Origin of the sequence: Vampirovibrio sp. (assembly GCF_041737375.1) — a bacterium.
GTDB lineage: Bacteria > Cyanobacteriota > Vampirovibrionia > Vampirovibrionales > Vampirovibrionaceae > Vampirovibrio.
Map to the genome: position 1 here is coordinate 56,655 of NZ_JBGSRV010000008.1, position 55,582 is coordinate 112,236.

At 50.5% G+C, this 55,582-nt stretch carries 54 protein-coding genes, 1 tRNA gene, 1 pseudogene and 1 riboswitch (2 of these 57 only partly in view); of the genes and pseudogenes, 34 read left to right on the plus strand and 22 right to left on the minus strand.

Features of this window, described 5'->3' with window-relative positions; translation table 11 throughout:
• Together ilvD and ACEW81_RS03995 are read right to left on the minus strand one after the other, a co-directional pair.
• Nucleotides 1-27 carry the start of a dihydroxy-acid dehydratase gene (gene ilvD / locus ACEW81_RS03990; protein WP_373531679.1) on the minus strand. The gene continues 1,683 nt to the left of window position 1, outside the view, so only the first 27 of its 1,710 coding nucleotides appear in the window; its start codon is at nt 25-27; its stop codon lies beyond the left edge, outside the window.
• A gap of 174 nt (nt 28-201) precedes the next feature.
• The gene (locus tag ACEW81_RS03995) at nt 202-702 is read right to left on the minus strand and encodes a cupin domain-containing protein (protein ID WP_373531680.1); all 501 of its coding nucleotides are present in this window, start codon (nt 700-702) and stop codon (nt 202-204) included.
• Between the two features lie 223 nt (nt 703-925).
• Here ACEW81_RS03995 and ACEW81_RS04000 point away from each other — a divergent pair, with 223 nt between their 5' ends.
• Nucleotides 926-2,128: a hypothetical protein gene (locus ACEW81_RS04000; protein ID WP_373531681.1), complete on the plus strand. Its 1,203-nt coding sequence runs from the start codon at nt 926-928 to the stop codon at nt 2,126-2,128.
• A 13-nt stretch (nt 2,129-2,141) separates the two neighbouring features.
• Here the strand turns inward: ACEW81_RS04000 and ACEW81_RS04005 are convergent, their stop codons facing one another.
• A complete protein-coding gene (locus ACEW81_RS04005; protein ID WP_373531682.1) occupies nt 2,142-3,020 on the minus strand; it encodes a peptidoglycan-binding protein in 879 nt (292 codons plus the stop codon).
• 562 nt (nt 3,021-3,582) lie between these two features.
• Between ACEW81_RS04005 and ACEW81_RS04010 the strand changes: the two genes are divergently transcribed.
• The 5 genes from ACEW81_RS04010 (at nt 3,583) to ACEW81_RS04030 (ending at nt 8,205) form a co-directional block, all read left to right on the plus strand.
• Nucleotides 3,583-3,777, plus strand: a complete 195-nt coding sequence (locus tag ACEW81_RS04010) for a hypothetical protein (RefSeq protein WP_373531683.1) — start codon at nt 3,583-3,585, stop codon at nt 3,775-3,777.
• Nucleotides 3,764-5,509: a biosynthetic-type acetolactate synthase large subunit gene (ilvB, locus tag ACEW81_RS04015; protein ID WP_373531684.1), complete on the plus strand. Its 1,746-nt coding sequence runs from the start codon at nt 3,764-3,766 to the stop codon at nt 5,507-5,509. The genes ACEW81_RS04010 and ilvB overlap by 14 nt, the downstream gene beginning before the upstream one ends.
• A gap of 45 nt (nt 5,510-5,554) precedes the next feature.
• Nucleotides 5,555-5,962: a hypothetical protein gene (locus tag ACEW81_RS04020; protein ID WP_373531685.1), complete on the plus strand. Its 408-nt coding sequence runs from the start codon at nt 5,555-5,557 to the stop codon at nt 5,960-5,962.
• Nucleotides 5,963-5,975: 13 nt separating this feature from the next.
• The gene (gene ilvC / locus ACEW81_RS04025; RefSeq protein ID WP_373531796.1) at nt 5,976-6,992 is read left to right on the plus strand and encodes a ketol-acid reductoisomerase; all 1,017 of its coding nucleotides are present in this window, start codon (nt 5,976-5,978) and stop codon (nt 6,990-6,992) included.
• 70 nt (nt 6,993-7,062) lie between these two features.
• The gene (locus tag ACEW81_RS04030; RefSeq protein WP_373531686.1) at nt 7,063-8,205 is read left to right on the plus strand and encodes a pyridoxal-phosphate dependent enzyme; all 1,143 of its coding nucleotides are present in this window, start codon (nt 7,063-7,065) and stop codon (nt 8,203-8,205) included.
• A gap of 53 nt (nt 8,206-8,258) precedes the next feature.
• On the opposite strand, the gene ACEW81_RS04035 is transcribed toward ACEW81_RS04030, so the two are convergent.
• Nucleotides 8,259-9,947 (minus strand): cation:proton antiporter domain-containing protein, encoded by a 1,689-nt coding sequence (locus tag ACEW81_RS04035; protein WP_373531687.1) that lies wholly within the window; start codon nt 9,945-9,947, stop codon nt 8,259-8,261.
• A gap of 155 nt (nt 9,948-10,102) precedes the next feature.
• Nucleotides 10,103-10,768 (minus strand): trimeric intracellular cation channel family protein, encoded by a 666-nt coding sequence (locus ACEW81_RS04040; RefSeq protein WP_373531688.1) that lies wholly within the window; start codon nt 10,766-10,768, stop codon nt 10,103-10,105.
• A gap of 344 nt (nt 10,769-11,112) precedes the next feature.
• Between ACEW81_RS04040 and ACEW81_RS04045 the strand changes: the two genes are divergently transcribed.
• The 7 genes from ACEW81_RS04045 to ACEW81_RS04075 all read left to right on the plus strand — a co-directional run bounded on the left by ACEW81_RS04045 (nt 11,113) and on the right by ACEW81_RS04075 (nt 18,467).
• A complete protein-coding gene (locus ACEW81_RS04045; RefSeq protein ID WP_373531689.1) occupies nt 11,113-11,451 on the plus strand; it encodes a hypothetical protein in 339 nt (112 codons plus the stop codon).
• Nucleotides 11,452-11,510: 59 nt separating this feature from the next.
• The gene (locus ACEW81_RS04050; protein ID WP_373531690.1) at nt 11,511-11,774 is read left to right on the plus strand and encodes a hypothetical protein; all 264 of its coding nucleotides are present in this window, start codon (nt 11,511-11,513) and stop codon (nt 11,772-11,774) included.
• A gap of 183 nt (nt 11,775-11,957) precedes the next feature.
• Nucleotides 11,958-12,052: riboswitch (adenosylcobalamin-variant (AdoCbl-variant) riboswitch) on the plus strand.
• A 220-nt stretch (nt 12,053-12,272) separates the two neighbouring features.
• Nucleotides 12,273-14,378: a TonB-dependent receptor plug domain-containing protein gene (locus ACEW81_RS04055; protein WP_373531691.1), complete on the plus strand. Its 2,106-nt coding sequence runs from the start codon at nt 12,273-12,275 to the stop codon at nt 14,376-14,378.
• 18 nt (nt 14,379-14,396) lie between these two features.
• Nucleotides 14,397-15,413 (plus strand): ABC transporter substrate-binding protein, encoded by a 1,017-nt coding sequence (locus ACEW81_RS04060; protein WP_373531692.1) that lies wholly within the window; start codon nt 14,397-14,399, stop codon nt 15,411-15,413.
• Nucleotides 15,379-16,212 carry an ABC transporter ATP-binding protein gene (locus ACEW81_RS04065; RefSeq protein ID WP_373531693.1) on the plus strand — a complete coding sequence of 278 codons (834 nt, stop codon included), beginning with the start codon at nt 15,379-15,381 and terminating at the stop codon, nt 16,210-16,212. The genes ACEW81_RS04060 and ACEW81_RS04065 overlap by 35 nt, the downstream gene beginning before the upstream one ends.
• Nucleotides 16,209-17,186: a FecCD family ABC transporter permease gene (locus ACEW81_RS04070; protein ID WP_373531694.1), complete on the plus strand. Its 978-nt coding sequence runs from the start codon at nt 16,209-16,211 to the stop codon at nt 17,184-17,186. The genes ACEW81_RS04065 and ACEW81_RS04070 overlap by 4 nt, the downstream gene beginning before the upstream one ends.
• Nucleotides 17,187-17,456: 270 nt before the next feature.
• On the plus strand, nt 17,457-18,467 hold the full coding sequence (locus ACEW81_RS04075; protein ID WP_373531695.1) for a hypothetical protein: 1,011 nt from the start codon (nt 17,457-17,459) through the stop codon (nt 18,465-18,467).
• 145 nt (nt 18,468-18,612) lie between these two features.
• On the opposite strand, the gene ACEW81_RS04080 is transcribed toward ACEW81_RS04075, so the two are convergent.
• Nucleotides 18,613-18,689 (minus strand) — tRNA-Met (locus ACEW81_RS04080).
• 154 nt (nt 18,690-18,843) lie between these two features.
• On the opposite strand from ACEW81_RS04080, the gene ACEW81_RS04085 reads away from it, so the two are divergent.
• Nucleotides 18,844-20,244 carry a DNA recombination protein RmuC gene (locus ACEW81_RS04085; protein WP_373531696.1) on the plus strand — a complete coding sequence of 467 codons (1,401 nt, stop codon included), beginning with the start codon at nt 18,844-18,846 and terminating at the stop codon, nt 20,242-20,244.
• 239 nt (nt 20,245-20,483) lie between these two features.
• Complete coding sequence (locus ACEW81_RS04090; RefSeq protein WP_373531697.1) at nt 20,484-21,593, plus strand: GGDEF domain-containing protein; 1,110 nt, start codon at nt 20,484-20,486, stop codon at nt 21,591-21,593.
• A 44-nt stretch (nt 21,594-21,637) separates the two neighbouring features.
• Here the strand turns inward: ACEW81_RS04090 and ACEW81_RS04095 are convergent, their stop codons facing one another.
• Nucleotides 21,638-23,110: a S8 family peptidase gene (locus ACEW81_RS04095; RefSeq protein WP_373531698.1), complete on the minus strand. Its 1,473-nt coding sequence runs from the start codon at nt 23,108-23,110 to the stop codon at nt 21,638-21,640.
• A 213-nt stretch (nt 23,111-23,323) separates the two neighbouring features.
• On the opposite strand from ACEW81_RS04095, the gene ACEW81_RS04100 reads away from it, so the two are divergent.
• Together ACEW81_RS04100 and ACEW81_RS04105 are read left to right on the plus strand one after the other, a co-directional pair.
• Nucleotides 23,324-24,130 (plus strand): radical SAM protein, encoded by an 807-nt coding sequence (locus ACEW81_RS04100; RefSeq protein WP_373531699.1) that lies wholly within the window; start codon nt 23,324-23,326, stop codon nt 24,128-24,130.
• Nucleotides 24,131-24,318: 188 nt separating this feature from the next.
• On the plus strand, nt 24,319-24,585 hold the full coding sequence (locus ACEW81_RS04105; protein WP_373531700.1) for a hypothetical protein: 267 nt from the start codon (nt 24,319-24,321) through the stop codon (nt 24,583-24,585).
• Between the two features lie 10 nt (nt 24,586-24,595).
• Here ACEW81_RS04105 and tsaD read toward each other — a convergent pair whose 3' ends face one another.
• Complete coding sequence (gene tsaD, locus ACEW81_RS04110) at nt 24,596-25,630, minus strand: tRNA (adenosine(37)-N6)-threonylcarbamoyltransferase complex transferase subunit TsaD (protein ID WP_373531701.1); 1,035 nt, start codon at nt 25,628-25,630, stop codon at nt 24,596-24,598.
• A gap of 123 nt (nt 25,631-25,753) precedes the next feature.
• Between tsaD and ACEW81_RS04115 the strand changes: the two genes are divergently transcribed.
• Genes ACEW81_RS04115 through aroB form a run of 4 tightly spaced genes read left to right on the plus strand, consistent with a single transcriptional unit; the run spans nt 25,754 to nt 28,751 of the window.
• Nucleotides 25,754-26,797 carry a tetratricopeptide repeat protein gene (locus ACEW81_RS04115; RefSeq protein WP_373531702.1) on the plus strand — a complete coding sequence of 348 codons (1,044 nt, stop codon included), beginning with the start codon at nt 25,754-25,756 and terminating at the stop codon, nt 26,795-26,797.
• Nucleotides 26,758-27,084 carry a hypothetical protein gene (locus ACEW81_RS04120; protein WP_373531703.1) on the plus strand — a complete coding sequence of 109 codons (327 nt, stop codon included), beginning with the start codon at nt 26,758-26,760 and terminating at the stop codon, nt 27,082-27,084. Before ACEW81_RS04115 ends, ACEW81_RS04120 begins: the two co-directional genes overlap by 40 nt.
• A gap of 4 nt (nt 27,085-27,088) precedes the next feature.
• Nucleotides 27,089-27,619: a shikimate kinase gene (locus ACEW81_RS04125; protein ID WP_373531704.1), complete on the plus strand. Its 531-nt coding sequence runs from the start codon at nt 27,089-27,091 to the stop codon at nt 27,617-27,619.
• Nucleotides 27,612-28,751, plus strand: coding sequence for a 3-dehydroquinate synthase (aroB, locus tag ACEW81_RS04130; protein WP_373531705.1), 1,140 nt, complete (start codon nt 27,612-27,614; stop codon nt 28,749-28,751). Before ACEW81_RS04125 ends, aroB begins: the two co-directional genes overlap by 8 nt.
• Here the strand turns inward: aroB and ACEW81_RS04135 are convergent.
• The 3 genes from ACEW81_RS04135 to ACEW81_RS04145 form a co-directional block, all read right to left on the minus strand.
• Nucleotides 28,746-29,027, minus strand: a complete 282-nt coding sequence (locus ACEW81_RS04135; protein WP_373531706.1) for a hypothetical protein — start codon at nt 29,025-29,027, stop codon at nt 28,746-28,748. The two genes, aroB and ACEW81_RS04135, sit on opposite strands and share 6 nt — an antisense overlap.
• A 307-nt stretch (nt 29,028-29,334) precedes the next feature.
• The gene (gene recR / locus ACEW81_RS04140; RefSeq protein WP_373531707.1) at nt 29,335-29,931 is read right to left on the minus strand and encodes a recombination mediator RecR; all 597 of its coding nucleotides are present in this window, start codon (nt 29,929-29,931) and stop codon (nt 29,335-29,337) included.
• A 207-nt stretch (nt 29,932-30,138) separates the two neighbouring features.
• Nucleotides 30,139-30,456, minus strand: a complete 318-nt coding sequence (locus ACEW81_RS04145) for a YbaB/EbfC family nucleoid-associated protein (protein ID WP_373531708.1) — start codon at nt 30,454-30,456, stop codon at nt 30,139-30,141.
• A gap of 374 nt (nt 30,457-30,830) precedes the next feature.
• On the opposite strand from ACEW81_RS04145, the gene ACEW81_RS04150 reads away from it, so the two are divergent.
• Entirely contained in the window at nt 30,831-31,676 is an 846-nt protein-coding gene (locus ACEW81_RS04150) for a tetratricopeptide repeat protein (protein ID WP_373531709.1), read from the plus strand.
• A 177-nt stretch (nt 31,677-31,853) separates the two neighbouring features.
• Here the strand turns inward: ACEW81_RS04150 and ACEW81_RS04155 are convergent, their stop codons facing one another.
• Nucleotides 31,854-33,725 (minus strand): ABC transporter substrate-binding protein, encoded by a 1,872-nt coding sequence (locus ACEW81_RS04155; protein WP_373531710.1) that lies wholly within the window; start codon nt 33,723-33,725, stop codon nt 31,854-31,856.
• 210 nt (nt 33,726-33,935) lie between these two features.
• On the opposite strand from ACEW81_RS04155, the gene ACEW81_RS04160 reads away from it, so the two are divergent.
• Complete coding sequence (locus ACEW81_RS04160) at nt 33,936-34,112, plus strand: hypothetical protein (RefSeq protein ID WP_373531711.1); 177 nt, start codon at nt 33,936-33,938, stop codon at nt 34,110-34,112.
• 111 nt (nt 34,113-34,223) lie between these two features.
• Here ACEW81_RS04160 and ACEW81_RS04165 read toward each other — a convergent pair whose 3' ends face one another.
• Both ACEW81_RS04165 and ACEW81_RS04170 read right to left on the minus strand, forming a co-directional pair.
• Nucleotides 34,224-35,129, minus strand: a complete 906-nt coding sequence (locus ACEW81_RS04165) for a tetratricopeptide repeat protein (RefSeq protein ID WP_373531712.1) — start codon at nt 35,127-35,129, stop codon at nt 34,224-34,226.
• Nucleotides 35,126-35,668, minus strand: coding sequence for a DUF4149 domain-containing protein (locus tag ACEW81_RS04170; RefSeq protein WP_373531713.1), 543 nt, complete (start codon nt 35,666-35,668; stop codon nt 35,126-35,128). Before ACEW81_RS04170 ends, ACEW81_RS04165 begins: the two co-directional genes overlap by 4 nt.
• Nucleotides 35,669-36,252: 584 nt before the next feature.
• Between ACEW81_RS04170 and ACEW81_RS04175 the strand changes: the two genes are divergently transcribed.
• From ACEW81_RS04175 to ACEW81_RS04190, 4 genes are all read left to right on the plus strand, one after another.
• A complete protein-coding gene (locus tag ACEW81_RS04175) occupies nt 36,253-37,488 on the plus strand; it encodes a right-handed parallel beta-helix repeat-containing protein (protein ID WP_373531714.1) in 1,236 nt (411 codons plus the stop codon).
• A gap of 182 nt (nt 37,489-37,670) precedes the next feature.
• Entirely contained in the window at nt 37,671-38,519 is an 849-nt protein-coding gene (locus ACEW81_RS04180) for an MBL fold metallo-hydrolase (protein ID WP_373531715.1), read from the plus strand.
• 43 nt (nt 38,520-38,562) lie between these two features.
• On the plus strand, nt 38,563-39,537 hold the full coding sequence (locus ACEW81_RS04185) for an NAD(P)-dependent oxidoreductase (RefSeq protein ID WP_373531797.1): 975 nt from the start codon (nt 38,563-38,565) through the stop codon (nt 39,535-39,537).
• A gap of 157 nt (nt 39,538-39,694) precedes the next feature.
• Nucleotides 39,695-40,087 (plus strand): hypothetical protein, encoded by a 393-nt coding sequence (locus ACEW81_RS04190; protein WP_373531716.1) that lies wholly within the window; start codon nt 39,695-39,697, stop codon nt 40,085-40,087.
• 8 nt (nt 40,088-40,095) lie between these two features.
• On the opposite strand, the pseudogene ACEW81_RS04195 reads toward ACEW81_RS04190, so the two are convergent.
• Nucleotides 40,096-42,273 (minus strand): annotated as a pseudogene (locus ACEW81_RS04195) (Tex family protein); the annotation flags it as partial.
• A gap of 123 nt (nt 42,274-42,396) precedes the next feature.
• Between ACEW81_RS04195 and ACEW81_RS04200 the strand changes: the two are divergent.
• Entirely contained in the window at nt 42,397-43,278 is an 882-nt protein-coding gene (locus tag ACEW81_RS04200) for a DUF429 domain-containing protein (RefSeq protein ID WP_373531717.1), read from the plus strand.
• A gap of 183 nt (nt 43,279-43,461) precedes the next feature.
• Here the strand turns inward: ACEW81_RS04200 and ACEW81_RS04205 are convergent, their stop codons facing one another.
• Together ACEW81_RS04205 and ACEW81_RS04210 are read right to left on the minus strand one after the other, a co-directional pair.
• A complete protein-coding gene (locus ACEW81_RS04205) occupies nt 43,462-43,803 on the minus strand; it encodes a hypothetical protein (RefSeq protein WP_373531718.1) in 342 nt (113 codons plus the stop codon).
• 12 nt (nt 43,804-43,815) lie between these two features.
• Nucleotides 43,816-44,028, minus strand: a complete 213-nt coding sequence (locus tag ACEW81_RS04210) for a hypothetical protein (protein WP_373531719.1) — start codon at nt 44,026-44,028, stop codon at nt 43,816-43,818.
• Nucleotides 44,029-44,345: 317 nt separating this feature from the next.
• Between ACEW81_RS04210 and ACEW81_RS04215 the strand changes: the two genes are divergently transcribed.
• The gene (locus ACEW81_RS04215) at nt 44,346-44,792 is read left to right on the plus strand and encodes a hypothetical protein (protein ID WP_373531720.1); all 447 of its coding nucleotides are present in this window, start codon (nt 44,346-44,348) and stop codon (nt 44,790-44,792) included.
• Nucleotides 44,793-44,824: 32 nt separating this feature from the next.
• Here the strand turns inward: ACEW81_RS04215 and ACEW81_RS04220 are convergent, their stop codons facing one another.
• The 5 genes from ACEW81_RS04220 to ACEW81_RS04240 form a co-directional block, all read right to left on the minus strand.
• Complete coding sequence (locus tag ACEW81_RS04220) at nt 44,825-45,868, minus strand: NADP(H)-dependent aldo-keto reductase (RefSeq protein WP_373531721.1); 1,044 nt, start codon at nt 45,866-45,868, stop codon at nt 44,825-44,827.
• A gap of 231 nt (nt 45,869-46,099) precedes the next feature.
• Complete coding sequence (locus ACEW81_RS04225) at nt 46,100-46,663, minus strand: BPSL1445 family SYLF domain-containing lipoprotein (protein WP_373531722.1); 564 nt, start codon at nt 46,661-46,663, stop codon at nt 46,100-46,102.
• 136 nt (nt 46,664-46,799) lie between these two features.
• On the minus strand, nt 46,800-49,382 hold the full coding sequence (locus ACEW81_RS04230) for a hypothetical protein (RefSeq protein WP_373531723.1): 2,583 nt from the start codon (nt 49,380-49,382) through the stop codon (nt 46,800-46,802).
• Nucleotides 49,383-49,688: 306 nt separating this feature from the next.
• Nucleotides 49,689-50,603, minus strand: coding sequence for an alpha/beta hydrolase (locus ACEW81_RS04235; RefSeq protein ID WP_373531724.1), 915 nt, complete (start codon nt 50,601-50,603; stop codon nt 49,689-49,691).
• 320 nt (nt 50,604-50,923) lie between these two features.
• On the minus strand, nt 50,924-52,237 hold the full coding sequence (locus ACEW81_RS04240) for a TolC family protein (RefSeq protein WP_373531725.1): 1,314 nt from the start codon (nt 52,235-52,237) through the stop codon (nt 50,924-50,926).
• Nucleotides 52,238-52,481: 244 nt separating this feature from the next.
• On the opposite strand from ACEW81_RS04240, the gene ACEW81_RS04245 reads away from it, so the two are divergent.
• From ACEW81_RS04245 to ACEW81_RS04265, 5 genes are all read left to right on the plus strand, one after another.
• Nucleotides 52,482-53,570: a CHAP domain-containing protein gene (locus tag ACEW81_RS04245; protein ID WP_373531726.1), complete on the plus strand. Its 1,089-nt coding sequence runs from the start codon at nt 52,482-52,484 to the stop codon at nt 53,568-53,570.
• A 142-nt stretch (nt 53,571-53,712) separates the two neighbouring features.
• On the plus strand, nt 53,713-54,642 hold the full coding sequence (locus ACEW81_RS04250) for a phosphatidate cytidylyltransferase (RefSeq protein WP_373531727.1): 930 nt from the start codon (nt 53,713-53,715) through the stop codon (nt 54,640-54,642).
• Between the two features lies 1 nt (nt 54,643).
• Nucleotides 54,644-54,796, plus strand: coding sequence for a hypothetical protein (locus tag ACEW81_RS04255; protein ID WP_373531728.1), 153 nt, complete (start codon nt 54,644-54,646; stop codon nt 54,794-54,796).
• Nucleotides 54,793-55,461, plus strand: a complete 669-nt coding sequence (locus tag ACEW81_RS04260; protein ID WP_373531729.1) for a 1-acyl-sn-glycerol-3-phosphate acyltransferase — start codon at nt 54,793-54,795, stop codon at nt 55,459-55,461. The genes ACEW81_RS04255 and ACEW81_RS04260 overlap by 4 nt, the downstream gene beginning before the upstream one ends.
• Nucleotides 55,454-55,582: the 5' portion of a CDP-alcohol phosphatidyltransferase family protein gene (locus ACEW81_RS04265; RefSeq protein ID WP_373531730.1), read on the plus strand. Its footprint extends 513 nt past the window's final position; the window shows 129 of its 642 coding nt (coding positions 1-129); its start codon is at nt 55,454-55,456; the stop codon falls past the right edge of the window. Before ACEW81_RS04260 ends, ACEW81_RS04265 begins: the two co-directional genes overlap by 8 nt.

Sequence of the window (55,582 nt, forward strand, 5' to 3'; positions counted from 1 at the left end):
TTTGTGTCTCAGGTCATTGGGGGACATGGTGAATTTCCTTCCAGCGAAACAGTCAAATATCAATAAAGCGCTGTGAATTCGGCCAGTTTGGGTGGATGAGGCTCGAATTCAGGCGGGTGGGATCACAATGGGATCAACTGTGCGCTTAGTATAAACCAACCACCCCCGGATTGTTCAGAGGGCTCAGCGCATGGGGCTTTTTTAATGTGACAGGATGAGCGGTTTTAAGCGCTCAGATTGCGTTGGAAACAAGGCTTGGATTGCCTCCGGCGTGGCCAGCTCCCGGTCCCGGTAATCAAAGCCGGGAGCCACGGCTTCGCTAATCAATCCATAAGGCCCGCTCATTAAAGCCGAGGCTTTCCAGAACCCGCCGGGGACAGTCATTTGAAACACATGGCCTTCATCCGGGTTCGGGCCCAGAATGATCTCGCTCACCACCCCCGTTGGGCTAACAGTGAGGTAGCGAATGGGTCCCCCGGCGTGGAAAAAATGGGTGATGTCCGACTGATTTCGGTGCAGATGGCCCTGTGGGCTGTCGGCGGTGAGCAGGTAATAAATTGTATTGAGGCCATAGCGGCTGTTTCCTGCCCGCTTGGTTTCAATGGTCCAGTCCGATTGATGAATTTGCCGGAAATAACCGCCTTCATCATGGCCCTCCAAGCCTAAAGACTCAATTAAATCTTTTGTGGAAATCAGAGGCATGGTTTGGGCTCCTTTTTGATTGAAATATTATTTTATGACTGGCGGAAAAAACTGGAAGCGCTACAATGCTGGGGTGGTTTCAAGAAATAAATTTCCTTGATTGGTTTTTATTCAATTAGCGAACTTAGAAACGACGCTAAAAAACATACGTCGGAACATATCGGAACATAAATGTTTAGACGCGTCATATCACAACAAATCTTGTACACCAGAGGTTCAGTCCATGCCAATGTCACCCATTGATAGACCTGACAATTCCATTAACCCTTTTGAAAAATCCAGATTGTTCAAGGCCGCTGCCAGTGCCTTGGAAAAAAACACGGCCAAGCCGGAAGTGAATGCCAACCGGGTGAATAATGCTAACGAAAAGCCCACCACCGCACCCGTTGCTTCAGATGCCGGGCTGAACGGTATTGAAGGCCGCCTCAATATCAGCACACGGGCTATTCTGAACCTGATTCAGCGCTTTCGCTTAAGAAGCATGACTTTTGATCAATTGAAATCTCTGCCCCTGTCTCAACTGAGTCAGGAAGAAAAAACCTTTGTGCTGTTTATGCGCCGAAATCCCCAGGTGTTTGAGCGCATTTCCAGCGGAGACGGTGAACCGGCCTCTCTCAGCCAAAAAGATGTGAAACTGGCCGCTCAACTGGCTGGAGATTCTCTCCGGCTTTCCAATGAAGATTTACGCTACTTGCGGCAAACACCGCTGCCCGCTCCATCCGCCAGTAGTCCTTTTGCTTTAAGCGCTCCCACCCGGTTTGGCCAGTTGCAAACCCAGGACTTGTTGAATGCCCTGAAGCAACTGGTGGGTCCCGAAGGAAACGGTATTTCTTTTGAGGCGTTAATGCGCCTTTCTGCTGTCAATAGCGGGTTGCGTGGCCGGGAGCTGGAGGCTTTGCGCTTTTTGCAAACCAATACGGTTTCCAAGGTTTTACAAAAAATCGGGGCCTCTAACGAAGGCATTATCACCCCGGAAGCCCTGCGGGTTTTGACCAGCCTGCTGTGGAACCCCTCCATTTACGGCTCAGCACCCATTGTGTTTTTTAAATCCGGCCCTTCTCACCCGGATGGGGAGAGTATTCACGGCGTGGATACCGTGGACGAGGTGGATGACCATAAGAACGAGCAAATCCGGCCCACTCGGCGTAAGCCTTCCTTGCGGGTAGAGGCTCATCGTATGCTGGAAATTCTGTATAACATCAGTGACGCGGGCGAGGCTACCCTGGAGCAGTTGCGTCAATATGAGCCTCGTAATGCGGAAGAAGAGAAAACCTTGCACTTGTTGCGCCAGCACAATGTGTTTGAAGCCTTGGCCTGTCTGGATGACAACCCGGACTCCCTGAGCGATGAGGACATTAAAATCGCTTTGGCCGAGCATGCGCTGGTTTTATCGGATCCGTTTATGGTGCTGGTCATTCTGCCGTAGCGCCATCTATGCTCTAGGCAATTCCGGCCAACTGATTACCCTTTTGGAAGGTCAACTTGAAGGCGTCCAGTCCGTGGGTTCCCCCATTGACCGCTTTGCGGGCGGTAGCCAGGTCGCCAGCGTTCAGAGCTTTACGAATGGTGCTTTCCTTATCCTTTAAAAAAGCAGCCAGCACACGGGCGGCAATCACCGGATCGTTGGCCAAATCGGGTTGACGCAACAATAAATCGTTTAGCCCCAGTTTTTGAGAATATTGGGTGTAATTGTACTTGCCGGTCAGTTGAATAAACCCTCTGCCTTTAAAGCGGGCCCCATCTCCGGTTGCGTTGTTGCCCAAATCAGCCCGAAAATCGTACAGGGCATATGGACTTCCGCCCGGCGCGGTATTGTATCTGGACTGGAATTCATGAATGGGGGCAAAACTGGCCGTTTCCGCCCGAATGGTGGCCAGCGCCATCAGGATCATGGGCTTGTCGCCCAAGCCACGCTCCCCCAGCGCCCGAACCACCAGCGGTAAATAGCTGCGGATATTGTTGATGGGGGCGTCTGGAAACAGTTTGACCACCGCTTCAATTTGTACGGTATTGGCCAAAGGGCGATGGGCCGACTGGGCAGCGGTATCCACCTGATACCCCAAAGCGGTCAGGGTCGGATGATCAACCAGTCCGGTGCTATAAAGGCCATTGGCCCTTTGAAAAGCGGCCACCCCTCTTTGGGTGATGCTGCCATAGTGACCATCAATGGCCCCCTGATGGAAGCCCAGTTGCGCCAACCGGGTTTGGATCACCCGCACCGCATCGCCACTGTCGCCCGGATGCATGAGCACCAGATTCAATTCGTTCAATCCATTGGAATGCGCCCTGCCTGGCACAGGCGGTGAAAAATTCGGCATTGACCTCTCTATCCTCTATAAAATACTCTCAAAACCCGCTGGGATAGACTGTGAACAGGGTGTTTTAAGCCACCCCTCACACGAAAACGACCCGGTGTAGCCCCAACCGAAGCGCTCTCCCAAAACTCTGGTTTTATTGTACACACCTGTTTTTTATTCGCCAACCATTAAATTTAGGCCTGAATTCGAGTGTTTGGTTGGATGTGAATGCGGAAAAGATACGGCTGAGCCGCTTTTTTCATGCTGGGCGGCGGCATTCCAAATTTTTCGATTGTTTTTCCAGAGCTACGTGTTATCATTACACCTACTTGCGAATTTGCGAACTCAAGTTTCGTTTGGCAATCAGTATCAAGTACGGATTTTTTTAGAGTTCTTTATGAATAGTCTGAACAACTTAGTCATTATTCTCGTAGTCATTCTCAGCGGCTTTGCCGGTGGGACTTGAATCCTTGTTCAGATAAAGAACGTCAGATTCAAAAGACCGCCGGCCCTCAGGGACCGGCGGTTTTGCTTTTTAGGTCAATCCCATTTTGTTTAGTTACTTAAAAGAAGGAAATGCACCATGACCACCTTGCCAACCCTTTCATTCAGCGCCGATAACACCTTGGCCAAGCTGTTGAACCGGGTGGCGGTCTTGCTACTTGGAACGCCGCCAACTGTCGTGGATCTGGGCCTGGTGGTTGCGCTGGTGGAAACTCCCGCCACTGTGTTTTCTCTGCGAATTAGTATGCAAGGAGGGTGCCATGGCCACGCATAGTGAATGTCATCAGGCCAACCCTGAAATGAAACCAGCCGCCCCAACCTTAAGCGGGGCTCAAATTTTTCTGAGCTGTCTGGTGGCGGAAGGGGTAGATACCCTGTTTGGCATGCCCGGTGGGGTCATTCTTTCTATTTATGAGGCCTTGCCGGAATTTCCCCTGAACCATATTCTGGTACGCCATGAGCAAGGGGCCATTCATATGGCGGAAGGCTACGCCCGAGCCACGGGCAAGGCGGGGGTGGCCATCGCTACTTCTGGCCCCGGAGCCACCAATTTGGTAACCGGCTTGGCCGATGCCTATTATGACTCGGTGCCGGTGGTGGCCTTTACCGGAAATGTCCCCTCTGGCCTGTTGGGAAATGATGCCTTTCAGGAGGCGGATATCGTGGGCATTACTCGCCCGGTGACCAAGCACAATATTATTGTTCGGCGGGCCGAGGATTTGGCGCAGGCCATTAAAGAGGCCTTCCATGTGGCCACCAGCGGACGCCCCGGCCCGGTGCTGGTGGATATTCCCAAAGATGTACTGCTGGCCACCGCTGAATTTGATTACGAGGCTGCCCGCATAGATTTGCCCGGATACACGGTGGAACAATCGTTTACCGAGCAAGATCTGGATTCCATGCTGGCCTTGCTGAAAGAGGCTAAGCAACCTGTGTTGCTGGCGGGTGGTGGGGTCATCAGCGCTGGCGCGCATTTGGAAGTTCAGGCGTTCGCCGAGCGTTTTAATTTGCCAGTGGCCAATTCCTTAATGGGCTTGGGCGGTTTTCCAACCAGTCACCCCAATTTTTTGGGCTTTTGCGGCATGCACGGTCAGTATTGGGCCAACATTGCCATTGCCAACGCTGATTTGCTGTTGATTGTGGGAAATCGGTTGGGAGAGCGGCAAACGGGCAAAACCGACCGATTTGCCCGCAACGCCAAAATTGTACATATTGATTTGGACCCCACCACCTTGCAAAAAAACGTGGCTGCGCTTTTGCCGGTACAAGGGGATATTCAAGCCATTTTTCAGCAGTTGCTCTCTAAAACAGAGGACATGACTGATTTTGCGTCCTCTCTGGAAAGCCGGGTTCAGTGGTTTGACGCCATTCAGGGCTGGAAGGCCCGTCGCCCTGATCCTCAAGCGGTAGAGGGCCTTTTAACCCCGCAATATGTGCTGGATCGCATTTTTCATTACCTGCCCAAAGACGCCTTTGTGACCACCGAAGTGGGCCAGCACCAAATGTGGGCCGCCCAGCGCTTTAATCTGGATCGCCCCCGCAGTTTCATCAGTTCCGGTGGCTTGGGAACCATGGGCTTTGGCTTCCCGGCTGCCATCGGGGTGCAGGCCGCGTTTCCCGATAAAACGGTGATTGATATTGCCGGAGATGGCAGTTTCCAGATGACCCTGCAAGAGCTGGCCACGGCTCGGGATCACGGATTGGCGGTGAAAGTGGCTATTATCAATAATGGCTATTTGGGCATGGTGCGCCAGTGGCAGGATAAAACCTGGAATCGCCCTTCTCAATCCCGAATGACCTCCCCGGATTATGTGAAACTGGCTGAAGCTTACGGTTGCGTTGGCTTTGTGGTGGAACGCCCCGAAGAGGTGGACGCCGTGATTCAGCAAGCCTACGCCATTACGGATCGTCCGGTGTTGATTGATTTCCGGGTGCGGGAAAAAGCGGATGTCTATCCGTGGGTGCCTGCTGGCGGGGCCAATGAGGATATGTTGATTGAAGAGTAAGACTAAAGTAACCACTTATTTTCAAGACACGAGATTCAAAAAATCATGCAATTATTACCCACCCATAATTTAAGAGGCTTTGAAATGACTGACCCCAACCAGTCTTGTGACTCGCAACATGTATACTGCCTGACCCAAAACCGCTTGGGCGCAATGGATCGGGTTCTGGGGGCCTTGACGCACCGGGGCATTATTCCGCAACGCATGACCTCTGCCCTGTGCGAAAACAACCAACTTGAAATCATCCTGACTTTCCCAAAGCAGGATGAACCCATTGTTCAAAAACTGGTTAAATTTCTGCAAAAACAGGTTTATGTCATTCAGGCGCAAACGATAGAATCCTTTGCCCAGGCGAAGAACAGCGCTGAGGCATCCAATATCACCCCTCTGTTCGTATCCGATATTATTCATGATCAGCCCCAAAGGAGAATGGCTCATGCCCACAACGCTTAATGCCCCCCACACCCTGAATATTTTTTATGACAAAGACATTGATCGCAGTAAATTGCTATCCAAAAACGTGGCCGTGGTTGGCTTTGGCAGCCAAGGCTTCGGACAAAGTTTAAACCTGAAAGAATCCGGCGCCACTGTAAAAATCGCGTTGCGGGCTGGCAGCGCCACCGAGGCCAAGGTGAAAGAAGCCGGTCTGGAGGCCATTTCTCTGGAGCAAGCCGCCGAATGGGCCGATATTATTATGTTCCTGATTCCCGATGTGCAACACGGGCCGGTGTATCAACAGTATTTTGAAGGCAAGTTGAAGCCCGGTCAGGCACTGGTGTTCAGCCACGGATTCAGCATTCATTACAACGAAATTGTACCGCCCAAGGATGTGGATGTTTTCCTGATTGCCCCCAAAAGTCCCGGCCATCTGGTGCGTTCCGAATATCAGCGGGATCGGGGGGTGCCGTCTCTGTTTGCGGTGTATCAGGATGCCAGCGGTGAGGCCAGGGAATTGGCGCTGGGCTATGCCGCCTGTCTGGGTTCCGGTCGGGCCGGGGTGATTGAAACCAACTTTAAGGATGAAACCGAAACGGATTTGTTCGGCGAACAAGCCGTGTTGTGCGGTGGGGCTGCCGCCTTGGTAAAAGCCGGTTTTGAAACCCTGACCGAGGCCGGATACCCACCGGAGTTGGCTTACTTTGAATGTTTGCACGAACTGAAGCTGATTGTGGATTTGATGTACGAGGGCGGCTTAGAAGACATGCGCTACTCCATCAGCGATACGGCCCGCTACGGGGATGTGAGCCGGGGTCCTCGAGTGATTACCGCCGATACCAAAGCGGCCATGAAAGAAATTCTGAAAGAGATCCAGTCCGGCGAGTTTGCCCGTGAATGGATGGCAGAATATCGCAGTGGCATGCCCGAATTGAAAAAACGGGTAGAAGCCGATCGCCAGCATCCGCTGGAAGTGGCTGGCCGTAAGCTGCGTGGCATGATGAGCTGGTTGTCTGGCAATAAGCTGGTCAACCGAGATAAAAACTAGCGCGATAAAAACTAGGAAAAAAAGAAAACTAGCAAGCAAGAAAAACCAGCAAGAAAGCGAGATAAAACCCATGTTGGAAAGCCCGCAAGCCTATCTAAAATTTGACTTGAACCATCAACCGGCCAGCTCCATTCCGGCCATTGATGAGGACGGTCGAATTAGGCTGCCGGGCTTTCCGGCGGGTTTATCCATTCAATCCTATTTGCCGCTGGTGCATCAGTTTGCCAAAATTCTGGAAGCCAGTCGCATTCTGGATCGCTATCGGGATAGCCTGCGTTTAATGGCCCGCTTTAATCACGCTTTATCCAAAAACGGGGAGCCGCAAGCCCCTTTAACCGCCATCACCCCGTCCACCTTATTGCCCCATTTTCACTACAAACGAGAGGATCAAACCGCCACCCGTGCCTATAAATTACGGGGGGCCATGGTGGGTATGGCTAAGCTGATGGAAAGCAATCACGTTAAACGGTTTTTAACCGTATCTACCGGCAATCACGCCCTGGGTGTGCTTAAGGCGGCAGAGCTTCTTTTGCCGCAATCGGTGCGGCTGGTGGTGCCCGGTAATACCGCAAGCCTCAAGCTTGAAAAGCTGCGTAAAGCCATTGACGGTCTGAATGCCAACGGTGTTCAGGCCGATTTATTATTGAGAGGACAAACCTTTGATGAGGCCCGTGCCTGGGCCTTATCGAACCAGCAGGATCATGAGGCTTATCTGGATCCGTATTGCGATCCGTGGGTGGTGGCCGGTCAAGGCACTTTGGGACTGGAGCTGTTGCAACAAATTGGCGATCTGTTGCGAGCATCATCCGAGTATGAGGAAGTGGTGATTGTGTCGCCCATTGGGGGTGGTGGTTTGCTGACCGGAACGGCCACGGCCCTGAAGCTGGCCTGTGCCTGGGAACCGGCTTTTCGGAATGTGAGCGTTCGGTTTTTAGGGTTGCGTTTGGATGATTTAAAGGCTCCTTTGGGAGACGCTATTCGTGTGTCTGAAATTGCGCCGACCAATGAAGTGGCCTTGCAAGCCCTGAATGTGACCATCAAAACCATGACCCAAGCCCAGATGGAGCAAGGGGTTCAGTTTGTGCGCCATGATCTGGGGCATACGGTGGAAGGCGCTTCGGGCGGCACGTTGTATCCGGTTTTATCGGAGGCGGATTATCAGCCCAGTCCCCGCCGATTGGTGATTAGCCTGTTGAGTGGCGGGAACGCTTAAAACCGCCATTCCATATCTGGAAAGCCCTCACATCTGGAAAAACCGTCGCTTTCTTAGGAGGCGACGGTTTTTTGTTCGTAGTTTTGTAAAATGTGCCGGGTCATGGTGAGGCCCAGTTCCACATCTCCCACAATGGTAATTTTGCCTTCCAGCGATTCTAAAAACTGGCGTTCGGAATCGCTATGGGTGCGCACCATAATTTGGGCGGCGGGATTGATGGTGCGGGCGCTTTGAACCAGTTGCCGCACCTGAAAAGAGTCCAGCGGGGTGACTACAAAATAGCGGGCTTGGGGCAACCCCACCTGATGCAAAATTTCGGATGATTCGGCATCGCCGTAAATGGCCGGAATGCCTTTGGCCTGTAACTCTTCCACGGTGTTTCGATTTTGTTCAATCACCACAAAAGGAATTTTATTTTCGCCTAATAAACGCCCCATAACTCGACCCACCCGGCCAAATCCCACCAGAATGACATGCCCCGACAAGGTGGCCCCCGCAAGCCCAGCGCCACTGGTGGAATCTCGCAAATTTAATTTTGCCAGCAGTGGATTGTTTTTCAAACGGGCTTTCAAAAAATCCGTGAGATGGAAAATAAACGGGTTCAGGGTAATGGAAATTAAAGCGCCAGCCAAAATCAGGCTTTGTCCGCTGGGGGGCAAAAGCCCTAAACTGGCTCCCAGTCCGGCCAAAATAAAGGAAAATTCTCCAATTTGAGCCAAGCTGGCTGAGACTTTCAAAGCGGTATTCAAGGGGTAACGCAGGGCCAAAATAAGCCCAAAAGCGGCCAGTGATTTTCCGATAATGATAATGGAAACAACGGCCAGTACCTGAAAGGGGTGCGTCCACAGAATTTTGGGGTCAAACAACATGCCCACCGATACAAAGAAAAGCACGGCAAAAGCGTCTTGCAGGGGCAAAGCGTTGGCCGCCGCCCGGTGGCTGAGGTGCGATTCGTGAATGACCACGCCCGCAAAAAAAGCGCCTAAAGCAAAAGAAACCCCAAACAGGGCCGCAGACCCATAAGCCACGCCCAGTGCCACACCAATGACAAATAAGGTGAATAGTTCCCGAGAGCCGGTAGCCGCCACTTTATTCAGCAGCCAGGGGAATAGCTTGCGGCCAATGACCAGCATAAAACCTACAAATAAACTTACTTTGCCCAGGGTTAAACCCAGGGTCCATATAATATTTTGTCCGGCGGTTGGGCCAGCCTGCCCGCCTAACCACCCGGAAAGGGCGGGCAATAGAACCAGTACCAGTACCATCACAATGTCTTCTACAATGAGCCAGCCCACGGCAATATTGCCGTTTTCAGAAGAAAGTTCCCCTTGCTCTTCCAAGGCTCGCAACAAAACCACGGTACTGGCCACGGATAGGGCTAAGCCTAAAACCACGCCTCCGCCAAGGCTCCAGCCCCACAGGTGCGCCAACCCCATGCCCATGGCGGTGGCTACCAGAATTTGCAAAATAGCGCCCGGTAGCGCAATGTTACGCACTGCCAGCAAATCACCCACCGAAAAATGCATGCCCACCCCAAACATCAGCAAAATCACCCCGATTTCAGATAACTGGGAAGCCAATGCGAGATCGGCCACAAAACCGGGTGTGTGTGGCCCAATTAAAGCCCCTACCAGTAAATAGCCCACAATGGGGGAAAGCCTCAATTTCAGGGCCACAAAGCCACCCACAAAGGCGAGCGCCAGACTGATGGCCACGGTAAAAAGCAGTGTGGTGTCGTGCATTGGGATTCCCCTCCCGGTTTAAAAAGTGATGATTCTATGCTCCCACGATTTCACGGCAGGCTCAATCTGGAAAAGTGGTACGGCTAAATTAAGGGCAATGAAAAGAGGCACCTAAAGTGCGCGGCGATTGGTGTTCAGGGGTTTAGAGGCAAGAACTAGCTATCGTTGGAGTGGGCGGCCACTTTGGGTGGGCGATAGGCGAGACTGGATGTTTGCCAGTTAAAGCGAATGGCCAGCGCCCGCAAAGTGAAGGTGATGAAAATAGTGAACAATCCGGCTTCAAAGTGATTAATACTGGAAAAACTACTCAAAATGACAAAGGTGAGACAACCCACCAATGCCACGGCCACATAAAACTGTCCGGGTCTGAAAATCAGTGGTTCCTCACGGATTAAAATATCTCTTAAAATGCCACCGCCTACGGCGTTAACAATGCCCACCAGCACCACGGCGGGCAAGGCCATGCCCGCTAAAATGGCCTTGTCGCAGCCCACCACGGCATATGCCCCCAGACAGAGGGCGTCTACAATGTCAATGAGCAATTGCAGGCGGGGCATTAATTGCTGAAAAGCGATGCCAATTAAGGCCCCCAGTAAAATCAGAATGAGGTAATTTCCGTTGGTGGTAATGCTGGGTGGGCCTTGTTGTAAAAACAGGCCATCCCGAAGCAGGCCGCCACCCACCGAACCGGCGAAAGCCACGGTACAGACGCCCACAATATCGTAATCTTTACGCAAGGCCAGCAACGTACCGGCAATGGCGAACAAAAAAGTAGCGCCATAGTCAAACCAGTCGGGTAGGGTAAAAGGGTCCAGTGACATGAGGAAATAGAACCTTCTATTGAGCCTGTAATCGTTTCAGAGTGGTGAGTGGCTGGACGAAGCTGCCTGAGGCTCCTTTTTCTTACATTGAACACTGTGGGTTTTCTTTTAACGCTCAGGCATTTATTTTGATGCGCCCAATGGGGATAGCGACTTAATAATCTTAATATTTTTAAAACATATTTTTTGAAAAATGGGATTGAAAAATGATTGAAACGGCTTCGATGACTGTGCGTCTTTCGGTTTTTTATTTTTTTGGATTTTCTGAAACTTCTTCATCAGCTTTGCCGTAATGATGATGTGAACACGAGATTCAGTATCAAACCGGGGAAGGAGACTATGACATGATGATGCCAACACTGAACCAGTTAAAGTTAATGAGCGTTCCCGCCTTGCTGACCATGATGCTGATCAGCGCCATGATACCGGCTGAGGCCCATAATAATCGTTATTACGATTCCCGGAATTACCGGAATCAGGGTAGTTTTTCCCAGCGAAATCCTTACATGCACAAAGCCTTGATTGGGGGCGGTGCTGGCGCTGTCATAGGCGGCGTTCTGGGGCAGGATGGCTACCGTACCGGTAGTGCTGTTAAAGGGGCTGTGATTGGTGCTGGGGCTGGTTTGGGTTACGAGTTTCTGAAGCGTCAAGGTACCTTTGGCGGCAATCGCAATCGCTGGTAGCCTGCCATTCAATCATTAACCTTTAAATATTAAGTGCTATTTGAGGAGGAGATGTTCCCATGAAAAAGAAAATGCTTTTAACCCTGGGTTTGCTAGGCGTGATGGTGGGCAGCCTGTTGGGCGGCGAAGCTTTCGCTCACGATCGCAACGATCGTCGGGATGGCTGGCGTAATAATAATAATCGTTCCAGCTGGGGACAGCAAAGACGCTACTATCGCCCCGCTAGCAGAGGCAATTGGTGGCGGAATGACAATCGGGTATCCTACCGGCCCGGCAACCGCTGGGGCAACTATCGTCCAGCTCCCAAACGTGGTTGGTGGTAACATCCCCCTTTCGTTGAAAATTCGATCGGTTTGAACCTTTCAAAAACCCTGTCCTTTCATTGTAAGGGGTGGGGTTTTTGTTGCTTGAAATCAGTGACGTTTGTCCTTCTTTTTAGAAAATGGATGGCATTTTTTGCTTACTGTTCTTGCTTACCTTCAATCTCTGTGTTTATATTTCAGTAACTCGTCCAAATATTCGGGAAACCCGGTGAAACTCCGGGGCTGTGCCGCAACTGTGAATTCACCATCCGGTGAAAAGTCAGAAGACCGTGGAAGAGCCTGTTTACACTCTTGCGAGCATGAGAGGAACCCGTGTGCCAATGTCACCGACGCCATTATTGATTTAAAAAGTGGGATAAGTCCGAAGTAAGCCTGAGGAAGGTTGATTGGCGTTTGCGTCAATTTTTTAAAACCTTTTAATTGCCCTGATCACCCCGATTAATTTTATTTTGCGCTGTTTTAAGGCGTGTCAATTTTTTATGGAAGGATGTTATTCCCTTGTTTAAATTATCTGGTTTTCAATTATTGATTTTAATTTTATTGACCCCGTTGCTGGGCGTGACTCCCGACCTTGCGGTGCAGGCCGAAGAAACCGGCGTGGTGCTGGCCGAAGTGGCTTTAGAACCTGCCGATTTTGAGGAGACGGCGGCCCCTGCCCTGTTCAACGAGGAAGAGTCAACCCCACCATCTGCCAGCAGTCCGCCTGCGAGCAACACCGCCACGGCTCCTTTAATGTTGCAAACCACCAAAATTGGCATCCCTTCCAATCAAACGGGCACTGCCAGCACCGTGATTACCCGGCAACAAATCCAGCAAATGCAGCCGTTTTCCCTTACCGAAGTATTGCGAAAAGTGCCGGGTGTGGACATTGTGCAAAACGGGTATCTGGGCGGCACGTCCTCCATTTTTATTCGGGGCATGAATGCGGGCCATACGCTGGTATTGCTGAATGGAACCCGCCTAAACGATCCCATTTCTCCCGATCGCACGTTCAGTTATCTGGATCAAATCAGCCCGGATTCGGTAGAGCGTATTGAGGTGTTGCGAGGCCCCCAAAGTACCTTGTACGGCTCAGATAGCATGGGTGGGGTGGTGAATATTATTACCCGCAAGGCAGAACCGGGTAAGCCCACTTTATACGCCAAAGTGACGGCTGGTTCTCAGGGTACCTTGCAAGAGGACATTGGCCTGGGTAGTCAATACCGGGACAAATTAAACTCTTTTCTACACATTACCCGGCAGGATGTACGGGGTATTTCCGCTGCCAGTAGCCGTTATGGTATGAATTCGTTTGGCACCGCCTACAACAACGCAGAGCGGGATGGCTACCACAACACTACCATTTCGGCTCGCACGGAATACACGCCCACTCAAAATTTATCGCTGGATGTGGCCACCTTTTTTAGCAAAGCCCGTTTTGATCTGGATAGCTTTGGCGGCTATATGGGGGATGACCCCAATTTTACCGGCTCCAATCGCACCTTTACCATCAACGGCGGCTCTCGGCTGAAGCTATGGGGTGATCGTTATGAGCAAATTACCCGGCTTGCTTTCAGCGATACCCGTCGGGAAAACTTTAATGAGCCAGATGCCCTGGATTCCAGCAAAAGCCACGATCGCTACCGGGGCAAATTATTAAACTTTGATGTGCAAAATAACTTTTATTTGCATCGCACCAATACCCTCACTGCCGGATTGAACGTGCAGCACGAATGGGGCGATTCTTACTATCGGTCGCTCAGTATGTTTGGTCCTTTTAATTCAGAAGCCCAATTGCGCTCGGCCACCAATACCGCCTTTTATGTGCAGGATCGCATCAGCTTATGGGATCGCTGGTTTACCACCGTGGGATACCGCATGGATCACCATAACCGTTTTGGAAACCATCATAATTTCCGGGCGGATTCCATTTATACCGTAAAGCGTACCGGAACCAGCTTTAAAGGCAGTTTTGGCACGGGTTTTAAGGCCCCTACGTTATCCCAGTTGTATGGCACCTTTGGGGCCAACCCCAATTTGCGCCCGGAAACCAGCACCGGTTGGGATGCGGGCATTGAGCAACCTTTAATGGATAACAAAGTGCAGGTGGGTGCCACGGTGTTTCAAAATCAGGTGCGTAACCTGATTGATTTTCGCAGCCAAGGCTTTGCCACTTTTTACACCAACGTGGAGCAGGCCCGCATGCAGGGGATAGAGGCCTACATCGCCAGCCAGCCCTTTCGGTGTTTACAAATTCGCTCCAGTTATACCTATACGGATACCAAGGATCTGGGACCCAGCACCACTCAGGGCGATCCGTTGCTGCGTCGTCCCAGAAACAAAGCCTCGATGAATATTAACTACCAACCCATCAAGCGGCTGAATGTCAATCTGGATATTACCCATACCGGTCAGCGCAGCGATTTGGACTTTTTTACGTTTCCATCGCAAGAAGTTAAACTGAAGGCGTTTACCTTGGTCAATCTGGCGGTTACATTGGCATTAACTGATCATGTCAGCCTTTACGGTCGTGTGGTTAATTTTCTGGATACCCCCTATGAAACGGTTAAAGGTTACGGCAATCCCCGAATTTCCGCTTACGGCGGCTTGAAAATGGCCTTGTAGGCTAGACTAGGAATCTCAATGCATCAAACAGATCATCAGCAGGCAATCTTCACCCGCCAGCCCTGGGCTGGATGGTTTTGCCTGCTGACGCTGTTGGTGCTGTGCCTGATCGGGTTTTCTGGCTGCGGAAAGTCCGCCCTGAAAAGCGCCCGGTCAGATACGTCGTGTGAGCGGGTGGTTTCATTGTCTCCCAGCATTACCGAGGTTTTATACGCCCTTGACCTGGGGCCTCAGATAGCGGGCGTGACCCGGTATTGCAAATACCCTCCGGCGGCTGTCCAAAAGCCCAAAGTGGGAGGCTATGTCGACCCGGATTCTGAGGCCTTGCTGCGGCTGCGCCCTGATTTGGTGGCGCTTCGGGAAGAGCAAACCCAATTGGTGGGGCAGCTAAAAGGGTTAGGGTTCCGGTTGCTGACGGTGGATCATCGCAATACCGCTGGCATTCTGAAGTCTCTGGATCAAGTGGGCCTTGCTTGCCACCGAGTGCCGCAAGCAAGGGCCTTGCGGCAATCTCTGGAAAGAGACATTGAAGCGGTACGCCGCCGGTTGGCGGCCACTTCAAAGCGGCCTTCTGTATTGGTGGTGATTGATCGGGATGTGCATGCCGCCAAAGTGCATTGGGCCTTTGTGGCGGGGCAAGATGGTTTTTATGACTGGCTGATTCATAGCGCGGGCGGTAAAAATGCGCTTCCCGCTGGTAAAAAAGGGTTTTTACAAATTTCCCCGGAAGGCATTTTACGCATGAACCCGGATGTGATTATTGAAACCACCGCCTCCATTGGCCCCGGCTTCGGCACTCTGTCTCAAGTGTCTCAGGTCTCTCAGGCAGAAAAAAATAAGGCTGCTGAAGCCCAATGGGCCAGTTTGTCCGAGGTATCAGCGGTAAAAAATCACCGGGTTTATCATTTTAATCAGGACTATATGGTCATTCCCGGCCCTCGCTTTCCCAAAGTGCTGAGACAATTTGCCCAAGCCATTCATCCTGAACTAGACTGGAATCATGAACCCACCCGCTCCCCCGTTGCTCAGCCTTAAAAATGTAAGCGTTCGTTTTAACCAAACGGATATTTTGCGCTCGGTTTCATTCACCCTGAACCGGGGTGAATTTTTGGCGATAGTAGGCCCCAACGGGGCCGGAAAAACCACTTTGATTAAAACCATTTTGGGCCTGAATCCTGATTACTCCGGCACCATGGCGCTAGATGGCAAGCCACTGGCCAGCTTTAAGCCCAGGGAAAAAGCCCGTTATCTGGCCTATGTGCCTCAAGTTCAGGTTCTGGGTGAATTTCACCGGGTTCGAGACTTTGTGCTGATGGGCCGGTACCCGTACTTAAGCGCCATTCGCCCCCCTCTGCCTGAAGATGAGGCGGTGGTGGATGAGGCCCTTGAGCGAACCGGCACACAGGAGTTGTCCAATCGTCTGGTAGCGTCTCTCAGCGGGGGAGAGCGGCAAAAAGTAATGATTGCCGCCGCTTTGGCCCAGCAACCGGAAGTGTTGATTCTGGATGAACCCGCCACCTTTCTGGATCCTAAAAATCAGCTGGAAATACAAGGGTTGTTACGCCGTATCAATCGCACTCAGGGGGTTACCATCATTTCCATTACCCATGATATGAACAGCGCCTTGCATGACGCCACCCGTGTGCTGGGCCTGAAGGCGGGCCAAGTGCAGCTGGATGGCCCGCCCGAGGCGGTGTTGACCCCGCAGCAACTATGGGCGTTGTTTGATGCCCCTTTTCTTTCACTGGTGGTGGAGGGAAGCGCCCAGCCTTGGCTGGTGCCGGATGTCAGGTTGCACACCGCCCTCAAACAGGCGGAGGATGCTGGCCCATGACGCCTGCCAAGCCCTGGGTATCTATTGCCTTGCTAAGTGTTTTTGCGGCTTTGGTGCTATTGCTGGCCCCCTGCGTGGGCATGCAGTGGATTTGGCCATGGCTGGACCCTTGGGGCTCGCTGGATGCGGGCATTCTCTGGGAAATCAGAGTACCCCGAGTGCTGGCCTCCTTTTTAACCGGGGCAGGTTTGGCGGTGTGCGGCATGGTGTTTCAGGCGCTGTTCCGCAGCCCTTTGGCCTCTCCGTTTACCTTTGGGGTGGCCAGTGGGGCTTCCTTTGGCAGTGTGCTGGCGATTATTCTGGGGGAATTTCTGCCGTTTTATGGCGCTTCGGGTTTGTTTGCCCTGTTGGGGGCTGCGTTTACGGTTGTATTGGTGTATCGACTGGCCACGTGGGGGCGGCATTTTTCCATCAGTACTTTGTTATTGGCGGGGGTGGCCATTAACTACTTTTTTGGCAGCGCGGTTACTTTTATTCAGTATTTAAGTGACTTTACCAATGTGTTTCGTATTTTGCATTCCTTAATGGGTGGTTTTGAAGGGGTGGGCATGGATGCCCTGTGGCAACTCATTCCCTTTGTGATTCCCGGTATGATTTTGATTGCCTGCTTGCCCTATGAGCTGAACCTGTTGTCTATGGGGGATGACATTGCGGCCAGCCGGGGGGTTCACCTGAACCGCACCCGCAAGCTTTTGTTTTTTGGCACTTCCGTTACGGTGGGTGGCATTGTGGCCGTTTGTGGGCCGATTGGCTTTGTGGGCTTGATGGCTCCCCATATTGGCCGCTTAATGGTGGGTAACGATCATCGTTATTTAATGATTGTTTCGGCCTTACTGGGGGGCAGCCTGTTGACGCTGTGCGACACCCTTTCCCGCACCGTGATTGCCCCGGCTGAAATCCCGGTGGGGGTGGTGACTTCCTTGCTGGGCTGTCCGTTTTTTGTGTGGCTACTATTGCGGCAAAAGCGGCCATGATTTCGAGATCGTCGGTTTGCGAGCTGCTGGAACCAGAATAGGGAGAATCATTTTCCCGCTTCAGCCTCCCGCTTCAGCCTCCCGCTTCAGCTTTCAGGCCTGATGCTACCTGGTGAATGAGCCGAGGTGTTTACTTTCTACTTTTGTTGTAGTAGTTTTGCATGCTAATGTCTGACGCCTTAAATTTTAAAGCTATAAAAAACAACTTTTAAATCCCGGTTTCGTATTTTGGTATTAGTCCGTGTATCAATTAGCGCAAGGTTTTTTTGAATGCCCACCCTTTTTCCTGCCCGTCAATCCTCTGTGTCCCATTCCGCAGTCAATCCCGCCAAAAGGGTCACGCGCTTCACGAACACCGCTAATGCAGGGTTCCCTTTGGACCGGTTTAATCTATCGGAAGACAAACTCCATTTTAGCGGGAGTGATTCTAAACGACGCTTAGAGGAGCCCCTAGACACCCATTCAGGGCAAGCGAATCAGGATTCATTAACTCTGCCGGGTTTGTCGCCAATGCTTCTCCCGATGGAGGCACTCGATTTTATGGATGGTTTGTTGCCCGATAATTTTTTGTTGCCGGACGACTTCTACTCATCCCAGGGCGCTCTGGCAGAGGAAGCCGAAATGGGTTTATTGGATTTTGATACGAGTACGCCCGACTTTTCCTACGATTTGTTAAAAGCCGAAAATCCTGCTTTAGCCAAAGAATTAGACACCGTACGCAACTTTACCAAAAAGTGCATAATCGCTGATTTATATATGTTGTCAGCCCCTCATAAGCGGGAGTCCTGGGATGCCATGAAACAGGAGAACCCGGAGCGGTTTACTCAGCAGATTCAGCAACTGTTTGAGCGGGTGAATCGGGAAAGTGGGCCCTCCAGCGTACTGGATGCGGAAGAATGGCGCTCGTATCTTGTCGCTCAAAGGAGTGTTGTCGATTTAAATGATTCATTTGGCAGGTTAATAACCACGGAGCACGAGGCCAAACAGCGCCGGGCCCAGGCTGCATTGGAAAGCCTGAATCAAAGGCACCCTTTTATAGCAAATACTCTAAACCAGTTACACAATAAGACAATCCGCTGCATTGCCAGTTATGATGCAGATAGCACGAACGCTTGCTGTAATTTTGAAAGGTTGAGCGGAATAGATCCAAAGTTTTATAGCCCGACTCAGCAGGCATCCATGCATAAGTTTCGAACCAAACTGCAAGCGTTTGTGGTTCACAAAAATAATATTCACCCTCCCTCAGAATCTTTTGACAGTGCCCTTTGGGGAAACCGTTGAGTTAAATGGAAATGGGCTTTCGGGTGCGTGAGTAGAGGGCTTATTTTTGAATGAGTCACATCGTTTTGTGTGGAAGTCACTGAATGATTCTGAAGTTAGAAAGCCATAAAAAAAACCGCCGATTTGAAGGGCGGTTTTTTATAATTGGTTGCGGGGGCAGGATTTGAACCTGCGACCTTTGGGTTATGAGCCCAACGAGCTACCGGGCTGCTCCACCCCGCGGCAGAGATGATGAATGTCCTGCTTCAGTGCTGAACACCTTTATAGAATGCCTTAAAGAAAGGCGCATTGCAAGTGTCTATTTTTAAAAGCGCCCAAATGGCTTGGCCCCTCGCCGGTTTGGATACCGAGTGATACAATCGGGCAGGAACTAAAAATGTTGGAGAAGCCCTTGTCCATGCCCATGCTGAATTTACTGTACTTTCCGGCCACCCTGGTTCTGGGCTTTTTGCTGGGCTGGCTTTACAGGAAAGTACAGGGGGCAGGGCAGCTTGGCGCCTTACAAGCGATCCAGTCTCAGCAGGAGGTCGAAAACCGCTTTTTGAAAGAGCAGGTGGAAGGGCTGAGATCGACGGAAGATTTGCTTCGGATGGAGCTGAACGAGGTGAGCCTTTCCAATGTTCGGCTGGAAACCCTGCTGGATGAAACCCAAAAGCAGACGGATCAGCAGCAAAGCCAGTTTGAGGCTTTAAGTCAAAAAACACTCAAGGCGCTGAAGGAAGAACTGGAAGAAAAGTCTAACCGGGAGTACCAGCAAAAGCAGGCCTTGCTGGATGAGCGCCTGACCCATTTGCTGAAACCCCTGCGAGAAGTGATTGACCAGAACGAGCAAAAAGTTCGGGATATTGAAAAGCAGCATATTGAGGATACCACCTCTCTGAAAACCCACATTGAGTTGATTGTGGCGGAAACCGGAAAGTTGGTGGGGGTAAAAAACAAGCTGGCCGAAGCCCTGAGCAACAGCAAGGGCCGGGGGGACTGGGGCGAGATGGAATTGATCCGCCTGCTGGAGCATTCCGGGCTGATGGCGGGTATCCATTACGAGGCCCAGAAGGTTCAGGACGGCTTGCGCCCGGATATTACCATTAAATTGTCCAATCAGCGTGTTTTATACGTGGATGCCAAAACCATTTTTGTGAACCTGGAGCGTTTGTTAAACGCCGAGGATTCCGATGAGGAAAACAGCGAGCGCAAAAAGCATGCCGCCGCTCTGGAGAAAGAAATCCTCTCGCTGAGTTTGAAGTCCTATGAGAGCCGATGTAAAGACAGCATTGATTTTGTGGTGTTGTATGTGCCGCGTGAATCCATGTTGCGGGCCGCTCTGGAGGAGCGTCCCGGTTTGATGGAGCAGGCTTTTCAACGCCGGGTGATACTGGCCAGTCCACTGGTGCTGATGTCCATTCTCAAAACGGTGGCTTATGGCTGGGATCAAGCCCAGCTTTCTCAAAAAGCCCAGGAAATTCATTTGTTAGGCCGGGATTTGCACAAGAGAGCCGCCACCTTTATGGAGCGCTTTGTGAAGGTGGGCGATCGGCTGGAGGCTTTGAGCAGTCAGTTTGAAGAGGCCCGGGTGTCCCTGACGGGCCGCCAGGGCATGATGCCCCAGTTGCGCAAGTTTGAAGAGTATGGCTGTAAATCTGAAAAAATGCTGCCCCCAGGGCTGGGTTTGGGGGATGCGGACGGTGATGACTTGACTGGGGTTTTGCTGGAAACCGGTACTGTTCCTTCCCGCATTCTGTCTGATACGGGCCTTTCCGCCAAAAAAGCTGAAAAATAGCGCATCGAAAACGCCAAAAAGCTGGGGCGTATTTTTTAATCTCCTTCTAATTAATGAATTTGGGCGGGGTGCTTCTCCCTGAGATACATAAGTCTATTAAAATAAAAGAAAACGTGAACGCTTGGGTTGGCCCAAAAACCACCTTCGTTTATTTTTTAATAAAAAACTTAAAGTCGGCTCTGGATTGGTCGATACCTGTAAAAACAGAGTCATGATGTACTTGAGCTTGAAGATCGCCCGTGTATCATAAAGTTAAAAATACCCTGCTAGCTATTATTTATGTGATCCTTTGGTGTCGCTACTTTGTGGCGCTGTGGGATCCTCTGGCGGGAAATCTGGATGTTTCCCAGGGCATGGCCCCTTACCGGGACTGGCGCTTTTTGATTGATGGCATTTATGGCATCAGCGCCTACTTAATGTGGCCAGTTAATACCCTGTATTATGATCTTTTGGCCAACGTGGTGCCGCCTTCCGATTGGTTTCCGGGTTTTTACATGGCCAATTTGCTCACTTTGCTGCAAGCCATGTCTGCCACCAACCCTCAGGCTCAGCAAATTCTGAACGCCCCTGCGGTGGCACAGGCCATGGTGGGGTATCTGGATTATCTGGTATTGTTTGCGGCCCTGTTTTACTGGCTGTTGAGCCCTTTGCTGGATGTAACCCTGGATTTTTTAAAAAACGTGGTTTGGAACCTACTGATTGAAATGTCGTTTACCAAGCGCAAAGAGGGGCGTTATCAGGAGGCGCTGGAGAAACGGGCCGCCGATCTGGTCAAGTTGAACGTGGAGTTCAAAAACCTTTCCAAGGAAAATAACGTGCTGGCCCAGTCGGTCATTACCGATGAGTTGACCAGGGTTTATAACAAGCGATTTTTTATTGAGAAGATTACCTATGAATTCAATCAGGCCAAAGCCAAAAAACAGGTGCTGGCGGTGGCCATGATTGATATTGATCACTTTAAAAAGCTGAACGACAATTACGGGCATTTAATGGGCGATAAAGTGCTGAAAGCCGTGGCTCAGGTCGCCAAGGGAAACACCCCCAACGATTGCTTCTGTTGTCGTTTTGGCGGTGAGGAGTTTTCCATTATTATGCCCGGTAAAACTGTGGAAGAGGCGATTCGTATTATTGCCAAAACGCACCAAAGTCTTCCGTTGCTTCGCTTTGAGGATGATAATCAGCTCAGAACCTCCGCCAGTTTTGGCATTTGCGTGGTTGATTTTAAAACACCAGAGGGTCAAGCGCTCAAATCGTTTGAAGACCTGCTGAAGCTGGCCGATGACGAGTTATACAAGGCCAAGCTGAATGGCAGAAACCGGATTGAGCACTGCTCCATATTGTTTGCCTGACTATCCTGTCTCGCGATAGTCAATCCTGCTGGCTGGGCTTTGATTTAGCTGAGTACGGCGGCTTCTGCGTTTAAAAAGCCCGCCCCGTAATCGGCAGGGCCGTAGTAGGGGCTTTTCACGGCAGTGGCTTCCAGCTTGGCTTTGATCTGCTGGAAGGTTAAATAAGGGTTTCGTTGCAGCATTAAGGCGATTACCCCGCAGGTGAAAGGCGTGGCGAATGAGGTGCCCTGGACGGTTAAATTATGTCCCATTTTGCCCGCAGGCACGCTAATGCCCATTTCCTGGCCGGGAGCGGCAATGGTAGGGTTCCAGGCTTGGCCATCGCCTTTGGATGAAAAATCCGATACTTTATAAGCGGCCCGATTGCCCGGCTGTTGTCGGGTATCGGCGGCAGCCACCGTAATCACATAGGGGCTTTCGCTAAATTTACTCATTTGAGATCCGGCTTGATAGCTCAAGCCCGGTATATTGCCATTTCCCTCGTTTGAGGCGGCGCTTACAATAATAATACCGGCGTTGGCCGCTTGTCGGGTGGCGTCTACATATTGGGCATGAGCCGCTTTAACCAGCGGGCTGTTATCCAGTACAGCATCTACCGTGTTGATGATGGTTTGGAATTGTTGGGCGGTGGTGCCATGCATGGCAGGGCCAAGGACGCTCTGTCGCAAGGCTGGGTATTTTGGATACTCGTCTTCATTGGTTTGCATCAGGATGGTGTGAATGGCGGCATGGTACATTCTGGAACGGGTAGAACCCCAGGTGGCGTTGAGTACCCGCAAGGAGGGATCTTTTTTGGCGATGGCAGTGGTAATTTGCTGGGTTCGATCCTGCATTATCTTTTGGTAGCTACTGCTTAAATCGTTCACAAACGCCTGATAACTGTCGGCGGGTAAGTCTTTTTCATCAGGTTCAAAGGTCAGTCCCAAATCTTCTACCTGCGCGCCGGGCGCAACGCCCCAAACCGGGTCGTTAATGGTGCTTTTGACCAGCTGAGTGTGTGGGCTGCTTTTCCACTGCTGGGTTTTGGAGTCTTTCACTTGCGCATCCAGAATGCCGATTTTCAACCCTTGTCCATTGAGGCCTAGGCGGGTGAGTCGTTGTCGAATTTGGGGGATTTCAGACCCCTGGACGGCGCGCTTGCGTTCGGTGGCTTTCAGGGCTTCCGTAAAGGGATTGCTCCGTTCGTTCAAAGGCACGCTTAACCAGGCGTTTTCAAATAAATTACCCTGAACGCCATTGCGGAGTTGGTAATTTCCATCGGTATTCAATACGCCCTGAGTTTGAGGCCCCCACAGGGTATCAGCTACAATTTGCCCATTTTCCAGCACGCTGCCGATAATGGGAGCATAAATTTCGGGATTGGGCTGACTCCCTTGTGGCCGAATATAGGCATCCGCTACTGAACGCCATAACACATTCCCTTCCGGGGTTTTTGGAATTGGCATACGGGTTTTTGCTTGTGCGGGTTGGGCTTGAGGCGTCGGGTAAGCCGAAATAGGCTGAATGGGGAAGACCATTGGGGCATGAACCTTTACGGGCGGGACGTTACTATAGAGCTTAAAAGCGCCTGAAGGCAACAAATTGCTAAATAAAGCGCCATTCAGCCACGCTAAAATCAGCAGTCCCGGTTTGCTCAGCCGGGCGGCACTTATGGTAGTATCTTGGCGTCTTTTAGTCCATGATTACTTCATTATTGGCTTTGTTTCGTCCCCAGTTCAGGTAGGCATAAAATGACCATTCAGTCTGATATTTCTGACGTTACCGAAGAAAAATCCTCGGTCTACGGCCCCGTTCATTCTTGGCGGGTGGGTTCATCGTTGGGCGTGGATTTGTTGCTACAAACCTCAACCTGCTCATTCAACTGTATTTACTGCCAGTTGGGAGATATCCAGCTGAAGACCGCCCAGCGTCGCATTTATGTGCCTACCGCTCAGCTAGAGCATGATTTGCGTCGTAGCCGTTGGGAAGAAGCCGATATTATTACCTTTAGCGGTAGTGGAGAGCCTACTTTGGCCCTGAACTTAGCTGAGGCCATCCATTGGGTAAAAGAATATACCGGAAAACCGGTTATGGTGTTGACCAACGCCACCCTGCTGCACGATCCGGCGGTGATTCAGGACTTACAGGGCGCTGATATTGTATCCTGCAAGCTGGACGCGGCCACAGAGGCCGGATTAAAGCAAATGAACCGCCCGGTTGAGGGCGTCACCCTGGAAAAAATCGTATCGGGCATTAAAAACCTGAAAGCGAATTATGCGGGCAAAATTGCGCTGCAATGTATGTTTATGCCCACCAATTTACGGGAAGTGGAGCAAATGGCCGAATTGATTAATGATATTCAGCCGGATGAAGTGCAGTTGAATACCCCCAAGCGGGCTTATCCGCTGGAATGGCATCTGGATTCTCGGGGCAATCACGGCGATAAGCCCTACCCCACCCGTGAGTTGCGAACGGTGTCTCCTCCGCAGGCTGATGAGATTGAGGCCCTGTTGCAGGCTAAAACCCATGTGCCTATTTTGTCCATTTATAAAAAATAGCCAAAAGCGACCATAAAGCCCGGTGATTCAACTTTTTTAATGGGCTTTGGGACTTGTTGGCCATGTTGTTCCTATCCATAACGCTGTGATGAATTCTCCACTGATTGGGGGACAGCGGGATATGCCTTTGCGCCATCTGGCATATAATAAAGTTATTGATGACATTGTGAGTGGGCTATTTCGGGCTAGTGCAAAATGAGATTCAGAAAACGAGTAATTACCAGTTTCAGTATCATAAGCTGAACCTTCGTTTTCGGCGTCTGGTGGACGTTGCGGTGGATGTTCTCAAAGAGAATCCCACGGAATACCAAAATAAAATTACCCATATTGGCAATAAAAGAGAAGGCGGACTCTATCGCTTTCGGATGCCGGGGTGCTACTTGCTGTATGTGATTCCCGAGCATGAGGTGGATACCCCGGCTAGTATCATATTAACCGCCATCAAATTGATGTAGTCGTTCACGGTCAGGGTTTTACGCTTCTGGAAAAAACTTCCTCTCGAATGTCCTGGGTAATGGGGTTCAGGTAGGCGGAAGCCGCTACCATGGCAGCGTTATCCGTGCAAAATGCCATTTTGGGAACATAAAGGCGATAGGCCGGATGTTGCGCCACAAACCGGGCAAAGCGCTCTCGAAGTCCCTGATTGGCGGACACACCACCGGCGATAGCAATGGTAAACAACCCGTGTGCCTGAGCGCAGTGGAGGGTTTTTTCAAACAGGGTTTCCACCACGGTATGTTGAAAAGAGGCCGCCATATTTTTTTGCAGCCGCTCGGTTTCAGCAGGTAAGTTTTCAGGGGCAAGGACCTGAAGCGCTTTTTCATAAGCCCGAGCGCTGGCGGTTTTAAGCCCGCTAAAGCTGAAATCGTAAGGTCGCCCCTCCAATCGGGCCTTGGGAAGCTGAAATGATTTGGGATCGCCCAATGGGGCCAACTGATCCAGCACCGGCCCGCCGGGGTAAGGGAGATCCATCAGTCGGGCCACTTTGTCGTAGGCCTCGCCCACCGCGTCATCCAGAGTTTCCCCCACAATGGTCATGGTTTCATAACTGTCTACCACAATTAGCTGGGTATGCCCGCCACTGACCAACAGGCACAAAAAAGGCGGCTCTAAATCGCTTTCCAGATAATTGGAAGCCACATGGGCATATAAATGATTGACACCCAAAAAGGGCTTCCCGGTAATCAGGCTGAGGGTTTTTCCGGTGTTGGCCCCCACCAGCAACGATCCAATCAGTCCCGGCCCCAGGGTGGCGGCAAATGCGTCAATGTCGTCCAGTTGGCAACCGGCTTTATCCAAAGCGGCTTCCAGCGCGTAATTAACCGATTCTATATGCTCTCGGGCGGCAGCTTCGGGTACCACGCCGCCAAAACGGGCATGTAATTCTGTTTGAGAAGAAATCACGCTGGATAAAACCTGCCGTCCATCCCGCACCACGGCCACGGCGGTATCGTCACAACTGCTTTCTAGCGCTAAAATGGTTCGAAAGGGGAGGCTCATGGCGGATATTTCCTTTGAAATAGGGCGAGTTGAGCAAGTAAATCCACGCTCAGGGATAAATCGCTGGAACCGGAGTCGCTTTTTAGGATACAATACACCGTACGTAAGGGATAGGCAGAGCGCATGCGAACAGAGTCCAAATCTTCCATCATTCAACCGGTTTTCCGTAAATTGGCCCCTTGGGCTGCTTTGTTTTCAGTGTTTCCGGCCATTGTGGTCGTTAATTTGCTGTTTCTTAATTTATTTCCGGCCCACTCTGGCTCTGCACAACCTGTTTTTGGGTTGAAGGAAGCGTTAAACCCTCAAAATATTCAGCCTCAATCTTTATATATTTATAATTCCCGCGATACCAACCGGTTATTTGGCAATTTTTACTACACGCTAGGCACCCAGCTGGCCGCCAGAGGGCAAATTTCATCGGCCGAAGGCATGTTGTCCAAAGCGGCCCAATTAATGCCGGATAACCCTTTCGTGCATATGAATTACGGCATTGTGCTGGAGGCCCTTCAAAAAAATAATGAAGCGCTGGCCCAGTATCAGGAAGCCTTGAAGCTGAACCCTGAAATGAGTCAGGCCCTTTACAGTATCGGTTTGCTGCAAGACAAGATGGGCCAGATTGATGCGGGTGTGGCCAGCTTGAAAAAAGCCTTGGTTCTTGAGCCAGAAAATAGTTTTATTAACTATGATTTGGGCGTTCTGTACGCCAAAAAAGGTGATTATCCCAATTCGGCGCTTTATTCCAAAAAAGCGTTGGAGGGTGTGGGTTCCGATTTCGCGGAAGCGTACAACAACTATGGTTACGCATTGGCGCAAATGGGCCAGTATGCGGAAGCCCTTGTGGCGGTGGATGAATCTTTAAAACTGAAGCCCGATAGCGCCGCCACACTGGATAGTAAAGGCTTTGCCCTGTATGGCTTAGCCCGCTACCAAGAGGCCCTTGCCGCTTACAACGAGGCCTTGAAGCTGGACCCCACCATTGGGGAAGTGTATCTGCACTTGGCTCAAACCCAGGAAAAGCTGAAAAATTATGAGCAAGCCATTAAGGCTTACGAAACCTACTTGCAATTGTCGCCAGAGGCCACGGACAAGGCCCAGGTGCAAGCCAAAATTTTAGAGGTGAAGAAAAAATGGCCCCGCCAAACGCTTCCCCAGAAGCCCGTCCAGTAATGGGTGGGTTGATGGTTAAAGGGGTGCTTGTGGGGCTTGCTTCTTTGGTTCTGGCTGCCAGCGGGTTGGTTTGGGCGCAAGCCACCGGCAGCCCCTCGATGAACCCGAACCTGAATCTTAACCCCGATAACGGCCCTCAGCCTTTGAGCGAGAATCAATCGGCCATGCCCGCCGCCGCTACTCAGTCTTCCTCCAGCCTGAATCATTCGCTTCAGGCTCAGCCCAAACCAACCATTCAGTTAAGCCCCACCATTCAAAATCGTGAACTTATTAAACCCAGAAGCTGACCGGTTGGATGACAGCCGCATTTACCTCACTGGCTTTATGGGAGCCGGTAAATCCACCATTGGAAAAATTCTGGCCCACCGCATCGGGTACCGCTTTTATGATACCGATCACTTGGTGATGAGGGGCTTTGGCAAGCCGGTTTCCGTTATTTTTGAGCAGAACGGGGAAGAAGCGTTTCGCAAGGCCGAAGTGTTGGTGCTGAACGAGCTGGCTCAAAGGGTAAAGGTGGTGGTTTCTACGGGCGGCGGTACTCTGGTGCGGGATGAAACTTTTACCATCGCCAGAAAATCAGGCGTGCTGATTTATTTGCGGGCGCCGGTGTCGGATTTGTACGAGCGGGTGATTTTTAGCCCCAAAGACAGACCCCAAGTGGACGTGCCGGAACAGGAATCCATTTTTCACGAATACTTTGAGCAGCGCCGCCACTACTATGAACGCTCCGATTTTACGGTGGATACGGTCAATCGTAAGCCGGATGATGTGGTGCGGGATATTATAGCCGGGTTAAATCTGAAAGCGGCCCGCCATGGCTAAAGTTAACCAGAATAAAACTCAGCCTGCCTCGGTGGAGGTGCTTTTAACCGCCAGTGAACCCCGGTGCTACGCCATTGTGGCCCAATCGGGCCTGTTAAGCCGCTTGGGTCAGGAATGCCAGACGGTGTTGGCCAAAGGCGCTCAAATTCTGGTGTTAACGGATACCCATCTGGAAAATCGCTACCTCCCACAGGTGATAACCGGCTTAAAAGCCGCCGGGTTTGAGGTCACGCCTCTGGTGATCCCCCCGGGAGAGGCCAGCAAGCGATTTGAGCAAGCCTGGCACGTTCATGAAGCCTTGCTGGCCAATGGATTTACCCGCAAAGACGCCATTTTGGGTTTAGGCGGTGGGGTTATTGGTGATTTGGCCGGTTTTTGCGCCTCTACCTATCACCGGGGCATGGGCTTAATTCACGTGCCCACTACTCTGGTTTCCCAGGTAGATTCCGCCATTGGGGGCAAAACAGCGGTGAACCTGGGGGCGGTTAAAAATCTGGTAGGCACCTTTTATCAACCCTTGCGGGTATTGGCGGATACGGATACCTTGCTGAGCCTGCCTCCCCGTGAGCTGGCGGCGGGCATGGCCGAAGTGATTAAATACGGCCTGATTGAAACCGCTTGCGATGGCCAGAGTGGCTTTTTCAACTGGCTGGAATCGCATGCCAATTGCTTACAGCCGGTTTTCCCGGAAATGATTCGCCGGTGCGCTGAAATTAAGGCCGCCGTGGTGATGCAGGACGAGTTGGAAACCAAAGGGCTGCGCTTTTTCCTGAATTTAGGCCACACCTTTGGCCATGCCTACGAATCGCTGAGCGACTTTGGCATTTTGCACGGGGAAGCGGTGGCCATTGGCATGCTAAAAGCGGTGCGGTTGTCCTGCCAACTGGGCTTATTTCCTGTGGAAGCCATCGATCGCTTGCAAGGGTTATATGCTGAAACCGGCCTGCTGCCTTGCGTGGAAAACGCCCCAGCCTACGCCGCTCAGGATTTATTGGCGGTTATGAGGCATGATAAAAAGAACCGGGATGGTAACATCCGGCTGGTTTTGCCCATTGAAACTTTGGGTCGGGTGATGGTTCGAGATGATATCCCTGATGAGGCGATTCTCTCGGTCCTGAAATCGCCTTTATAAGCCGTTACTGCCTTTATTAGGCACCCAGCGAGGGCCAATCATGGGAACATCGGCTTCTAAAACCTCTCTGGGAAACAGCATTTGGCTTCTTAATGCCTGTTGTTCGGCAAACCACTGCATGCCCAGTAAAATTGGCGATAAATTTTCCCCCTGCATGGCCGGATCTCTCAGCAAGGACCCTTCTTTGAGATGGTAGGATTTTAGGGGCGCCGCCCACGAGGTGGTGGCTATTCCCAGACAAAGGGCGAGGCTTAGTAGCGTTAGTGGGTTTCGCATGTCACTATCCCCTTCCTTTCACAACAGGGTGGTCCCATTGCGTCATTGATGATGATGATTTTTCTTTTTTTGGCTGCCTGTTTTTAACTTAACCCCAACGCCAGCAGGCGGTATCCTGTATTTGGCTGGCTTTACGCCGCTGAGCTGTGAATGATTCAGGTGTATGTTCCCAGATTTATTTTTTAACTCAGGTTTACGTTCGGCCCAGATGCTGTTTTTAGCGTCTTTAGTTTGTAGACGATTGGTTTGCCGAATGGTTTAAATGGTCTGTCTAATTTTTTGTTTAAACGGCCTGTCGGCTTTTAATTTAAACGGTCTGACGACCTTGCAGCGCTCGGGTAATGGTCATACTGTCAGCATACTCCAGATCGGCACCCACCGGCAAGCCGAAGGCAATCCGGGTGAGTTTAACCCCTAGTGGTTTGATGAGTCGGGACAGGTACAAACTGGTGGTGTCTCCTTCAATGGAAGGCGGCAGGGCCAGAATGACTTCCTCAATGTCGGGATTGGACAGCCGAGCGATGAGTTCCTTGATCTTCAAGTCCTCCGGTCCAATGCCTTCCAGCGGCGAGATCAAACCTTGCAACACATGGTACAGGCCCTTGAACTCTCCGGTTCTTTCCAGTGCGTACAAGTCCTTGGGTTCTGAAACCAGACACAGGGTATGTTGCTTGCGGTGGGGTTGTACGCATAATTCACAAACGGTTTGGGCTGAAAGGTTAAAGCACTGCTGGCAGTAACCAATTTTGTCACGGGCGTCCAGCAGGGCCTCTGAAAAAGTACGGACATCTTCCGGCGCTTGTTTAAGCACATGAAAAGCCAGCCTTTGGGCCGATTTTGGGCCAATGCCGGGTAATTTTTGAAACTCTTCAATCAGTCTGGCCAGGGGGAGGGTGTAACTCATTTAACGCTCTCAATAAGGGGTTGGGGTGGTATTAAGGCTGTTTGGCCTCGGTCGGATCGGGTGCGAACGGCTATCTGCGGAGGGGTTTTGCCTGCACAGCGGAACCACTCTTCTATTCTACTCAAGAATTGGCCCAGGAAAAACTTGCCTGCGTAAAGCATGGGCTTTCGCAGGCAATGGGTTTTGAGATATATCTGTAAGGACGCTTTAGAAACCGGGGAGTTTCAAGCCGGGAATGTTCAGGCCAGCGGTGATTTTGGACATTTTTTGTTCCATGGTGTCGGTCACTTTGTTGCTGACATCTTTCAAGGCCGCCAGCACCAAATCTTCCAGCATGTCCCGATCCGCAATGGCATCTTCCTTGATTTTAACGGCGGTGAATTCGTACTTGCCGTTGCAGGTTACGGTAACCGCCCCACCGCCAGCAGTCCCGGTGAATTCAGCGCCTTCCATTTCGGTTTGCACATCTTTCATTTGATCCTGCATTTTTTGGGCTTGTTTCATCATTTGTTGAATGTTAAACATGGAAATGCCTTTCTCTAAGCTTGTTTTGAGTTCGCAGGATCTGGCCAGCCCCATACCTTGCCGCCGGAAGCGGGTTGAACTGCCGCCTGCACTGAATCTATGGGGAGAATTATACCTTAAAAGGGGTTTTACTTCATAACGCATGCGGGCCATTGGCACAAAATCTGCCCGTCTTTATTTTCTACAAGTGTCATATATAGCGGATTTTTCAAACACTGATCCTTCGGCATCGATCCGATGGACGATTTCAAGAAGAACCCCGGCCTCTACAATAAATAGTGTCAGGTGAAGCAAATTCTTACCCGACAGGATTCGTGGTGATTAGTGGAATTGGTTAGGCGTACTCCTTTCCGACAGGGAGCTGTGGAATTATTATGAGCTTAAATGAACAGCGACAAGCCGCCGAGCCGGGCGCCAGATACTCCAGCAAGTTAATGACCGCCCTGAACCGCTTTACTGGCGGTTTGGCAACGGAAGTGGCTAACCCCCTGAAGGTCAAATACGGGAAGGCTTACGATTACCTCATTTCCGGTGACACCCATCGTTACCGGGAAGAGATTGATACCGCCATTTCCCAGTACCGTTTGGCGCTGGAACAACGAGAAGATTTTACGGAAGCCTATGTGGGCATTGCCAAGTGTTTGCGCCGTAAAGGCGATAGCCTGGGGGCTATTCAGTATTTGGCTCATGCCTTGTCTCAAAACGGTTTCCGCCGGGAACTGCATCAGGATATCGCCAAGTGTTACGCCGAGTGTGGTTATACCGCCAAATCCATTCATCATTACGAACGGGCCATCAAGCTGGATCGCCGTTCAGTGGAAGCCCGCTTTGGGCTGGCCCTGGTGGTGGAAATGACTGAGGACTTTGATTATACCGTTCGGCTCTATGAGCAAATCATTGAGATTGAACCTGAATTTTTACCCGCCTACAATAATCTGGGCAGCATTTTTATGCGTCTGGAGCGCTACGAGGAAGCCGAAGCGCTGTTTCGCACCCTGATTGCCAAAGCCCCCGATTTTACCCGTGGTCATTTGGGTTTGGCCATTACTCTGGATAAAGCTGGCAAGCGCCAGCAGGCCATTGCCAGCTACCATCAGGTCATGCGGTTGCGTCCCACCAGTAAAAATACCGATTTCATCGAAAAGCGCATTGTTAACCTGAACGCTGAGCTGGGCCGGGTAAAATCCAGCAAAAACACGACCTTAGTCTTAATCAAATAACGCCTGCGCGTTCTTTGAGGTCTTAATCAAATAACGCTTGCGCGTTCTTTGGGGTTTTAATCAAATAATGCCTACGCATTCTTTGGGGTCTTCATCAAATAACGCCATGCGTTTTTGAAAATACAGCATTAAAAAGGGGCCTAGGCCCCTTTTTAAATGGATTTCAGAGGGTCAGCTTTAGGGCTGAATCCAGACTTCTTCCGTGTTGTGGAAGGCTTCCAGCGGGGTGGGATCAAAATTCTGGATGCGTTCCCGCACGGCGATAATGTTGAGCGGAGAGTACAGGTAAATGAACGGGGCCTGCTCATAAACCACCTGCTGCAATGCGTCATAAACCTGATGGCGCTCTTTCTCATCAAAGGTTTGAGATCCGGTTTCCACCAGAGCGTCCAGTTGTTTCTCCCAAGGGAAGCGATCGTTGATGTTGGTGGCTTTGCCCGCTTCAATTTTGCGTTGGTTAAACATGTGAATGGATCCATCGCTTTTCCATACGTTGGCCCCGCTGTGGGGATCCAGCGGACTGCCGGTCAAGCCCATCACCATGGCCTCCCAGGTGCCATCTTTCAGGTTGCCAATAAGTACGTTGAAATCAATGGGCTTAAAATTCACTTTCATGCCCAGCTGAGCCAAGTCCTGCTTCAGGTTCACCCCAACCGCTTCTCGCTCGGTGTTGCCGCTGTTGGTATACAGGTTAAACTCAACCACGTTGCCCTGTTTGTCATGCAAAATGCCTTGCTTATCCCAGGTAAACCCGCTTTTTTTAAGCAGGCTTTTGGCGTAATCAATATCGGCGTCAAACCCTTTGGCCAGTTTGGGGTTGAGGTAAATGGAGGATAGCGATTCCGAGGTAAATAGCGGAGCGCCCACCCCTTTCAGGATATTGGCCACAATATCTTGCCGTTTGATGGCATGATTAATGGCTTGTCGAAAATTAACATCTCTAAACCAGGCCGATTTGACGGGGTTTACAAACGGCTTGCCTTCGGCGTTGTTGCGGTTATTCATATTCAGGGTCAGAAAGACCGTGCCGGTGGCAGGACCCAGGTTATAGAGTTTGAAGTCCGGCTTTTTTAATTGGCGCACATGGGAAAGCAGATTGCCGGGAACGTTGTAGATATCCACCTTGCCTTGCTCAAACTGCAGGCTCTGGTTGTTCATATCCCCCACAAAGCTAATGGAAAACTTATCCATGTAAGGAAGCCGTTGCCCCTTGCTATCCACCATAAAAAAGTGGGGATTGCGCTTGAAAATGGCTTTTTGGCGAGGCACATAACTTTCCAGCAGCCACATGCCGCCAGATACAAATTTCTGGGGCGCTTTGGCCGCATCCGACACCCCCATAAAGGCGGAGAAGGCGGTATCTCCTTTGGCCACCACTGGCTTGAAAATATGGGCGGGGGCAATGCCTTCACTTAAATTGCGCATGAAAGGGGCAAAGGGTTTGGCGGTTTTAAACTGAATGGTTAAATCATCCAGCGCCTTCACGTCTGGAAATTGCCCGTCCACCAGCACCACATCCCGGTGGCTGGCGTTGCCCAACCCGGCTTTCACAATTTCGTTCCAGGTAAAAACAACGTCTTTAGAAGTGATTGGCTGACCATCAGACCATTTCAGCCCCTTGCGGAGGGTGACCGTGTAAGTCATCTTGTCATCAGACAGTTTGACGGATTTGGCCAGATATGGCACCGGCTCACCGCTGTAAGCATCAGTCACCATTAAACCGGCGTAAAGCATGCCGCCTAAGGTGCTGGAGGTGGCATCGGTAGAAGCCCATGGGTTGAAGGTTTTGGGGCCATCGCTGATTTGATTATCGTAGAAAGTGCCACCCAATTGTCCCACGGGGCCACGGGCTTGCAGTCGTTCCGCGCCATCTATTAACACGGTTTTAAAAGGCCCTCTGGGGGTGGGTTGAACACTGACAATCGGTTTACCGCTACCGCCAATGGTTTTGCCGTAGTTGGCGGCCGAACCGCTTTTGGGGGGCGGGGCGCATCCGGCCATGGGGGTTAAAACCAACAAAATTGTTAAAGCAGACAGGGTTTGTTTCATATTTTTTACCGCCTCACCAGATGAAAACGCCATTATTATAGCCTGAAAGCCCTGATTTGACGACTATTCCGCACCTTGCGCAAGGAGCTTGTTTTTGTTTTAAAAATTTAAAAGCAAAAATATTGACCATCCGGCGGATGAGCGAACCGAGGTGAACTTCTACAATGAGGAAAGTTGATCCAATTACGTAATCAAGAGAGTGTGTGAAAGATGACCTTTCGAGATCTGGCCTTCCAGGAGGATCTTAAGTTGACCTCCTCCGTGTTTGATCAGGATGAGCGTAAAAGCCCCTTCAAAGCGCTGTTAGACAATCAAAGTCCGGTCATGAAAGTTTGGTTTGTGATTATGCTGCTGAATCTGGGATTGTTTTTAGTGGTGATTCACTAGATTTCATTTTTTTGAGACGTTTACAAGGTGCGTCCAGTGGAAGGGCTGCTGTAGGCCCCTAAAATTTAATAGCCAAAAAGCTGTTTCTGTTAGAAGAATCGGCTTTTTGCGTTACTGCCCCTCGGGGGAAGCCTGGATGCCTTGCACCAGACAGGCCTTATCCAGAAACGGCGGGATTTCCTGACCGGTTAAGGTGGGCCGGTTGCTGTTGAAAATTCTGTTTTTTACATTCTGCACTTTTACCGCTAAGCCTTGGGCCATGGCCATATCATTGCGATCGCTGAGGATTTGAATGGCCCGCCCCATTTGACGATAGGCTTCCTCCTCAAAGCTCAAATCGCTGAGCACCAGCCCCAGGTTATAACGGGCCTCGTAACTGTTGGGGCTGACCACCAGCGCTTGGCAATAAGCTTTGGCCGCAGCGGTGTTATCGTCTATATTCTGGTAAGAAACCCCCAGGTTAAAGTGGGTTTGAAACTGCTGATTGTTCAGCTTTAAAGATTGCTGGTAATAGTAACGGGCCTGAGCGTACAGCCATTTTTGAGTGGCCTCCCGTTTTTCCGCCGGGTTTTCGGCGGCCGTTTTATAAACGTTACCAATACTGGCTAACAGTTGGGGGTTTTTGGGATGCGCTTTCAGGGCCTGACGCAGTTCTACAATGGCCTCATTCACACGCTTGGCATCATTTTTTAGCAAGCCTGCCAATGCCATGCGGGCTTCCAGATGATCGGGAGCTTGCTTGAGTAGGGTTCGGTAAGTGGCTTCCGCTTGTGAATTTTGCTGGTTTTTTCGATACAGCCAGGCCAGCCTTAGCGCAATAGTGGCATTGTCGGGGAACTGCTTATGGCCTTCCTCGTAAAGCTGAATGCCTTTTTCCCAGTTTTGAGCCTCAATGGCCTTTTGGGCCGATTGCTCAATTTGATTAGCCCGCCCGTAACTTAAAAGGGCATTAAAATTAAACGCCACAATTACCACAATGATCAAAAACAGGGCAAAGCTCAGGATACGGCTCATCATACTTTAGGCCGGTTTTCTTTGGGGTTCGCAAGGGGGTGATCCATAAACGGGGTCAACAGTATCAGCAGAATGACGATCCATAAGTTGGCCTTATAAATGCCTTCGGATAATTTGTGCTTTTGCTCAAACTGTCGACCGGCCACCGTGGTTAAATCCCGATGGGTTCCGGCTCGGTTCAGGCGCTCAATATCGGCATTGAGGAACTGGGTGGCGTACAGCAAGCTGAGGGTTAATGCGCCCAGTAAAATCCAGCGCAACGCAGGAAGCAAGCCATGGTGTTTGAGCTGCCGGGTTCCGATACGCAGGGACTCTCCCAGCAGGGCCAGCAACAGGGCGACTTGTAACACCATATCGAAGCGACGAAAAATAATGGCCATAACCGGGCCCGCCTCTATTCTGGAAAATTGTCCAAAAACCACGGGGGCGGTAAAAGCGCCCAGGGCCAGCATACCGCCTGCCATGATCGCAAAACCCAGGTTTTGTAGCCCGCTGCCCAGCGAGAGCCAACGACTTGAAAGGAAGCAACACTTGGTATTCATACTTAGAAACTTTCTGCCCAAACAGCTGATTGGTTTAACTGTATTATAAAGGACCCTCGGTTTTACGGGGATAACGCATGCCCCCTCGGTTACTTTTATCCGGTTAATAAAGGGGCTTGTTGAGATCCCCGGAGAGAGACAACCTATGGGCGATTTCAGAAAATATGAATGAAATTTTACAATGAATTTTAAGCGCTGACCTTAAGAATTGATGCTCATCTGGAGACAGGTTAAAAACGCAAACGCATGGCTGAAATCAGGGCGGTTTTAGCAGAGGTTCAATGTCAGGAACTATTCTTCTGTTGGTAGTGGGTTTTGATTTTGAGTGTGCCAGCTGGTTTGATAATTTATATTTATGGTGATACTATAAAAACAAACGTATGTCCTTGAGTTCGTTCGTTAATTTCGCCAAGTTGAGTGTGTCTGTAAGTGTATGTAATGGGCCTTGTGGGCTTTATTTTAGTAAATCGTCATCCGTTTTCTTGTAGTTAGTAGTTACTTGTGTAGTGGGTTCGTTTTCGAGCAGGAATTTTCATAGAAAGCGCCCTGTGTAAGAAATCGAGCTTAAATGGAGTGAATTGAACATGTTTCGGAACCCAATCCGTCTAACTTTGGCTTGCTTACTTTCTGTAGTGGCACTTCAAAGTAGCGATGCCTTCGCCTATCAGCTGGATGCTAAAAGCCGTACCCTTAGCGTCACACCGGGTACGTCTGCCTCTGCCACCACCACCGACCTGAAAAACGCCTTTAATTATCTGGTGAACCGCAGCGATAAAACCAGTTTGTGGACCTTGAAGCTGGCACCGGGAAACTATTATGTGCTTAGTCAGATTCCGGTTCGTAACCTGCAAAATACGGCGTTGCTCAGCGATATGAGTCAACCCGCTAAACTCATCAAGGATAAGAGCTTTACCAGTGCCTCTGGCGGAGAGTATCTGCTGAATTTCCAGTTTAGTAAAAATATTTCTATTACCGGAATGCAGTTTTATGGGCAGACCGATTTTGCCAAGAGTCTGGCGCCAGTGTGGCCGGATCAGGGTGTGTATTTTGGTTCGTGTAACACGGTGAATGTTAAAAACAACGCGTTTTACAACTTCGGAAATGGAGCGTTGAGAGTGACCACCACCGAACGCGATCCGGTGATTGGGGTTAATAGCTTCAATACGGTTGTGGCCAATAATTTATTTAATAACGTATATCAAGTAACAACCACCCCCAATGATGATGTTCACGGTGGCTCCGCCAATTTCACCCTGCAAAGCAACGTGTTTTATAACTTGAGAGGCTCCATTAAATTCGCCTCCCGCACGGCTGGCGCTAAAAATGTGAAAATTTTGAGTAATAAAATCAACGGCGGCGATCATTACGGGCTGGAGGTGAATAATTACGATGACATGGAAATCAGGGGCAATACCATTCAAAACATGAAGGAATTTGCCATTAACATCTACAACAACCCTCGTGCCACCTCAACCTTCAACTGGGGCAATAACTTTGTTATTGCCGATAATAATATTAGCAACGTAGGCCGAGGGATTCGCTTCAGTACCGAACCGTATGCCAATGGCACCCAAGTGCTTCCCCGTAACGTATCATTCATTAACAACACCATGAACGGCGTGAAGGACACCAGTGGGTTGGCGGCCATTTCTCAAATTAATGGCAAAGTGAATGGCTTAACCATTACTGGCAATAAGTTAAGCAACATCGCCAATAAAAAATATATTAATTACAGTACCGCCAGCACAAGTGTTAAATATTATAATAACCTGGTGAATGGGGTGGCTTTCGGGCCTCAACAATCCACCGCCTCTAAATAAAACTTAGGCTGGTTATAATCACTTAAAAACGGGCTGACTTGACTGGGTTCAATTTCGGCCCGTTTTTTAATGGCAATATGTTTTTTTGATGTTGCTTGCTTTCACAGGCAGCAATCTCCTCATTGAAGGCCATGCTTATGAATAGTACAATGGCCATGCAGAATAAAGGAGCTTTTTGCCCGATGAGCGCCACACCAGCCATTCCCGCCATTCTTCCTTTAGAAGATGGATTTACGGATGTTTTAGGAAAAGCCCGCAAGGGATTAAAACTGACTTTGGAGGAGATGGCCGAGCGAGCGGGATTGTCTTTGAGTCAGGTGGAACAGGTGTTAAACGGGCAGGTGGATAACCACGCATTGGAAAAATTAGCGTTTGTGCTGGGTTTGCACGGCCCTTCTCTCATTGCTTTGGCCCGGAATGAGTGGCAACCCCAGGTGCTGCCAGAAATACCGGGGCTTCGGCAATTTACCACCTGGTACGGCGATATGACCGTTAACGCTTATCTGGTGTGGGACCCTAACACCGGGGAGGCATGCTCTTTTGACACCGGTTCCAGTTGTCAGCCCATGCTGGATTTTTTGCAAACGAATGATTTGGGCTTGCAAAAAATTTGTATCACCCACACCCATATGGATCATTTGGCTGATTTAGAGCGTTTGGCGGCTGAGTTTCCGCAGGCCCACTGCTACGGTTCCGCGGCCGAAAACCCGTTGGGCTTAAAGCCATTGGTAGGGGGCGATGGCCTGTGTGTTGGCAATCTGAAAATTCGGGTGCTGGGTACTTCTGGTCACACGCCGGGTGGTTTAAGTTATTTCATTGAAGGGCTTCAACGTCCTTTGGTGGTGGTTGGAGACGCTCTGTTTTCGGCCTCTATGGGTGGGGCACCCTACGCTTATCATGAGGCTCGCCAGAATAATCTGGAACAATTATTGAGCTTGCCGGATAATACCATTATTTGCCCCGGTCATGGCCCTCTCACCACAGTGGGTCAGGAAAAAGCCCATAATCCTTTTTTCCCGGAATTGAAATAAACCGGCATTTAAATCAAAAAATCGGATTGGATTAGATTCAACAATAAAGAACACAAGGATATTGAGAACCATGCCTCAGCAAACCGTCACTCAAAAAGCGGAGATTCAAAAAATTGGCTTGGTGGGCGTTGGACGAATGGGCGCCAATATGGCTCGCCGTCTGAAAGATCAAGGGTTTGAAATCGCTGCCATTTATGATGCGGACCTGCAGCTGGCCGCTCAGGTTGCTCAGGAATTAAAGGCCACCGCTTGTGATCGCCTGTCGGAGGTGACCCGTTTATCGGACGTGGTGATTACGGTGGTGAGCGATGATCAGGCCATGCGGGATATTTTTGGTCGGGAGTCAGACAATTTGTGGGTAGGGGCCCAGGGCAAGCTGTTTTTAAATTGCGCCACGGTGAGTCCGCAGATTCATGTGGATTTGCAGCATCAAGCCGCCGCTGTGGGGGCCAAAGTGCTGGAATGCCCCATGGCCTCCAGTATTACTCAGGCTCGAGAAGGCACTTTGTACTTAATGTGCGCCGGGGATGAAGCTGTTTATCAGGAAGCTCGCCCCTTGCTGGACGCCTTGGCCACGACCAGCGTTTACACCGGGCTGGCCGGTTCCGCGGCGCAAATTAAGGCTTTGGTGAATATGGTGATGAACATCAATACGGCAGGGCTGGCCGAGGGCTTGGGACTGGCCAACGCATTAGGGCTGGACTTGGATTTGGTACGGACTATCTTTGCTCAAACCGGCGCGAACTCTCGGGTGCTGGAAACAGATGGTCAGGACATGCAGCACCGGGAGCATGATACTTATTTCTCAGCCGCTCATGCCGCCAAAGACACTTGCATTGCTCTGGATTTGGGTCAGCAACAGGGGCTTTCCCTGCCTTTGGCAAAGGCGTCTAAGGATCAGTATGATCGAATGATCGCTTTGGGCTTAGGCGAGCTGGATAAATCCGGGGTGTCGGAACTCACCTTTCAATCCCGTTTATCAGAGCATGCCGCACAGCCTGCCAGGCAAACTCGCTAAACAATCAGGCCCTGAGGCACCAATTGCCGTTTGGGCTGGATTGGATCGGGTTCAAAATTTCAGATGGGTTATTGATAATAATTACTTGGCAACAATTGATAGGGATTGGATTTATTATAACTATCTGAATTGAATCCATTAACTTTTGAGGTTTGGCATGGCTTCGGTATCCATTCGTCCTGATTTTTCGCCCTCAACTCGGGGATTGCTACCTCAACAGCCTGCTGGTTTCGTCTCAGGGGCTTCGGTTGGCCCCGCTTCAATCAGCAAGGCCCCGGTGGGTATTTCTCCCGCGCTTTCCGATTTTATTGAATTTCAAACCATGATGGCTTCCTCTAAAAATTTGCATTTAAAGGATCATAGTCGAGTGTCTGTGGCCAAAACATCGTTCTTGTCAGGGATGCTGGCTGCGGTTCTCACCGCCATTCCCACTACCGTTTCCGCCATTAATGGGCAAGGCGACAAGTTGTTTTTGGTGCCTATTTTGGGAACGCTGGCTGCCTTTCATGGCGCGCTTTTGGGCTTGCTGTTAAACCACAATCGGGATTAACTGCTTTAGTCAGCCAGCTTCATGGAAAGGGCAATCCGCTTGCGGGGAATATCCACTTCCATCACTTTTACCTGTACGATATCCCCTGCTTTAACCACGGTGTGCGGATCTTTTACAAAGCGATCGGCCAGCATGGAAATATGCACCAGTCCGTCCTGATGCACCCCCACATCCACAAAGGCCCCGAAATTGGTGACGTTGGTCACCACCCCTTCCAACAGCATGCCGGTTTGCAGGTCTTTTAAATGCTCAACCCCTTCCTGAAAAGTGGCTGTTTTAAATTCGGGTCTGGGATCACGACCGGGTTTTTCCAGTTCCAGCAAAATATCTTTGACGGTGGGTAATCCAAAGCGCTCATCGGTAAAGTCAGTGGCTTTCAGGGCGGTTAAGAAAGGTTTATCCCCAATAATGGTTCGCATGTCCCGGCCCGATTGGCGCAAAATTTTCTGCACAACGGGGTAGGCTTCCGGGTGAACCGCTGAGGCGTCCAGCGGGTTATCGCCATTGATCACCCGTAAGAATCCAGCGGCCTGTTCATAGGCTTTAGGCCCCAGGCGAGGGACTTTTTTCAGGGCTTCCCGGTTGGGGAAAGGCCCATTTTTATCACGGGTTTCCACCACCGCTTTGGCCAGTGCGGGGGAAAGCCCTGCCACATACCTCAGCAAGGCCGGAGACGCCGTGTTGACATCCACCCCTACTGCGTTCACGCAATCCTGTACCACCGCATCCAGACCCCGCTCCAGCTGGCCTTGATTGACATCATGCTGATACTGACCCACCCCGATGGCTTTGGGTTCAATTTTTACCAGCTCAGCCAGCGGATCTTGCAGACGGCGGGCAATGGAAACCGCCCCCCGCAAAGACACATCCAGATCGGGCATTTCCTGTGCCGCCAGCGCAGAAGCAGAATAGACCGAGGCCCCTGCTTCAGACACCATGACTTTGGTGATGGCCAGATGCGGGTATTTTTTGATCACCGCGCTGACCAGTCGATCGGTTTCCCGAGAGCCAGTGCCATTGCCGATACTGACCAGACTGACTGAAAATTTTTGAATCAGTTCAGCCAGCTTTTCAATGCTTTTGTCCCATTCATTTTGAGGCACATGCGGGTAAATAACGGTGGTAGCCAATATTTTTCCAGTGGCATCCACCACCACGGTTTTAACTCCGGTTCGCAAGCCCGGATCGAGTCCCAGGGTCACTTGATGGCCCGCTGGGGCTGCCAGCAACAAATCTCGCAAATTACGGGCAAAAACGTGGATGGCCTCTTCCTCGGAGCGCTCCCGCAGCTGGGTCATTAAATCATTTTCCAAATGCGGCAATATTTTATCGCGCCATGCACTTTGCACGCAGCCTGCCAGCCAGTCATCGGCTGGAAGATTTTGGTGCTGGATATTAAAGTGCCGGGCAATGCGTTGTTCTATATGATCGGTGGCGGTTTTCAGCTCGTCTTTACCTGCGGCTGGTTTTAAAGAAATTCTTAAAAACCCTTCGTTTTTGCCTCGAAATAAGGCCAAGGCCCGGTGAGAGGGAATGGCCCGAATGGGTTCCACGTAGTTAAAATAATCGGTAAATTTAGCGGCTTCCTCTTTTTTGGTTTTAACCACCGTGGAAACCACCACCCCGGTATTCCATAAAAATTGGCGCAAGGTGCCAATCAGTTCTGATGATTCTGAAAAATCCTCAATTAAAATTTGGGCAGCGCCTTCCAAAGCCGCGGCGGCATCGGCAATGCCTTGCTCCGGGTTAATAAAGCGCATGGCCGCTTGTTCGGGCGATTGATCCGGGTGATCAAAGAGGGTATCCGCCAGTGGGGTTAACCCGGCTTCTCGGGCTATCAGCGCTTTGGTGCGTCGTTTGATTTTGTAGGGCAGGTATAAATCTTCCAGCCGTGCTTTGCTGTCGGCCCTTAAAATGGATTCTTTCAACGCAGGGGTTAATTTTCCCTGCTCCTCAATGCTTTGTAAAATCGATTCACGCCGTTTGTCCAGATCTTTCAGGTATTGCAGCCGCTCATCCAGTGTGCGTAGCTGGGTATCATCCAGCCCGCCGGTGGCCTCTTTTCGGTAACGGGCAATGAAGGGAATGGTGGCGCCTTCTTCCAGCAATTTAAGCACCGCGTTGACTTGCGGTTCTCTCACCTGAAGTTCGTTGGCGATTTGGCGGCTAATCCAGTTCTCGTTCATAAGAAGCACTTACTTTCGTGATCCGCCCGTGGAAGCAGGGGGGCGGTTTTTAACAGGTTTCTTTGTTATACCCAAAGCGGGCTATAATGTCATCGTTCTGGTTTTAAAGTAATGGACCCTTTCATGCGTATTTACGGACTGGATTTTACCAGTGCGCCCACCCCCAAAAAGCCGATTACCGTTGCTTGCTGCGACTTTACGCTAAACCAGCTGATTTTGCGGGACTTATTGGAGCTGACTGATTTTAACCAGTTTGAAGCCTTTTTGAACCGCAGTGGCCCTTGGCTGGCGGCCATGGATTTTCCGCTGTCCTTACCACATAGCTGGCTGCAAGCCATGGCCTGGCCCACGGCATGGGCGGATTCCGTGAGCTGGGTTCATCAACTTTCCATGCAAAAATTTTGCCAACACATTACCACTTACGCCCAAGGGAAACCGGCTGGCCAGAAGCATCATTTTCGTCCCATCGATCGCATTGCGGGGGCTTGCAGCCCCATGACCATTCACTATACGCCGGTGGGGCGCATGTTTTATCAGGGCGCTCACCGGCTTTTAAATGCGGGGGTTTATGTACTGCCTTTTATGAGCCATCAACCGCTGGATCTGTCTCGGGATCGCATAGTGGTCGAAGGTTACCCGGCACTGATTGCCCGACAGTTGTGCCCGGGGCAAGGGTATAAATATGAAAAAACGGCCAAGGCTTCAGCGGCGCAAAGTAGCGCCAAGGACTTTGCCCGTCAGGAAATGATTCAGAAACTGGCGGCGGATTTATTAATGGATGATTTTGGCTTTTCCGTTGATTTAAACGGGTTTCAGCAAGCCTTGTATGAGGATTCCAGCGGAGATCGGCTGGATGCTTTTTTGTGCGCCATGCAGGCTGCTTGGGCCTACACTCAACGAGACAATCATTTTGGCATTCCTCAAGCCCAAGAGGCTGAACAGGGCTGGATTACGGCGCCACCCTACTTATTTAGAAAGTCCTTTTTGAGCGCGCCTGAAGCCTAGCCGATAACACTTTTTTGACACTGTTTTTTGAAAGATTTCGTTTGTTTAAGCGCTGGTTTTAAGTAGGCAATTTTCAGGCGAAAAAAGTTTTTATTCAAACAGCATAACAGCACAGGCCGAGGCGAACTGCATTTGTGCGTGCTAAAAATAAAGTGCAGTTCAATTTTAGCCCGGCCTGTGTTTTTAGCTTTCTGGCGGAAATGCCGCTAGCAGCTTTTGAATGGCGTTGGGGCTTGCCCCTTTTCCCAGTGACACCAGTTTTTGATTGAGAAACACAATATCCACTCGGGTGTTGCAAGCCGATAAATATTGACTGGTTTGAGAAAACTGCTGATCAAGATCGCCGGGAACCAGGTTTTTCAGGGCCATGGCCTGCTTTAGCAGTTCAACGCCCGCCACTACGTTAGGTATTTTTAGCTCCAGAATATTCTGGGATTCGTGTGGCACCGATTTTAACTGAAGCTGGTGGCGGTCATTCAGTTGTATTTTTAGATCGGACTCGATCAGCAGATTCTCAAACATCATCAAAATAACCGCTTAAGCGTTATCATCGCGGGTGGTAATTTTAATCACCCCATTCAGCTTCCATTTGGCCTGCTGAGAATCCTGAGCGGTGCTGGATGGCACATACACTTCCATATTCTCAAACTGGTAAGTAATTTGGGCGCCTCTGCCAGTGAGCTTGTCATATAGGCCAATTGCCAAATCTGGCCATGTGTGAGTTTCTTTTTCGCTGATGGTGTTTGCCATGATCTCTAATCCCCTCTGATTTCAAACATATAATAAATTCAATGTATACCGATCAGTATAGATGGTTGTTCTAAAAAAACAAGCTGAACTTTTCATCATTAAAATAGTCTGTTTCAACAAGAACCCATCACTTTTAAAATGTTCCCCGATTTGAGAGGCAATGGGTTTTTTAAGCAGAGCGTTTAGAACCTAGCGAAGCGTTTAGAACACATTAGAGCGTGTTTAAAAAAAAACACAACCAAACCTGAGTATCCTGCTTAACCTTTGTGGGGAATTGATTTAGACTATTACACATGAAAAAATACTTGCCCTTTTTTATGATTTTTTTATTGATCAGCGCAGTACCCGCTGTGGTATTTATACTGTTTCCCGATGCGGCCTCTAACATTAATAGTGGCGATATTCCTTCTTTTAACGCCGTTAGTGCAGGCGATGGGGCCGATGGCATGGTAGAACAACAAACCAGTCACTATCTGGTCAGGCTTAAGCCGTTAGCTGCGCCGGTGCAGTTGGGCAAGGAAGCCTTTGAGCTGGAGATCTTGAATAGAAATACGGGCAGTCACTGGGTGGGCTTGCCCACCGCTCAGTTGAGCGCCCCCGATGGAAAACAGCAACAAATCACCTCGCTAACGCTGAAGCCGGGCTTGCAAGATGGGGTTTTCAGGGTGCAAGCCACTTTTGATCAGCCCGGTTACTGGCAGCTGACCCTGAATTTAAAGGACCCGGATCAGCAGGTTTCCTTGAGGCTAAACGTGCAATCCTGAGAATACGTTCCGAAAGCGGCCCTGCCGGTCCATTAGGGAGAGGGGTTGGGGTGCTGGGTATGAATGGCTTCAATGTCGGCTAACACGGCATCCGACAGCTGAAGGGCGGCGCTTTCAATGTTCTCTTTTAATTGCGCCAAACTGGTGGCCCCAATAATATTGCTGGACACAAACGGTTGCCGGTTGACAAAGGCCAACGACATTTGAGCCGGTGTGAGTCCGTTTTTATGAGCTAGTTCAATGTAGGCTTTGGCCGCCGATAGGGCTTGGGGGCTGGCGTAGCGGTCAAAATACTCTCCAAACAGGGCCAAGCGAGAGCCGGAAGGTTTTTGGCCGTTTTGATATTTACCGCTGAGCAACCCGAAGGCCATGGGCGAATAAGCCAGCAGTCCGACTTTTTCCCGAATGGCCATTTCGGCCAGGCCCACTTCAAAGCTGCGGTTGAGTAGGCTGTAAGGGTTCTGGATGCTAACCACCCGTGGCAAATTCAGGGTTTCAGACAGCTTTAAAAACTGAGAGACGCCCCACGGGGTTTCATTGGAAAGCCCTACCGCCCGTATTTTTCCAGCCTTTACCAAATCCGATAACACATACAGGGTTTCTTCAATGGGGGTTAAGGTTTCGCTGGGGTTATGGGTGTAGCCCAGTTGCCCGAAAAAATTGGTGTTTCGATCGGGCCAGTGGAGTTGATACAGGTCCAGATAATCGGTTTGCAGGCGTTTTAAACTGCCCTCAATAGCCTGCTCAATATTAACGCGATTAAGTCGGGGTTCGACCGCACGCAGGTAAGTAATACGTTCTGAAGGGCCTGCCACTTTGGAGGCCAGCACCACTTGATCCCGGCACTTGCGGGCCGCCAGCCAGGTGCCGATATAGGTTTCTGTCAGTCCTGAGGTTTCTTGGCGGATGGGAACCGGATACACTTCGGCGGTATCAAAAAAGTTGACCCCTTGAGCCAGCGCGTAATCCATTTGGGCATGGGCTTCGGCTTCCGTGTTTTGCTCTCCCCAAGTCATGGTGCCCAAACCAATCAGGCTGACCTTGATATCCGTATTGCCAAGGGAACGGGTTTCCATACAGGCTGTTGCCTCACTGCTCAATGCTTGGCCCTTATCTTAACAGCCACGTGGCCGATAAAAAAGCCATTGCCCTAAACAAAGGCAATGGCTTGAAAATAGGTATAGTTGAACTAAATTGTTAAAGTCAACGCTAATTCTAGCAACTAAATTCAAATTTGTATGTAAACAAGAATAATTGGTAACAAAAATTTACAGGCAGGGCTTCAAATTTTGAGAAAGCAAACAGGGCTATTTGTTGATTTTGGTGATTTTGGAACCTTCCAGGCTAAGGTTGTACATTAAGCCTTTTTGATCCACCACGAAGGCTAAAATGGGCTTGTTCAGGGTGGTGGTATTAATACTGCCTTCCGCACCCACGGTGATTAAGGTTACGGAGGCATCTGCGCCAATTTTCCATCCTTTGCTGGCCCGGAATTTGTTCAGCACCTCATCGTTCATAAAGGCCAGAATAATGGCCTTGCGCTGCCCGCCCAGCTGAAACCCGTAAGAGCCTGAGGCGATATTGTAGTAGGCCTGGGTGGCTCCGTTCACTAAAAGGGCGCCTTCTCCGTATTCCCCGCCCACCACAATAATGCCTGCCTGATAGACCCGAGGAAAGACCAGAACGCCCCGTGCTTTGGCCAATACCTCGTTGGCCCCTTTTACGTTTTGTTTGAATACAGTGAGGGCTTCCTGCACTTGCTGATTCACCACCTGAGCAGAGGCGGCATGCGCCACCGGCATTGCAAAAGGGCCGCCCAAGCCGATCAGGGTTAGTAACGATATGGCGATTTTCAGTAGGTTTGCTTTCATGGGTTCATTCCTTTCAAATCGATGGGTCAAAGTGATGGGTCAAAGCGATTGGGTCGATTTTGAAATTCGTGCTGAGCGTGCGTTTTTGCCAGGTTAAATGGACAACCGCTACCAGAGGCATGATTAGGCCTTTCGCTTATGGACTGTTGGTCACCACCCCATTTTTCAGGCTGCCATTCACGTTAATGTCTCCGTTTTGGTTATTGACGCTTTGGCCATGCATACGAATGTTTCCGCCATAGCCCCGGTTCCCGGAAAGTGCTGTGGCAAAAACGAAAACCGGGCTAAAAGCTTCATTACCGTTTTGCACGTTGCCTACCGCCCGGAGCTGTATATTGCCCCCGGTGGCCGCCAGGTTGGGTTGATCGTTATGGGCCACGGCTTGGAAATCTCCCAGGTTTAACAGGTTGCCATTGGTGTTTAAGCGTTGGGTTCCACCAATCAGTCGGCCATTCACCCCAATCAGTCGAAATCCAAAGTTGCTTAAATCGCCACGGGCGTTGAGCTGGATACTGCCCCCATGGATATTGCTGTCATCGTTTGCCCCTTGCACGGAAAGCAAATCAAAGTTTTCAATGGCGCTTCGGCTGGCCAGATTAATGCTTCCCCCGGAAATCCGCCCTTGGGTGACAAGCCCGGTGCCATTTTGCAGGGCACCCCCAGATAACAGCGACAGTCGTCCTCCGCCCATATTTTGAAAAGAACCTGTTCCCCACTCGTGGGTATTGGTAAGCGCTCCATCGGTTAGTACCGTGAGCGTATTCAAATTGTTCAGGTTAATTTCATAGGCGTCTTTCAGGAAAAAAGCGGGTTCTTTTACCAGGGTTAAGCCCAGTTGGTTGGCGTTACTGCCAATGATGAAATTTCGGTAAGGTCTGTTGCTGCCGGTGGTATCTTTAACAATGATTTGATCGGCGGCAAGGTTTGCGTTTAAAGGGTTCAGTACTGAGCGCACCGTGGCGCTTTCCGCCCGATCGTTCAGCCGGGTAAAGTTTTGACCGCCCTGAATGGTGCGGGATAGCAAAATCAGGTTTTCGGCGTTACTCAGCAGTTCGTTTTCAGCCGTTAAAAAGCTGGTGGGCCGATTGCCCCCCGTGCCTCTGCTGTTGTTTTGGTTCAGCCCCGCATTGCCAAATTTTTGAGAAACCCGTTGGCTTTGCGCTAAGGAAACAGGGTTGGGGGTGGCAATAACGCCTGCCACTCCGCCTATGGCCTGTACAGAAAGCGGGTTGTTGCCTTGCCCACCATTGCCGCCGTTAACTTGCAGAAGGCCACCCCCGGTTGGATTGCTGGGTCCACTGATCACCAGCAACCCCCCTTGTCCGCCAGATCCCCCCGAAGTTCTGAAGCTGCCGCCTGCCTGCGAACCCAGGCCACCCGAGCCTCCCTGAGCGATGATCTCTCCCAAGTTGGCCATGCCGGTTTTATGGCTAAAGGCCAGCAATCCGCCTTTGCCGCCAACAGCGCCCCCATACTGGGTGTCACTGGCCGATCCACCACTCCCCCCATTGGCCTGAAACTGGCCAAGCAAACCATTGTTTCGGGTGGTGTAGCTAAATAAATCGTTGGCAATCCTGTCACCTGCGGTTGCCACAAGGGTGCCGCCGTTTCCTCCCCTCACCGGGTTGCCCTGCGATACGCCGTTTCCTCCATTGGCCTCCACGATACCCAGATTTTGTACGTTTCGCATGGCGCTCAGGATGATGGTGCCACCATCTCCGGCCCGTAAGGTGTTTTCCTGCAATGTGTCATTGCTGGCGGCCACCGCCCCGGCACTTCCATTGGCGCTTAAGAGCGCTGGAAACACCTGACTTTGGTTTTGAGGATTAAAAGTACCGCTGATCTGGATATCCCCGTCCAGCCGGTTCACCGTATCCTGCAATTCGCTATTTAATGTGTTGCGCTCACTGTTAGAAAAAGTGGGAATCAACTGCCCCGTTTGGGTGCCGGGTGTGGTGGCATCCTGTAAGGCTTGACGAACTTGATTAAGGTTCGTATTCCCCGTGGCAATCAATCGAATGGTGCCGCCTCGGGAGCCTTCCTGTACATTGGTAACCACCCCGTTGGCCCGCATGGCGCCTGCCGCTCGAACGGCTCCGGCTTCAATGTTAATAAGGTTTCCATCAAAAGTACCAGCCACTTTGCCGGAGCTGTCCAGCAAGGTATTGGGTTTCAGTTGAACCACCCCATCTGATTGAATGGAGATGACGCCTCCTGCTCCCCCAAAGCCTTTGGCCTGAATGCTGGCCCCAGGCTGAATGGTGGCTGAGCCGACGTTGAGTTGAACCAGGCCCCCACTGAACCCGTTGGCGAAAATATGGCCGCTTTGATAGTAATAGGCCGCATCTACAAATACCTTGCCCCCTTGTCCCAAATAAGCACCCTGATTGTTTTGCAAGGCGTTGACGTTAATTCGGCCATCGATTCGCACCACACTGTTGGGGGCGTAAAAATGCAAGGTTCCTCCATTGTTGGTGGGTGTTCCGGCGGCGTTAACCTCAATACCTCTAATGGTGCCGTTCTCCCGAACCCAGAGCCCCCCTGAACCGCTGTTGATGAAGGTGGTTTTTCCGTTGGCCGTGTTGGAAAAATTGCCACTGGTTACCACTCGTCCGTCGTGCACGTCATTCACCGCATTGGCCGGTAAAGCGGCAAATAGCGACAAGCTTAACAGGGCAACGGTTAAGCTGCTTCCAACCCATTTGGGACTGATCAACAAGCTTTGAGGTCCGTGGTTGCAGGCTTGAGAATTGTAATAAAATGAAGCAAAAACTGGTATTGAGATTCCCCGTGTCATTGTAAAGTCCCTTCGTTTCACTCGGCCATCAAGTCCATCAAAAATACGTCCCGCTCAACAGAATATTTGCGCGGGCGGGCGGGAAATGAGTAAGACTAACAGACTAGCTAACTTGGTGGGCAATGGGTATTGCCGAGATAGGCTATTTCTGCAAAAAATGGTTTTTTCAGAAATAGCAAAGCAGTCTCAATGAGAGCTTTTTAGGCAGGAGTAAGCGCCTGTTTTCGCTTAACTGGAATGAGGTTTCATTCGGCTCAGCATGGCCGTGGTGATATCCACAATGGCCTTTTGTTGTTCTTTCCGGCTCATGGTTGCCGCCAAGTCGGGAAACTGCAAGCCGTAATCTCCAAATTGAGAATGATTGCCCCCTTTTAGCTCGATAACGGGGGTGTCTTTGGGCATCAGGCGCTGGAAATCGTAAAAAATATGCTTTCCAAACAGGTTATCGTTGCTGCCCTGAATAAACACCATTTCCATCTTTTTCTGGCTTAAGTCCACAAAGGGAAAAGAGGCCCAAAAAGCGACGCCTTTGACTTTGGGGTCCGGTTTTCCGGTAATGTATTTCTGGGCCATGGCCCCCCCCAAGGAGTGGCCTGCGATGGCCCAAGCCTTGACCGCAGGGAATTCCTGAATGATTGAATCGGCTTTTTGGCTGCCTACAAGGATCATGTTGTGAGGCATATGGGCAATCACCGTGGTGTAGCCGCGTTCCGCAAACTGGCGGGCCATTGCCGCATAACTCTGGAAGTCCACCATGGCCCCTGGGTAAATAATCATGCCTTGTTTTTTGGGTGTTTTGGGTAAAAAGGCAATCCGGTCTTTCTGAATGCTGACGCTGACTTTTTGATCCGGCTTCAATGCGTCAAGCGCCCTTTGGGACGGCAATTGAGAAGGCCCGTGAAGGCCAGTTTTTTCAGTGCGTTCGCGTTGCTCTGCTTTTGAAGGAGAAGGCTCCAGAACCCATCTGGGGTAAGCGCTCAATGCCCGATGCATTTTAGAACGCAAATGAGAAGGCACTTTGGGGGCGTTGGTTTGAAGAGGAGACAGGCTCGCTGTAACGGGTTGACGCGTGGAAGATTGTCCTGTTTTTGGGCGGATGTTGCCCAATTGACCCGGCTCGGCCTTTTGCTTTTTACTGAACAAGAAGTGATCTTGCGGCTTATCTAATGTTTTTAGCCGGAGGAGGGGGTAGGTTTCATTATCCGGTATCCCTGCTGTTTTTAGAGAACCCGTTGGGTTTGAATATCCACGGATAGAAAAAGACGTAAAAACAACCATTAAGCCCTCCCTCTTATTTTAAAAATATGCCCACTCATTGATAAAGAACAATCGAAACCCCCTCGACTTTATTTTGATTCGACTGCTCACAAAACCCACTAAAAAATAATGCACGCATCTTAGGCCAAACACAAAGAACTGTCGATACCAGTGGCGTTAAAAGAGGCCTGATCTTGTATTTTGGCTTAAACCCCTGCCGCAAGCGCTTTTTCAAGTTCATTAAGGGCGTTTTGCAATTCTTTTAACGATTCAAGATGCCCCAGCACCGCTTCCGTATATTGCTCTTGCGCGTTTAGGGCGGCCAAAACCGATGTATCCCCTGTTTCAAAATAGCGAAGCCCTTTTTCTCGCAGGTTTTTGGCCAGCGGCAGAATTTCCGTTTCAAACCGCACCACTGCCTCCTCGTGGGTCATTACGGCGTTATAGGCATTGCTGACTTCCCGTTTTAACCGATTTTTAATAAAGGCCACTTCTAAAGCCTGCTGGTTTGTTTCGGCCTGAATGCGTTGAATGGGGCCTTGTTGCCGGTTGAATACAGGCAGATCCATGGTGGCGATTACAAACACCGAATAGGTTGGTGTAGGTTCTGTAATGGTATCAGGGCCCACCGTTACGCTGAGGTTGGGAATGCGTTTGGCCTTGCTCAGTCTAAGTTCTTCCGGCAGCACGGCGGCTTTGGCCTCAGCCGCCTTTAAGGCCGGATGGCGTTCCAGGGCTTGCGATATCAGTGTCCCCAAGTCCATGGCGGCCAGTGCGTCTCGGGAAGGCAATGGGGTTGCTGTGTTTCCTAACAGTAGGCTGGGAAAAATAGTGGGCGGCTCCAAAATATGCTGAGTACTGAGCGGGAGGTTTAACACAAAATTTAAATCGTTACGGGCCTCTTGAATCAGGCGGCCTTCTACCAAAAGGTTATTTTTAATGCTGAGTAGTTTAATTTCGGTTTGCATCACATCCAGTTCATTGCCTTGTCCCGATTCCAGTCGTTTGTTGGCTGCTTCCACCAGTTTTTCAGCAGTTTCCTCAAAGTGCTGGTAGGTCTGGTAACGGGCCTGATCGTAATAAAGCTGGGTGTAGGTTTGTCGCACATGATCATACAGGGCCAGTAATCCTTCCCGGATCTCTTCCTCAACCAAACGTTTTTCAGCTTGGGCCACCGCCGTTCGCCGTACCCGTTTACCGCCCAGTTCAAAGGTTTGTTCAATCCCGAAACGATAGGTATATTCCGCAACCCCGTTATCCGCCAAAAAACTGGGATTGAGACGTGTTCGGGCGGTTACGATGTCGGCGTCACTGATTCCCAGTTCCGCTTGTAAGGCTTTAAAACGAAGGTTATTGCGGGCGGCAATGGCCAGCGCTTGCTGTAAATTCAGGTTCATTTTTAATTGAGCCCAGCCTTTGAGGCTGAGGTTAACGCTAAGGCTTAAAGCAACGCTCAGCACCAGAGAACCCAGCAGAATGCCCTGTTTTTGGTAGCAACCCCTTTTTTTGCAAATATTCATAGCGCTTATATTTTCCCGGCCTGTTGCTGGAAATAAAAGTTGCGGCCCGCAGGCCTGGTTTGGCAAGGTAAAAAATTTAAATATCATCCCCCAGAATTTTTAAGCCCAATTTAGCTCAAGCCCAATTTAGCATTAAATCCAAATAGAGGACTCTTTTAAAAAAAATCGCCAATTTGCCGGGTTTTCCTTTAAAATCAAAAGAAGACTTTTGGGGTTACCTTTAGCATTGGGAAAGAGGTTTTGGATGCGGTTATCCGGTTGGTGGATGCGGAAACCCTGGATGGGCCAATGTTTAGGGTGGGCCTTGCTTCTGGCTACGGTTTTGCCTGCTTCATCTCTGGCTTTGCCCCCCGTGCCGGTTCAGCCGATGGTGCCGCTCAGCAGTCCGGTTATTTCTGGTTTGGCCGATTTACCCTTGCTCTATCCGGTTATTTCAGCGCAAATAGTGGCGGGAGAATTACAGATTGCCACCCCGCCGGGTTCTCAATTGCTGATTAAAAACCGGTTTTTATTATCCAGTCCAACCCGTCTGGTGCTCGATATTGATCAGGCCGAATTGCCCAGCAAGGTCATTCAGTTACCGGGCGGTCATCTTGGCCCTTTGCCTTATCAAAATATCCGTTTAGGTCAGTTTGACGCCACCACGGTGCGAGTGGTGATCGAGTCTCCAGTTGCGGATCGGTTGAATGTGAGTCTGGGGCGGGGAACCAACCACTTGTTAAGGGTGTATGCGCCCCATTCCTCCGGTATCGCCACCCGCTTTTTTAATCGGGTTCTGGGTCATCGACCTCATCCTCAGGCTCCGCAAATTGCCTATAACGCACCGGCCAGGTCTGTGCGCAGTGACCTGCGGACTCCCTTTATGGGGCCGCCCATGATGTATTCCGCCACCCCGCCCAATCGGTTTAAAATTGTAGATATCGCCCGTTCCCAGTTGGGTGTCAGTAAAGCGGTGGATCGAAACTATGTGAACAACACCTTTAGCCTGGGTAAAGATCAGGCCTGGTGCGCGGATTTTGTCTCTACCATTTTAAACTGGGCCGGTGGTTCTCCATGGGGGCATACCGCCTTGGTGCGGGATATTTACGATTGGGGTCTGGCCAATCAGCGATTCAAGCCTTTTCCTGAGCCCGGTGATGTTGCGGTTTTTCGGTTTAGCGTTTCCGGTTTTGATCATACCGCCATTGTGGAGTCCATCCAGCCGGATCGCAGCATTACCACCATTGGCGGGAATGAAGGCACTCGCTCTGGCACAGCGCCGGGGGGCATGGTGCAGCGCACCCGCTACCAAATGGAAGATCCCCGCATTTTAGGGTATGTGGCTCCCTTTTGATGTTCTCTTACAACTAGAACAGTGTCATCAACTGTTTGTTCTGTAAGCTGGTTTTAATGCCAGAATGGGAGAATAGAAAAGCGAGCGATTATCAGATTGCTTTTTCTGTAGAATAGACTACCTACATTGGAAACGATTTTGCATGTCCCCGGTATTAAACGCTTTAACCATTGGTAGTTCCCAGTTTAGTGTGCTGCTGTTTTACACGCTACTGGTTTTTGCTTTATATGCCACGCTGGGTGCTTTTATCTGGTTGAAGCCATTGGAAGTGGCCAAAAAACCGTACCTGACCTGGGCCATTATGATTCCGTTGTTAATGCTACCGCTGTGGCTGGGCGCCTCGGTCTGGGTGTTTGCGGTCTTGCTCATTTCCGTGTATGGCTTCAAGGAATTCGCCAAGGGAACCGGCTTGTACGAGAAAAAAGCGTACTGTGTGGTGGTTTATATCGCCATGATTTTAATGGCCGCCACCAGTATTTTGCGGGATTATGGCATGTTTATGGCGGTGCCTATTTGGGGAGTAGCGGCCTTAACCACCATTCCGGTTTTTACCAATCGTTTTGAAAACGCCATCCAGAATATCGCCCTGTCTGTGATTGGTCTGGTTTATTTTGGCTGGTTTCTGGGGCATTTGGGCATGCTGGCCCAGTCCACTTACGGTTTGGGCTATGTGCTGTATGTATTGATTTTTACCCAGTTTAATGACGCCATGTGTTTTTTATGGGGCAAACTATTCGGCAAAACCCCTTTCACCCATATTTCCCCCAAAAAAACACTGGAGGGATCCATGCTGGCTTTGCTCAGCAGCATTTTAATCGCCTATTTAAACTGGCCCATCGCTTTTCCGCATTTTGAATGGTGGCTGGTGGCGCTGGCTGCTATTGTCATTAGTTTTGGGGGCCAAATGGGCGATTTGGTCATGAGTAGCTTTAAGCGGGACTTGGGCATTAAGGATTTTGGAACCCTGTTGCCCGGCCATGGCGGTATTCTGGATCGGGTGGATAGTTTGGTGTGGGTGGCTCCGCTATTTTTTCATATGGTGCGTTATTTCCATGCGGGGTTTGGGTCTTAAAATGAACGATATTCTTCAAGCCAGCGTTAATCGGGATAGCGTGTGCCCGCCGCTCTATCAGTCTCAAAAACAGGATCAAAAAAATGAAGCGATCTCCAATGGGTTGCTGCTTGGGTTAGCGCCGTTGAACGCCTGTCTGGGAGCGCCGTTGTGAAGTTCCAGTACCAACACACCCCGGACTTTGGCCAGCCGCTTCACAAGCGTTTGGGCAACTATCCGCGCATTCCAGATTTCACCTGGGATTTTTGCCGCTGGGTGGGCAGTTGGCTCAGTGTGCTGTTTATTCGCAGTCAGTTTAAATTGGAGGTGCATGGCACTTTTCCGGCTGTGGATCGGTTGGCCATTGTGGCCAATCATCAGTCTCATCTGGATACCGCTACTTTGTTAGCGGCCTTGCCTTATGCCTGTCGTCAAAACACGGTGGTGCTGGCGGCAGAAGATTATTTTTTCAGAAGCGCGCCCAAGGCCTTGGCGGCATCGCTGCTGTGTCAGGGGGTGGCCTTTGATCGATTGCACTGGACAGCGGTTCGGGCCTGGTATCAACATCTCAAAAAACTGAAAAAAGGCTGGCTGCTTTTTTATCCCAGTGGCAGCAGGCACTCTTGCGAGATTCAGAGCGGCCTGCTCAAAATTCTGCTTCGGGAAGGCTGGACCATTCTGCCGGTGCGGCTGGATGGGGCCGATTTGGCATGGCCTTCTCACGCTTCCGTATGGCGTCCCTTCCGGCCCTTAAAAGTTACAGTTTATGACCCTTTTCAAGGGCATGACTTAGACGGTTTAATAGAAAAGTTAAAGCGAGAACTTTACCCTCATGCCTGATAACCCGCCACCTCCCATAAAGCCTGATTTGGGCCTGTATCAAACCAAGTACCTGTTGCGGAATATTCTGCGAAACATTCCTGGCGTGGGGGCTTTGTCTCCCAATGCGCTTTCCCTGTTT

What these genes read in the sequence shown, in the direction of transcription:
- ACEW81_RS04060 (WP_373531692.1), top strand. Translation starts at nt 14,397, where the DNA reads ATGCATCAAACAGATCATCAGCAGGCAATCTTCACCCGCCAGCCCTGG.
- ACEW81_RS04165 (WP_373531712.1), bottom strand. Translation starts at nt 35,129, where the DNA reads ATGATGAGCCGTATCCTGAGCTTTGCCCTGTTTTTGATCATTGTGGTA.
- ilvB (WP_373531684.1), top strand. Translation starts at nt 3,764, where the DNA reads ATGGCCACGCATAGTGAATGTCATCAGGCCAACCCTGAAATGAAACCA.
- ACEW81_RS04065 (WP_373531693.1), top strand. Translation starts at nt 15,379, where the DNA reads ATGAACCCACCCGCTCCCCCGTTGCTCAGCCTTAAAAATGTAAGCGTT.
- ACEW81_RS04135 (WP_373531706.1), bottom strand. Translation starts at nt 29,027, where the DNA reads ATGCGAAACCCACTAACGCTACTAAGCCTCGCCCTTTGTCTGGGAATA.
- ACEW81_RS04170 (WP_373531713.1), bottom strand. Translation starts at nt 35,668, where the DNA reads ATGAATACCAAGTGTTGCTTCCTTTCAAGTCGTTGGCTCTCGCTGGGC.
- ACEW81_RS04190 (WP_373531716.1), top strand. Translation starts at nt 39,695, where the DNA reads ATGGCTTCGGTATCCATTCGTCCTGATTTTTCGCCCTCAACTCGGGGA.
- ACEW81_RS04120 (WP_373531703.1), top strand. Translation starts at nt 26,758, where the DNA reads ATGGCCCCGCCAAACGCTTCCCCAGAAGCCCGTCCAGTAATGGGTGGG.
- tsaD (WP_373531701.1), bottom strand. Translation starts at nt 25,630, where the DNA reads ATGAGCCTCCCCTTTCGAACCATTTTAGCGCTAGAAAGCAGTTGTGAC.
- ACEW81_RS04020 (WP_373531685.1), top strand. Translation starts at nt 5,555, where the DNA reads ATGCAATTATTACCCACCCATAATTTAAGAGGCTTTGAAATGACTGAC.
- ACEW81_RS04115 (WP_373531702.1), top strand. Translation starts at nt 25,754, where the DNA reads ATGCGAACAGAGTCCAAATCTTCCATCATTCAACCGGTTTTCCGTAAA.
- ACEW81_RS04220 (WP_373531721.1), bottom strand. Translation starts at nt 45,868, where the DNA reads ATGGAAACCCGTTCCCTTGGCAATACGGATATCAAGGTCAGCCTGATT.
- ACEW81_RS04075 (WP_373531695.1), top strand. Translation starts at nt 17,457, where the DNA reads ATGCCCACCCTTTTTCCTGCCCGTCAATCCTCTGTGTCCCATTCCGCA.
- ACEW81_RS04045 (WP_373531689.1), top strand. Translation starts at nt 11,113, where the DNA reads ATGATGATGCCAACACTGAACCAGTTAAAGTTAATGAGCGTTCCCGCC.
- ACEW81_RS04085 (WP_373531696.1), top strand. Translation starts at nt 18,844, where the DNA reads ATGTTGGAGAAGCCCTTGTCCATGCCCATGCTGAATTTACTGTACTTT.
- ACEW81_RS04035 (WP_373531687.1), bottom strand. Translation starts at nt 9,947, where the DNA reads ATGCACGACACCACACTGCTTTTTACCGTGGCCATCAGTCTGGCGCTC.
- ACEW81_RS04100 (WP_373531699.1), top strand. Translation starts at nt 23,324, where the DNA reads ATGACCATTCAGTCTGATATTTCTGACGTTACCGAAGAAAAATCCTCG.
- ACEW81_RS04150 (WP_373531709.1), top strand. Translation starts at nt 30,831, where the DNA reads ATGAGCTTAAATGAACAGCGACAAGCCGCCGAGCCGGGCGCCAGATAC.
- ACEW81_RS04175 (WP_373531714.1), top strand. Translation starts at nt 36,253, where the DNA reads ATGTTTCGGAACCCAATCCGTCTAACTTTGGCTTGCTTACTTTCTGTA.
- ACEW81_RS04225 (WP_373531722.1), bottom strand. Translation starts at nt 46,663, where the DNA reads ATGAAAGCAAACCTACTGAAAATCGCCATATCGTTACTAACCCTGATC.
- ACEW81_RS04095 (WP_373531698.1), bottom strand. Translation starts at nt 23,110, where the DNA reads ATGGTCTTCCCCATTCAGCCTATTTCGGCTTACCCGACGCCTCAAGCC.
- ACEW81_RS04040 (WP_373531688.1), bottom strand. Translation starts at nt 10,768, where the DNA reads ATGTCACTGGACCCTTTTACCCTACCCGACTGGTTTGACTATGGCGCT.
- ACEW81_RS04215 (WP_373531720.1), top strand. Translation starts at nt 44,346, where the DNA reads ATGATTTTTTTATTGATCAGCGCAGTACCCGCTGTGGTATTTATACTG.
- ACEW81_RS04200 (WP_373531717.1), top strand. Translation starts at nt 42,397, where the DNA reads ATGCGTATTTACGGACTGGATTTTACCAGTGCGCCCACCCCCAAAAAG.
- recR (WP_373531707.1), bottom strand. Translation starts at nt 29,931, where the DNA reads ATGAGTTACACCCTCCCCCTGGCCAGACTGATTGAAGAGTTTCAAAAA.
- ACEW81_RS04240 (WP_373531725.1), bottom strand. Translation starts at nt 52,237, where the DNA reads ATGAATATTTGCAAAAAAAGGGGTTGCTACCAAAAACAGGGCATTCTG.
- ACEW81_RS04000 (WP_373531681.1), top strand. Translation starts at nt 926, where the DNA reads ATGCCAATGTCACCCATTGATAGACCTGACAATTCCATTAACCCTTTT.
- ACEW81_RS04010 (WP_373531683.1), top strand. Translation starts at nt 3,583, where the DNA reads ATGACCACCTTGCCAACCCTTTCATTCAGCGCCGATAACACCTTGGCC.
- ACEW81_RS04070 (WP_373531694.1), top strand. Translation starts at nt 16,209, where the DNA reads ATGACGCCTGCCAAGCCCTGGGTATCTATTGCCTTGCTAAGTGTTTTT.
- ACEW81_RS04250 (WP_373531727.1), top strand. Translation starts at nt 53,713, where the DNA reads ATGTCCCCGGTATTAAACGCTTTAACCATTGGTAGTTCCCAGTTTAGT.
- ACEW81_RS04145 (WP_373531708.1), bottom strand. Translation starts at nt 30,456, where the DNA reads ATGTTTAACATTCAACAAATGATGAAACAAGCCCAAAAAATGCAGGAT.
- ACEW81_RS03995 (WP_373531680.1), bottom strand. Translation starts at nt 702, where the DNA reads ATGCCTCTGATTTCCACAAAAGATTTAATTGAGTCTTTAGGCTTGGAG.
- ACEW81_RS04245 (WP_373531726.1), top strand. Translation starts at nt 52,482, where the DNA reads ATGCGGTTATCCGGTTGGTGGATGCGGAAACCCTGGATGGGCCAATGT.
- ACEW81_RS04205 (WP_373531718.1), bottom strand. Translation starts at nt 43,803, where the DNA reads ATGATGTTTGAGAATCTGCTGATCGAGTCCGATCTAAAAATACAACTG.
- ACEW81_RS04050 (WP_373531690.1), top strand. Translation starts at nt 11,511, where the DNA reads ATGAAAAAGAAAATGCTTTTAACCCTGGGTTTGCTAGGCGTGATGGTG.
- ACEW81_RS04180 (WP_373531715.1), top strand. Translation starts at nt 37,671, where the DNA reads ATGAGCGCCACACCAGCCATTCCCGCCATTCTTCCTTTAGAAGATGGA.
- ACEW81_RS04160 (WP_373531711.1), top strand. Translation starts at nt 33,936, where the DNA reads ATGACCTTTCGAGATCTGGCCTTCCAGGAGGATCTTAAGTTGACCTCC.
- ACEW81_RS04210 (WP_373531719.1), bottom strand. Translation starts at nt 44,028, where the DNA reads ATGGCAAACACCATCAGCGAAAAAGAAACTCACACATGGCCAGATTTG.
- ACEW81_RS04030 (WP_373531686.1), top strand. Translation starts at nt 7,063, where the DNA reads ATGTTGGAAAGCCCGCAAGCCTATCTAAAATTTGACTTGAACCATCAA.
- aroB (WP_373531705.1), top strand. Translation starts at nt 27,612, where the DNA reads ATGGCTAAAGTTAACCAGAATAAAACTCAGCCTGCCTCGGTGGAGGTG.
- ACEW81_RS04255 (WP_373531728.1), top strand. Translation starts at nt 54,644, where the DNA reads ATGAACGATATTCTTCAAGCCAGCGTTAATCGGGATAGCGTGTGCCCG.
- ACEW81_RS04155 (WP_373531710.1), bottom strand. Translation starts at nt 33,725, where the DNA reads ATGAAACAAACCCTGTCTGCTTTAACAATTTTGTTGGTTTTAACCCCC.
- ACEW81_RS04005 (WP_373531682.1), bottom strand. Translation starts at nt 3,020, where the DNA reads ATGCCGAATTTTTCACCGCCTGTGCCAGGCAGGGCGCATTCCAATGGA.